This window comes from Streptomyces sp. NPDC003691, from assembly GCF_053981115.1.
The window spans coordinates 1-57671 of the sequence record NZ_JBSFNQ010000021.1 but is presented as its reverse complement, the minus strand read 5'-3'; the positions used below and the strand labels follow the sequence as shown (position 1 = coordinate 57671).

Here is a 57671-nt window from a genome sequence, read left to right as displayed (position 1 = left end):
GCTGGGCGGCACCGGCACCTCCCTGCTCGGGCACCTCGGGATGAGCGGCCAGCTGCTGGTCCAGCCCGAGGGCACCCCCGACGAACGGCATCTGCGGATCCGGGTCCGCTTCGACGACGCCATCGGGACCGAGCTGCGCTTCGTCGACCAGCGCACCTTCGGCGGACTCTCGGTGCACGACGACACCCCCGAAGGGCTGCCCGGGACCATCGCGCACATCGCCCGCGACCCGCTCGACGCGGCCTTCGACGAGGCCGCCTTCCTCACCGCGCTGCGGCTGCGGCGCACCACGGTCAAGCGGGCGCTGCTGGACCAGTCGCTGATCAGCGGGGTGGGCAATATCTACGCCGACGAGGCGTTGTGGCGGGCGAGGCTCCACTACGACCGGCCCACGGCGACCCTGCCCCGGACCCGGGCGGCCGAACTGCTGGGCCATGTGCGGGACGTGATGACGGCGGCCCTGGCCGAGGGCGGCACCAGCTTCGACAGCCTGTACGTCAATGTCAACGGCGAATCCGGCTACTTCGACCGGTCGCTGGACGCGTACGGGCGGGAGGAGGAGCCCTGCCGGCGCTGCGGGGCGCCGATCCGCCGCCGCCCGTGGATGAACCGGTCCAGCTACTTCTGCCCGCGCTGCCAGCGTCCGCCGCGGGCCGCCTGAGCCGGTTCCGCCCGGCGCCGCGTGCGCCGGGGCCGTACCTGCGGAGACGTTACGGGCCGGGGCCGGGGGCGCGCGGCAGGTGCCGGGTCCGGGACCGGGGGCGCGCAGACCGCGGGTGCCGGGACCGCCCGGCCCCGCACCGGTGCGGCCCGCGGGCCGCACCGGAAGGGGGTCAGTAGCCGAAGTTCTGGGTCCACCAGGGGCCGCCGGCGCCCAGCTGGACTCCGACGCCGAGGGTTTTGTAGTCGCAGTTGAGGATGTTCGCGCGGTGCCCGTCGCTGTTCATCCAGGCTTCCATCACCGCGGCCGCGTCCGCCTGGCCCCGGGCGATGTTCTCGGCGGCCAGGTTCTTCACCCCGGCCTGCTTGGCGCGGTCCCAGGGGGAGTCGCCGTCCGGGTCGGTGTGGTCGAAGAAGCCGCGGGCCGCCATATCGGAGCTGAAGTTCCCGGCGAGCCGGGCGAGCGCCGCGTCGTACCGCAGCGGGCTGCAGCCGACCTTCGCGCGCTCCTTGTTCACCAGCTCCAGCACCTCCGCCTCCATCGCGGCCTCCCGCGAGGAGGAGGTGCTGGACTTACGAGGGGCCTCCGGGCTCTTGGTGGCGGGGGTCTCCGACCGCTCCGGGGCGGTGGTCCCCGGCTGCTGGGCGCGGGGCACGGGCACGGACTTCCGCTGTTCCGCCGTCTTTCCGGCCGCCGGGCCGGTCTTCTTCGCCGAGGGGGTGGCGGACGGTGTCTTCGCGGCGGGGGTGCCGGTCGGGGAGGCCGAGGGAAGGTGCGGGGCGGTGGGGCCTGCGGTGGTGCCCGGGGCCTCCGTCGTCGGCAGGGCGCCGTTGTCGCCCTGGGTGTTCAGCGTGGCCCGGCCCTCGGTGCGGATCTCGCCGCCGGGTGCGCTGTCGCCGCCGGTGACGAAGGTGTCGCCGCCCGGCAGCAGCCCGGACGCGACGGCCACCGCACCCATGGCCACCGCGGCGGAAGCGCCCAGCAGCCCGGTCCGCAGGGGTGCACCCCGTCGTTTGCCCGTGCTTCGATGACGTCCCATCTTGGCTGTGCCTTCCTCTTGCCGTGGAGCCCGGAGTGCGCCGAACAGATCGCTTACCGGACCCCATCCGGGCAAAACCGGAAACAGGCTCGCCCGAACGGGTGACGTTCGTTGCGAGGGGACTGTACGCCATGAGTCCTGGGACGGAAGTGCTCCGTGAGCAATCGGGGGTTTACGGTGACGCCATGAACGATGCCGCACGGTTGACCGCCTGGGTGCGCGGGCGAGTACAGGGAGTGGGCTTTCGCTGGTTCACCAGGGCAAACGCTCTGGAAATCGGCGGGCTCACCGGGTTCGCCCTCAACCTCGACGACGGCAGGGTCCAGATTGTGGCGGAAGGGTCGCGTGAGAATTGCCACCGTTTGCTGGAGTGGCTTCGCTCCGGCGACACACCCGGGCGCGTCGACGGTGTGACTGAGATCTGGGACACTCCGCGCGGCGGTTACGACGGATTCGCCATCCGCTGACGGACACCACGCCGCCCCCGCTCCGGCCACCCGCACGGCGGATGCCCGCCGGTGCCCCCGATGCCCGCCCGGGACGGAAACCACCAGGTGGTTGCCAATAACGGTGCTTCGTGCCAGGCTGCCGCAGACACGGATGATCTCCATGCCCCCGGGCCCCGGAAGGCCGCCGGTGCCGCCCCGTGAGCGGCCGGACGCGCACCGGTCGGGCCGCGCCAGAGGGGCGTGATCGTGTTGACCGTCAAACTTTTTGGTGAGACTCTGGAAGCCCCGCGCACCCCGACTGTCCGGCAGTAGGAACTGCAGCGAGATCAGAGCAGTCACCGCCGCTGCCGAGCACCAGCGGGTGCGAATCCCACGACCCACACCGCATCGGTCGGTCACTCAGTGTGGAGGACCATCCATCATGGCAAAGGCGCTTCTCGGTTACGTCGGCGGTTCCGACCCGCGACTCCTCGCCGAGATGCGACGGCTTCAGCAGCGTGTCCAGGACCTGGAATCCGAGCTCGCACGGATCCAGACCGAGAACGACGCGCTGAACGCTGCCGTTGCTCACCACCCGGGAGATTCGCTGCTCACCAGCATCGACATCGACGTACCGCAGGCGGAGCCCGCGCTCACCTGAGCACGGCAATCCGCCGGAGATACTCGCGCAGAAAAGATATGCAAGGGACGCCTCGGCGTCCCTTCTTTCTTTCTCTCTTTTCTGCCCTCTGTCGTCCGCGGTGATTCGCCGTTCGCGGTGATTCCTGTCCGCTGCCCCCGCCGTCCACCCCCTGCTGTCCCCCGCCGGCCGCCGGATCCCGCACACCCGTCGGCCCCTTCTGCTCCTTACCCACTGTGTGCCCTGCGCCCCCTACGGTGAAACCGCAGGAGAACCACGGGTAGCCGGAGGTCTCCCGGGCGGTACGAAAGGTAGAGTCCGGCTGCGTGCACCTCAAGGCCATGACCCTGCGCGGGTTCAAATCCTTCGCCTCGGCCACCACCCTGCGGTTCGAGCCCGGTATCACCTGTGTCGTGGGCCCCAACGGCTCCGGCAAATCCAATGTGGTGGACGCCCTCTCCTGGGTCATGGGGGAGCAGGGCGCCAAATCCCTGCGCGGCGGGAAGATGGAAGACGTCATCTTCGCCGGCACCACCGGCCGGCCCCCGCTCGGCCGGGCCGAGGTGTCCCTGACCATCGACAATTCCGACGGCGCCCTCCCGATCGAGTACGCCGAGGTCACCATTACGCGGATCATGTTCCGCAACGGCGGCAGCGAATACCAGCTCAACGGCGACACCTGCCGGCTCCTCGACATCCAGGAACTGCTCTCCGACTCCGGTATCGGCCGCGAAATGCACGTCATCGTCGGGCAGGGGCAGCTCGACTCGGTGCTGCACGCCGACCCGATGGGCCGCCGGGCCTTTATCGAAGAGGCCGCCGGAGTGCTGAAGCACCGCAAGCGCAAGGAGAAGGCGCTGCGGAAACTGGATGCCATGCGGGCCAACCTCGCCCGGATCCAGGACCTCACCGACGAACTGCGGCGGCAGCTCAAACCCCTCGGCCGGCAGGCCGCGGTCGCCCGCCGGGCCGCCGTCATCCAGGCCGATCTCCGGGACGCCCGGCTGCGGCTGCTCGCCGACGACCTGGTCCGGCTCCGGGAGGCGCTGCGCTCCGAGATCGCCGACGAGGCCGCGCTGAAACAGCGCAAGGAGAACACCGAGCGGGAGCTGAAGGAAGCCCTGGCCCGGGAAGCCGCCCTGGAGGACGAGGTCCGCCGGCTGGCACCCCGGCTGGAGCGCGCCCGGCAGACCTGGAACGACCTCTCCCGGCTCGCCGAACGCGTCCGCGGCACGGTCTCCCTCGCCGACGCACGGATCCGCAGCGCCACCGACCGGCCCGCGGAGGAACGCCGCGGCCGGGACCCCCAGGAGATGGAGCGGGAGGCCGCCCGGATCCGGGAGCAGGAAGCCGAACTGGAGGCGGCGCTGGAGGCGGCCGAACGGGCCCTGGAGGACACCGTCGAGCACCGCGCCGAACTGGAGCGGCAGTGGACCGCCGAGGAACGCCGCCTCAAGGACGTGGCCCGGGCGATCGCCGACCGCCGGGAGCGGCTGGCCCGCCTCGGTGCCCAGGTAACCGCCGCGCAGGGCCGGGCCGCCGCCGCCCAGGCAGAGATCGAACGGCTGGCCGCCGCCCGCGACGAGGCCCGGGAGCGGGCCGCCGCCGCCCGGGAGTCGTACGAGGAGCTCCAGGCGGAGGCCGACGGACTCGACGCGGACGACACCGAACTCGGCGGCCACCACGAAGCCGCCCGCCGCGAACTCACGGCGGCCGAGGACGCGCTCACCGCCGCCCGGGAAGCCGAGGCCGCCGCCGAACGGGAGCGCGCCGCCGTCGCCGCCCGCCGCGACGCCCTCGCGCTCGGGCTGCGCCGCAAGGACGGCACCGGGGCGCTGCTCGCCGCCCGGGAGCAGCTGACCGGGCTGCTGGGACCGGCATCCGACCTGCTCACACCCGCCCCCGGCTACGAGGTCGCGGTCGCCGCGGCCCTCGGCGCGGCCGCCGACGCCGTCGCCGTCGCGGGCCCCGCGACCGCCGCCGAAGCCCTGAAACTGCTGCGGAAGTCCGACGCGGGCCGGGCGGCGATACTGCTCGGCGACGCCCCGGAGGATCCGGCGGCCGTGCCGGACCGCCCCGCCGGAGGCCCGCCGTACGTCACCGACCTGGTGCGCGGCCCCGCCGAACTGATGCCCGCCGTCCGCAGACTCGTCCGGAACATGGTCGTCGTCGGCACCCTGGAGGAGGCCGAGGAGCTGGTCTACGCCCGCCCCGGGCTGACCGCGGTGACCGCCGAGGGCGATGTCCTGGGCGCGCACTTCGCCCACGGGGGCTCCGCCGGGGCACCCAGCCTGCTGGAGGTCAGGGCCTCCGTCGACGAGGCCACCGCCGCCCTCGCCGCACTGGACGTGCGCTGCGCCGAACTCGCCGCGGACCGGGCGCGGGCCGCCGAACGGCGTACCGCCTGCGCCGGGCTGGCGGAGGAGGCGGGGGAGCGGCGCCGGGCCGCCGAACGGGAGAAGTCCGCCCTCTCCGGGCGGCTCGGCGGGCTCGCGGGCCGGGCCGGGGCCGCCGCCGGTGAGGCCGAGCGCACCGAAGCGGCCGTCGCCCGGGCCCGCGAGTCGCTGGAGCAGGCCCGTACCGAGGCGGCGGAACTCGCCGGGACACTGGCGGCCACTCAGGAGGCGGCATCCGGCGGTACGGAGGACGAGGAGCCCGACACCCAGGTACGGGACCGGCTCGCCGCCGACGGGGCCAACGCCCGGCAGACCGAGATGGAGGCCCGGCTCCAGGTCCGCACCCACGAGGAGCGGGTGAAGGCACTGGCCGGCCGGGCCGACGCGCTGGACCGGGGGGCGCGCGCCGAGCGCGAGGCGCGGCTGCGGGCGGACCGGCTGCGGGAGCGGCTCCGCCACGAGGCCGCGGTCGCCACCGCGGTGGCCGCCGGGGCCCGGAGCCTGCTGGCGCATGTCGAGGTGTCCGTGGGGCGGGCCGCGGAGGAACGGACCGCCGCCGAGGGCGCCCGGACCGAGCGGGAGGCCGGACTGGGCCGGGCCCGCTCCCGGGGCCGCGAGCTGAAGAGCGCCCTGGACCGGCTGACGGACTCGGTGCACCGGGGCGAGGTCCTCGGCGCCGAGAAGCGCCTGCGGATCGAACAGCTGGAGACCCGGGCGCTGGAGGAGCTGGGCGTGGAGCCCGCGGCCCTGGTCGCGGAGTACGGCCCCGACCAGCCCGTACCGCCGTCCCCGCCCGCCGAGGGCGAGGAGCTGCCGGAGGACCCGGAGCACCCCCGTAACCTGCCCCGGGCCTTCGACCGGGCCGGTCAGGAGAAGCGGCTGAAGGCCGCGGAGCGGGCGTACCAGCAACTGGGCAAGGTGAACCCGCTGGCGCTGGAGGAGTTCGCGGCGCTGGAGGAGCGGCACCAGTTCCTCTCCGAACAACTGGAGGACCTGAAGAAGACCCGGACGGATCTGCTGGCGGTGGTCAGGGAGGTCGACGAGCGGGTCGAGCAGGTGTTCACCGAGGCGTACCGGGACACCGCCCGGGAGTTCGAGGGCGTGTTCTCGCGGCTCTTCCCCGGCGGGGAGGGACGGCTGGTGCTGACCGACCCGGAGAACATGCTCACCACCGGGGTGGACGTGGAGGCCCGGCCCCCGGGGAAGAAGGTGAAGCGGCTCTCCCTGCTCTCCGGCGGGGAACGCTCCCTGACCGCGGTCGCGATGCTGGTCGCCATCTTCAAGGCCCGGCCCAGCCCCTTCTATGTCATGGACGAGGTGGAGGCGGCGCTCGACGACACCAACCTCCAGCGGCTGATCCGGATCATGCAGGAGCTCCAGGAGTCCTCCCAGCTGATCGTGATCACCCACCAGAAGCGCACGATGGAGGTCGCGGACGCGCTCTACGGGGTCTCCATGCAGGGCGACGGGGTCTCGAAGGTGGTCAGCCAGCGGCTGCGGTAGGCCGTCCCGCGGGGGAGTGCCGCCGTACGCGGGCGTGCGGGTGCTGTCGTGCTTGTCGTGCCGGGGTGCCGCCGTACGGGGGCGTGCGGCGGGGCCGTCCGGGTAGGCGCGGGCTGCGGAAGCAACCAGCCCTCCGGCGGCCCGGCCGTCCGCCGTGGCCGCCGCTGAACACTGAAGCAGCAGCTCAAGTGGTGGGCGGACGCGAGGTGTGCGCCACTTGAAGGGCTCCCACCGGAGTCGGCCCCAGGAGTAGACGTGTCCAGCACCGCGCAGTCACCGCCCCCGCCGGGGTCCTCTCCCGACCATGCCGAACATCTCGGCCATGTCGTCTTCATCACCGCGGCGGCCGCCATGGGCGGCTTTCTCTTCGGCTACGACAGCTCGGTCATCAACGGCGCCGTCGAGGCCATCCGCGACCGCTACGACATCGGGTCCGCCGAACTCGCGCAGGTCATCGCGATCGCCCTGATCGGCTGTGCGATCGGCGCCGCCACCGCGGGCCGGATCGCCGACCGCATCGGCCGGATCGCCTGTATGCGGATCGCCTCCGTCCTGTTCACCGCCAGCGCGATCGGTTCGGCCCTCCCGTTCGCCCTCTGGGACCTGGCGATGTGGCGCATCATCGGCGGATTCGCGATCGGTATGGCCTCCGTGATCGGTCCGGCGTACATCGCCGAGGTCTCCCCGCCCGCCTACCGGGGCCGGCTGGCCTCCTTCCAGCAGGCGGCGATCGTCATCGGTATCGCCGTCTCCCAGCTGGTGAACTTCGGCATCCTCCAGCTCGCCGACGGCGAGCAGCGCGGCGAGATCGGCGGGCTGGAGGCCTGGCAGTGGATGCTCGGTGTGATGGTGGTGCCCGCCGTGCTGTACGGGCTGCTCTCCTTCGTCATCCCCGAATCGCCCCGCTATCTGCTGTCGGCGGGCAAGCGCGAGCAGGCGAAGAAGGTGCTCGTGGAGGTCGAGGGCGAGCACACCGACCTCGACCGCAGGGTCGCCGAGATCGAGACGGCGATGCGGCGGGAGCACAAGTCGACCTTCCGGGACCTGCTCGGCAGCCGGTTCGGCTTCCTGGCGATCGTCTGGGTCGGTATCGGGCTCTCCGTCTTCCAGCAGCTCGTCGGCATCAATGTGGTGTTCTACTACTCCACGACGCTCTGGCAGTCGGTCGGTATCGACCCCACCAGCTCCTTCCTCTACTCCTTCACCACGTCCATCGTGAACATCATCGGTACGGTCATCGCGATGGTCTTCGTCGACCGGATCGGCCGCCGCCCGCTGGCGCTGATCGGCTCCGCCGGAATGGCGGTCGCGCTGGCGTTCGAGGCGTGGGCCTTCTCCGCGCCCCTGGTCGACGGCAAACTCCCGAACACCGAGGGCGTGGTGGCCCTGGTCGCCGCCCATGTGTTCGTGCTCTTCTTCGCCCTGTCCTGGGGTGTCGTCGTCTGGGTGCTGCTCGGCGAGATGTTCCCCAACCGGATCCGGGCGGCGGCCCTCGGCGTCGCGGCGTCCGCGCAGTGGATCGCCAACTGGGCGATCACGGCGAGCTTTCCGAGCCTGTCGGACTGGAACCTGTCGGCCACGTACATCATCTACGCCTGCTTCGCGACGCTCTCCATCCCCTTCGTACTGCTCTTCGTCAAGGAGACCAAGGGCAAGCCGCTGGAGGCGATGGGCTGACGGCGGCCGCGTCCGGGCCCTGCCACCGCGGGCCGGCCCGGCCAGGGGCAGGGGACGGGGGTCAGCCCAGCCGGGGCAGCACCTTCTCGCAGAACAGCTCCAGCGACCGCCGCCCCTCCTCCTCCGGCATACCGCCGCAGAGCGGATGCAGGACCAGGGACGGCGCGCCCGCCGCAGCCAGCGCCACGCACTCGCCGGGTGTCAGCACCCGGTACACACCCTCGGCCCGCAGCTCCGCCACCGTCGTTGCCGCGGACCGGACGGCCGACCGGATACCGGGCGTCGACCAGGAGGCGTAGGTCCGCGCCTCGTGCAGGAAGTGCCCGCCGTACCGGGCCCAGACGCGGTCCGGATCCTCGGAGACATGCAGCAGCGGGGTTTCGGGGCCCGGCATCATCGTCCACCCGCCGGTGCCGTACCGGGCCCGCTGCTCGTCGTAGTACGCCACCAGCTGCGGCAGATGGGCGCTGGGGAAGAACGGCAGTCCCAGCCGGGCCGCGCGCCGGGCCGCCGACCGGGACGAACCTCCGGCCAGCAGCAGCGGATGCGGCCGCGAGTACGGACGCGGGGTGACCCGGACGGTACGCCCGCGGTACGCGAACGGCTCACCGGTCCAGGCGGCGAGCAGCGTCTCCAGCACCTCGTCCTGGAGCCGGCCGCGGCGCGCCCAGTCCACGCCGGAGCGCTCGTACTCCTCGCGCCGGTAGCCGATGCCGAGCACGGTGACCAGCCGCCCGGCGCTCAGCAGGTCCAGGACGGCGATGTCCTCGGCGAGCCGCAGCGGGTCGTACAGCGGGCCCACGGCGGCGGAAACGGTGACCGTGATCCGGCGGGTGGCCCCGAGAACCGCCCCCGCGAACACGAACGGCGAGGGCAGCCAGTTGTTCTCCGCGCCGTGGTGCTCCTCGGTCTGGACGGTGGCGATGCCGTGCCCGTCGGCGTAGACCGCCAGCTCCACCGCGGTGCGGTAGCGGGCCGCGAGTGCCTCGGGGGAGGCGCCGGGCGCGACGAGATTGAGGCGGACGATCGTGAAGGTCATGGCGCACTCCCCGCGCTCCGCGGACCGGATCCGCGGACCGGATCCACGGGTCCCCGCCCGGCGCGCGCACCGTAACTGACGTATCGTCAGATGGGAAGCCCCGGCGACGCCCGGCGGCGGGTGCGGCAGCATGTGCGCATGCCGACGAATCCCCGAGGACCCTCCGAAGCGGAGCAACTGCCCGCACGGCCCGCGCAGCCGGACGGCACCGCCCCGGCGACACCCCCGCGGCCGGAGGCGGCAGCCCCGGACCGGTCCGCGCCGCCGGAGCCGGAGCCGGAGGGTGTGAACCCGGTATCGGCCCCGAGGCCGGAACAGAGCGGCACCGCCCCGGCGGCAGCCCCGCGGCCGGAGCCGGACGGCACCGTGTCCGACACCGCCGTACTGGCCTACGCCGACGAACAACTGGCCTGGTACGCCCGGGCGCGCGACCGCGCCCGCCGCTGGCACCGCACCACGGAGCTGACCGCCCTGCTCACCGGCGCGGCCACGGTGGTGGCGGCAGGCATCCAGGCCCCCGCGGCCGCCACCGCCTCACTGGCCGGAGCGGCCGTGTTCATCGGCGGCTTCCGCCAGGTCTTCAACCACAACGAGCGCTACGTCCTGGCGGCGGAGGCCTGGTCGCGGCTGCACCTGGCGATCCGGCGCCACCGGCTGGTGCCCGAGGCGGAACGGGGCGAGGAGTCCCGGCGCCGGCTGCTGGAGGAGGTCGAGGGGGCGAGCGCGGCGGAGTTGCAGAACTGGGCGGCGGGCATGCGCGGCGGCGGCGCGGCCCTCCCGCCCGGCCCGGCGTCGCCCCCGCCGGTCTAGGGCCTCTCCGCCGAAGGGCGCCGGACCCGGGACGGCACCGGCGCGGTGAGGGCGGGGCCGCCCGAGCCCGTCAGTACGTGCCCGCTTTGCCGGGTCCGGCCTGCGTGCCCCCGGCGCCGGAGATCCCGGTACGCGCCCCGTACGGCGAGGAGCGGGCGTCCGCCGGGTTCATCCGGCAGCTCCGGTACGTCCGGGGCCGGTCCGCCCCGGACGTACCCCCGTCAGAACTCGTCGGTCGTGTGCGGCAGCAGTTCGGTACGGGACGCAGCGCCCAGCGCCGCCGCCGCGCCCGCCGTGTGCTCGGTGACCAGACCGGCTTGTACGAGCCCGGCCGGGTCGAGGTCGCCCAGATAGCAGGCGGCCAGCTCACGGACGTCGAGGGTCAGGTCCGGCGCGTCGGCCGTCCGCTCCACCCGGGCCGACAGACCCGTACCGCCCGCCGCGGAGGCCGCGGAGGCCGCGGAGCCTGCGCTGCCGGCGGTGTCCGGCGCGACCGAGAGCCGGTAGCGGCCCGCGTTCTCCGGCACACCCGCGTCCGTCACCTCCAGCACCAGGTCGACCGGCGCGGACCAGGCCCGCCCGGCCAGCGCCCCCGGCACATCCACCAGCCGCAGCCAGAGCGCGGGAAACTCCTGGACGACCGAGATCTGATCCCGGTCGGCGGAGAACCGCAGCAGCGGATCGTCCAGCGGCCGCCCCCACGACCGCACCTGGTCGACCAGGTCCACCGAGGTCGCATAGCGCCACAGCGCGGCCGCCACCGCGGGCGACTCGGCCTCCAGCTCACCGATGTGCAGCTTGCCCCGGCCCTCGTCGTCGGACTCGGTCCGGTAGATCACATACCCGGCGGGCGGCTCGCCCGGCTCGCCGAGCACCACCACCCGCGGCGGGCTGAGATCGTCGTCCTCCTCGTCCTCCGGCCGCAGGATGTGCGTGCTCCACCAGAAGTCGTCGCGGGCGACCCGCCCGGCCCGCCCGGCCCGGGCCGCGGCGTGCGCCGCGCCGACGACCTCCGGAGCCTCGTCCGGCGACACCAGCCGCAGCGGCCGCTCGTCCGGCTCGATCCGCAGCGCCAGCGGACGGTCCGTGTCGATCTCCACCGTGTACGACCGGGTCGCCGGCTCGAAGCCGAAGCGCCCGTAGATCCCCGTCTCCGACACCCACAGCGCCGCCAGCGGCACCCCGTGCTCCGTACACCGCCGCATCAGCTCCGCGACCATGCCGCTCAGCACTCCCCGTCTGCGGTGCGTCGGCGCCACGGAGACGAAGGTCACACCCGCGCACTTCAGCTCGCCGCCGGGCACCGACAGCATCAGCGGATGCGCCGCCAGCAACCCCACCAACTGCTCGCCCTCGTAGGCGCCCACCACATCGCAGTGCTCCAGGATCTCCCGGTGCAGCTTCCGCCGTTCCCCCTCGGCGTCCTTCTCCAGAAACACCAGATAGTGCAGGTCCAGGGCGCGGTCCAGATGCGCCTCCGGAATGGTCCGATATTCCACAACGGTCATGCCGGGGACGCTAGCCGGGCCCTCCCGGGCGGGTCATCCGGATTTCTCCCCACCGGGCCCTTGCCCCGCCGGACCACCCCGCCGGACCGTCTCTCCCGGCCTCCGCCCCGGCCGCGCCGAGCTCTGGTGCCGCGGGGGCGCCCTGCCGCCCGGCCGGGCCCGGCCCGCCGCCCGCCACGTCACAACGCCACCCGCTGCCCTTCCGCTCCGGCCCCGGAGCGCGACGCCGCCCGGTCCGCCCGGGCGTGCCCGGCCGCACCGGAAGGGGTGTGACCGATACTGGGTGGGTTATGGAAATCGTCATCCTTGCTGTAGTCATCGCCCTGGTCGCGGTCGGCGCCATCAGCGGGCTCGTGATCAGCGGCCGCCGTAAGAAGCAGTTGCCGCCGTCGGCCCCGCAGAGCACCCCGACCATCACCGCTCCGCCCGCCGAGCCGCATGTCGGCGACGAGGCGGAGACACCGCGGGAAGAGCCGCGCCGCACCATCGAGGAGGTCGGACTCCCGGAGGCCGAGGCGCCCGCCGAAGCCGCCCCCGAGACCGCCGCCCCGGCGCCCGCCGCACCCGAGCTGGAGGTCCCCGAACCCACCGCCGGTCGGCTGGTCCGCCTGCGCGCCCGGCTCGCCCGCTCCCAGAACTCCCTCGGCAAGGGCCTGCTCACCCTGCTGTCCCGCGAGCATCTCGACGAGGACACCTGGGAGGAGATCGAGGAGACCCTCCTCATCGCCGACGTCGGCGTCGCCCCCACCCAGGAACTGGTGGAGAAGCTGCGGGAGCGGGTCCGGGTCCTCGGCACCCGTACCCCCGACGAACTGCGCGCCCTGCTCCGCGAGGAACTGCTCGCCCTCCTCGGCACCGACTTCGACCGCGAGGTGAAGACCGAGTCCGGCGTCGACACCCCCGGCGTGGTGATGGTCGTCGGCGTCAACGGCACCGGCAAGACCACGACCACCGGCAAGCTCGCCCGGGTCCTGGTCGCCGACGGCCGCTCGGTCGTCCTCGGCGCGGCGGACACCTTCCGTGCCGCCGCCGCGGACCAGCTCCAGACCTGGGGCGAGCGGGTCGGCGCCCGTACCGTCCGCGGACCGGAAGGCGGCGACCCGGCCTCCATCGCGTTCGACGCCGTCAAGGAAGGCATCGCGGAGGGCGCCGACGTCGTCCTCATCGACACCGCCGGGCGGCTCCACACCAAGACCGGCCTGATGGACGAGCTGGGCAAGGTGAAGCGCGTCGTCGAGAAGCACGGCCCGCTGGACGAGGTCCTCCTCGTCCTCGACGCCACCACCGGACAGAACGGTCTCGTCCAGGCCCGGGTCTTCGCGGAGGTCGTCGACATCACCGGCATCGTGCTGACCAAGCTCGACGGCACCGCCAAGGGTGGCATCGTCGTCGCCGTCCAGCGCGAGCTGGGCGTTCCCGTGAAGCTCGTCGGACTGGGCGAGGGCCCGGACGACCTGGCGCCCTTCGAGCCGGAAGCGTTCGTCGACGCCCTGATCGGCGACTGAACCCCGCCGCCCCGGGCCCGCCGCCCCGCACCGGCCCGCCGCCCCGCACCGGCGCGGCGGCCGGGCCGGGCGGGACGGCAGGATCCGGCGGGGACGGTCTAACAGCCCGCCGACCGGTGGCAGATGTACGCCAGCGTGCCCAGCAGCAGCCGGGCCTCCGGCGGTGCCGCGGCCGTGTCCAGCGACGGCGGCCGCAGCCAGTCCACCGGACCCAGCCCCGCAAACTCCGACGGCGGGGCCGCGATGTACTCGCCGGGCCCCGGACAGTGCAGGTCCAGGTCCGCGTCGTCCCAGCCCATCCGGTAGAGCAGCTCCGGCAGCGCCGACGCGGCACCCGGCGCCACGAAGAACTGGCAGCGCCCGTCCGGTGTCGCCGTCACCGGCCCCAGCGGCAGCCCCATCCGTTCCATCCGCACCAGCGCCCGGCGCCCCGCGCCCGCCGCCACGTCGAGGACGTCGAAGGAGCGCCCCACCGGCAGCAGCACGGCCGCTCCGGCCACCGCGGACCAGGCGTCACCCACCTCGTCGAGCGTGGCGCCCGCCGGGATCTCCGCGGCGAAGGGGAGCGGACGCACGGCCGGGGACGGGCATCTCGCCACACCGCAGGAGCACACCCCGGACCGTGCCGCCGATGCCGATGCCGATGCCGATGCCGTCGCCGAGGACGCCGTTGGTGCGGCCGGTGCCGGTGCCGGTGCCGGTGCCGGTGCCGTATCCGGAGCCGCGGCCGGTCCCGCCGAGCCCGGCACCACGGCCCAGCCCCACAGCCCCGTGTACTCGGCCACCGCCGTCACCGCACGCTCCGCCGCCCGTCCGCGGCGCCGAGAGCCGGGCCGGGCGGACCGGATGTCCCGGATCCCCCGGCTGCCGCCGATCGTGAAGCCCATGCCCCCTCCAACGTCTCCTGCTCGCCGGTGGTTACGACCCGAAGTCTCCTCGTGACACTGCGTCGCAACCGGTGAAGGTTCAGGGGCGTACCGAGGCGCGAGGGGGAGTGCACTTCGCGCCATGCGCCGACGGGTGCACCGATCCGCCGACTTCGACTCGCCCACTGTCAAGTGAATCGCGCCCGGTGGCGGGGGAGTTCATTCGAAGGGGTGGCGAATGGTGGCGTTTCTGGATTCCGGCTCGCCCTGCGGTGATCGTAGGATTACTTTCGGTGCCCGAACCCTGGAGCCGTGTGTGCCGTTGGAGATACCGGGGTCACCCCGCTCACCTGTGTGGATTCGGTCGGCCTTTCTGCAAGTTCCGTACATAAGGCCGCCGGTCACGGCATCCTGTCGGCGACCGGCAGGGAATTCCGGCTACCGGCATCGGACTTCAGGCCCCGCCATGGCCCGGGGCCTCATGAGCTTCATGGATGGGGGCGTACCAGTGGACGGCAGCGGAACCGGTGCGAACACCGGAACCGGCAAGCGCCCGAACGAGATGCTCGGTTCGTGGTTCGTACGCAGCGGCTGGTCCAAGGGAGAGCTGGCGCGGCAGGTCAACCGCCGGGCCCGGGAGATGGGCGCCCACCACATCAGTACGGACACCTCCCGGGTGCGCCGCTGGCTCGACGGCGAACAGCCGCGCGAACCGATTCCGCGGATCCTGTCCGAACTCTTCTCCGAACGTTTCGGCACGGTCGTCGCCGTCGAGAGCCTCGGGCTCCGTTCGGCGCACCAGACCCCGTCCTCCTCCGGCGTCGACCTGCCGTGGGCCGGGCCGCAGACCGTCTCCCTGCTGAGCGAGTTCTCCCGCAGCGATCTGATGCTGGCCCGGCGCGGTTTCCTCGGCACCTCCCTGGCGCTGGCCGCCGGGCCCGCCCTCGTCGAGCCGATGCAGCGCTGGCTGGTGCCGCCGCCCGGCGGCGAACCGGCCGCCCCCGGCGCGGGTGCCGCGGTCCCCGCGGCGGCCGGCGGCCACCGGCCGCCCCGGCTCTCCGGCCCCGAGCTGGAGCTGCTGGAGTCCACTACGGTCATGTTCCGCCAGTGGGACGCCCAGTGCGGCGGCGGACTGCGGCGCAAGGCCGTCGTCGGCCAGCTGCACGAGGTCACCGACCTCCTCCAGGAATCCCATCCGGAGCGCACCGCGGCCCGGCTGTTCACCTGCGCCGCCGAGCTGGCCCAGCTGGCCGGCTGGATGAGTTACGACGTCGGCCTCCAGCCCACCGCCCAGAAGTACTTCGTGCTCGCCCTCCACGCCGCCAAGGAGGCCGGGAACAAGCCGCTCGGCTCGTACATCCTGTCCTCCATGAGCCGCCAGATGATCCACCTCGGCCGGCCGGACGACGCCCTCGAACTGATCCACCTCGCCCAGTACGGCAGCCGGGACTGCGCCACCGCCCGCACCCAGGCGATGCTCTACGCGCTGGAGGCCCGCGCCTACGCCAATATGGGCCAGCCCAGCAAGTGCAAGCGGGCCGTCCGGATGGCCGAGGACACCTTCGACGACGCCGGGCTCGACGGGGAGCGCGAGCCGGACTGGATCCGCTTCTTCACCGAGGCCGAGCTGAACGGCGAGAACGCCCACTCCTACCGCGACCTCGCGTATGTCGCCGGGCGCAGCCCGACGTACGCGTCCCTCGCCGAACCGCTGATGGAGCGCGCGGTCCGGCTCTTCCAGGACGATCCGGTCCATCAGCGGTCCTATGCGCTGAACCTGATCGGCATGGCCACGGTCCATCTGCTGAAGCGGGAGCCCGAACAGGCCACCGAGCTGGCCGGGGAGGCGCTGACCGTCGCCCGCCGGGTCCGTTCCGAGCGGGTGAACAACCGGCTCCGCAAGACCGTCGACACGGCCGCCCGGGACTTCGCCGACGTCTCCGAGGTCCGCGACCTGACGGACAAGCTGACCGCGCAGCTCCCGGAGACCGCGCGGGCGGTCTGAACCCTCGGGAGGCAGGGGCTTCGGGCCGGGGCGCCGTACGCCGCCGGACCCGCCTCCCGCCGGGCGGACCGTATGCCGTCTCCGTCCGCCCGGCCCGTACACCGGTCCCGGCGGAGGGCCGGCCCCGCCCGCGCCCCGCCGGTCACCGCCCGCCCCCGCCCGGTTCCGCCGCGGCCCCGGGGCCGGGCCCGATCCGGCCCGCACGCCCGCCGCGGACCCGTACCGGCCACCGGACGCGCACCGCGCCCGCCCGGCTCCGTACGGCAGCGGCCGCCGCCCCGCCGTTCATGGCGGCGTAACACGGCCGTCCCCTTCGTCACTGGCGTGAAACACGCGGCTCCATCGGTGGAAACCGCGCCGCCGCATTCTCATGGCCCATGCCCCCCACGTCCCCCGGGCGGGCCCGTCCCCGGCCCCACCCGCAGGTCCGCCCGCGCCCGGCCGCACCGACGACGAGGAGACGCCGATGCCCGAAGGCATCACGACGCTAGCCGCGGAAACCCCGGCACTGTCCGCCGCCAACACCGGTTTCCTGCTCATCTGCTCCGCCCTGGTGATGCTGATGACACCCGGACTCGCCTTCTTCTACGGAGGCATGGTCCGGGTGAAGTCCACCCTCAACATGCTGATGATGAGTTTCATCAGTCTGGGCATCGTGACCCTGCTCTGGGTCCTCTACGGCTTCGGCCTCGCCTTCGGCACCGACACCGGAGGCATCATCGGCTGGTCGTCCGAGTACGCCGGGCTGAGCGGGATCGGCCTGACCGAACTCTGGGACGGCTACACCGTCCCGGTCTATGTCTTCGCGGTCTTCCAGCTGATGTTCGCGGTCATCACCCCCGCCCTGATCAGCGGGGCGCTGGCGGACCGGGTCAAGTTCGGCGCCTGGGCGCTGTTCATCACCCTCTGGGCCACCGTCGTCTACTTCCCCGTCGCCCACTGGGTGTGGGGCGCGGGCGGCTGGCTCTTCGAGATGGGCGTCATCGACTTCGCGGGCGGCACCGCGGTCCACATCAACGCCGGAGCCGCCGCCCTCGGCGTGATCCTCGTCATCGGCAAGCGCGTCGGCTTCAAGAAGGACCCGATGCGGCCGCACAGCCTGCCGCTGGTGATGCTGGGCGCGGCACTCCTGTGGTTCGGCTGGTTCGGCTTCAACGCCGGATCGTGGCTCGGCAACGACGACGGCGTCGGCGCGGTCATGTTCATCAACACCCAGGTCGCCACCGCCGCGGCGATGCTCGCCTGGCTGGCGTACGAGAAGCTGCGGCACGGCGCCTGCACCACCCTGGGCGCGGCGTCCGGCGCCGTCGCCGGACTGGTCGCCATCACCCCCGCGGGCGGCGCCGTCTCCCCGCTCGGCGCGATCGCCGTCGGCGCGATCTCCGGTGTGCTGTGCGCCTACGCCGTCGGACTGAAGTTCAAACTCGGCTACGACGACTCCCTCGATGTCATCGGTGTGCACCTCGTCGGCGGAATCGCGGGCTCCCTCCTCGTCGGCCTCTTCGCCACCGGAGGCGTACAGTCCGACGTCAAGGGCCTGTTCTACGGCGGCGGTCTCGAACAGCTCGGCAAGCAGGCCATCGGTGTCGCGGCCGTCCTCGCGTACTCCATGGTGGTCTCGGCGGCCCTGGCGTTCGCCCTGCACCGGACCATCGGCATGCGGGTCGACGAGGACGTCGAGGTATCCGGCATCGACCGGCACGAACACGCCGAGACCGCATACGACTTCAGCGGCGCGGGCGGCGGCAGCGGCACCCGTACGGCGGTGTCCGCGCCGCCGGGCGCCGCGGCGGCCGGGGACGTGCTCGTGACCGCGGACAGCACCAGGAAGGTGGACGCATGAAGCTCATCACCGCCGTCGTCAAGCCGCACCGGCTCGACGAGATCAAGGACGCGCTGCAGGCGTTCGGGGTACACGGCCTGACCGTCACCGAGGCCAGCGGCTACGGCCGCCAGCGCGGGCACACGGAGGTGTACCGGGGCGCGGAGTACACCGTCGACCTGGTGCCCAAGATCCGTATCGAGGTCCTCGTCGAGGACGACGACGCCGAACAGCTGATCGAGGTCGTGGTGAAGACGGCCCGCACCGGCAAGATCGGCGACGGGAAGGTGTGGAGCGTCCCGGTGGACACGGTCGTCCGCGTCCGCACCGGGGAACGCGGGCCCGACGCGCTCTGAGCCACGGCGCGCTCCGAGCCACGGCACGGGGTGCGCGGCCGTGCGGCCCGCGTCCGGGGCGGGGATGCGCTTCCGGGCGCGGAACCGGCTCCGGGCCCGGGAGCGGAGCCACCCGGCCGTTCCGGCGCCGGCGCCGGGGCCGCCGTTCAGGGCCGGCCGGGGGACCGCCTCCGGCCCGGTGGATCCGCGTAACCGCCGGGCCGTGCCGTGTCCCGCGGGCGGAACCGGCGCTCCGGACTCGGAGCGCGGTAGCCCCGCAGCCCCACCGGATCCGGGGGACGACAGCCGCACCGCCCGGTCGCGGAGGCCGGTCCGAGGGCCACCCGGTCCCATCCACCGGGCGGGTGAAACCCCGCCCCCGCCGGTCCTGCGCCCCCCGTGCGGGAGCGGCCGTCCGGGGAAACCGCCCGCCCGGCCGGGTGCGGGCGGCGACGGGTGCCGCCCGCACCGGGAAGGGACGACCCGGACACCGGGCCCGGCCGCCGGGGCACCCCGGCCGCGTACCAGGGGCCGGACCCGACCCGCCGGACGGCGCCCGGCGGGAACGAACCGAGGAGGTACCAGCAGTGCGGAGCCACGAGACCCCGGAGGCCCGGACGGACGCCCCGCCCCCGGCGAACGGGCCCGCGGCGGGAGACCGCCGACCCGCCGGTCCGGCAGCCGCGGCGGCCCACGCCCGGAACGGGTCCGGTGGGCCCGGCGCGGGCGGCGGGGAGACGGACGGCGAGCCCGCCACCGGGTACGCCGCCCGGCGGCTGCGGCTGCTCAACGACGAACGGCGGGCCGGGGCGGAGCGCCGGGCCGCGCTCGCCGGCCTCACCGACCAGTGGCTCGGGCACCTCTTCCGCACCGCGCAGCGGGACACCGGCGTACCCGGCGCCGCACTGGTCGCCGTCGGCGGCTACGGCCGCGGCGAACTCTCCCCCCGCAGCGACCTCGACCTGCTCCTCCTCCACGACGGCGCCGCCCATCCCCGCGCGGTCGCCGCGCTCGCCGACCGCATCTGGTACCCGGTGTGGGACCTCGGCATCGCCCTCGACCACTCCGTCCGCACCCCCGCCGAAGCCCGGACCACCGCGGGCGCCGACCTCAAGGCCCACCTCGGGCTCCTCGACGCCCGGCCCGTCGCGGGCGACCCCGGGCTCGTCGCCGCCCTCCGCACCACCGTCCTCGCCGACTGGCGCAACCGCGCCCCCGCCCGCCTCCCCGAACTCGCCGAACTCTGCCGCGAACGCGCCGAACGCCACGGCGACCTGCGCCACCTCCTCGAACCCGACCTCAAGGAGGCCCACGGCGGCCTCCGCGACACCGGAGCGCTCCGCGCCGTCGCCGCCTCCTGGCTCGCCGACGCCCCCCACGGGGGCCTCGCCGAGGCCCGCCGTACCCTCCTCGACACCCGGGACGCCCTCCACCTCGCCACCGGACGCGCCGGCGACCGCCTCGCCCTGGAGGACCAGGACCAGGTGGCCGCACACCTGGGCGTCCTCGACGCCGATGTGCTGCTGCGCCGCGTGTACGAGGCCGCCGGGACCATCGCGTACGCGGGCGACGTCACCTGGCGCGAGGTCCACCGGGTGCTGAGCGCCCGCGGCGCCCGCCGCCGGATCCGGGCCGTGTTCACCGGCGGCGCCCGGCGGACCGAACCCGAACGCACCCCCCTCGCCGACGGAGTCGTCGAACACGACGGAGAGGTCTCCCTCGCCCGCACCGCCCGGCCCGAACGGGACCCCGTACTGCCCCTGCGCGCCGCCGCCGCGGCCGCCCGCGCGGGCCTGCCGCTCTCCCGGCACGCCGTCCGCGCGCTCGCCGCCGCCCCGCCCCTGCCCGTGCCCTGGCCCGCCGAGGCCCGGGAGGAGTTCGTCACCCTCCTCGGCGCCGGTGAACCCACCGTCCCCGTCTGGGAGGCCCTCGACGCCGAAGGGCTGATCACCCGGCTGCTGCCCGACTGGGAACGCGTACGCCACCGCCCGCAGCGCAACGCCGTCCACATCTGGACCGTCGACCGGCATCTGGTGGAGACCGCCGTCCGGGCCGCCGCGCTCACCCGCCGCGTCCGCCGCCCCGACCTGCTCCTCGTCGCCGCCCTGCTGCACGACATCGGCAAGGGCTGGCCCGGCGACCACTCGGTGGCCGGGGAGACCATCGCCCGGGACACGGCCGCCCGGATGGGCTTCGACGCCGCCGACGCGGCGGTCGTCGCCGCTCTCGTACGCCACCATCTGCTGCTGGCGGAGACCGCGACCCGGCGCGACCTCGACGACCCGGCCACCGTCCGGGCCGTCGCCGGGGCGGTCGGCACCCCGGGGACACTGGAGCTGCTCGCCGCCCTCACCGAGGCCGACGCGCTGGCCACCGGGCCCGCCGCCTGGTCGGGCTGGCGGGCCCTCCTCGTCGATGAACTGGCGGCGCGGACCGCGGCCGTCCTCGACGGCGCCCCGCCCGCGGCCCCCTCCCCGCCCGGCGCCGAAGCGGAACGGCTCGCGGTCGAGGCCCTGCGCACCGGCGGACCGGTGCTCGTGCTCCGTACCCCCGCCCGCGGCGGAACCCCCGGCGGAACCACCGGCGACGGCGATACGAGCCCCGGGCCCGCGGAAACCCCCGAGAGCCCCGACACCGCCACCGAACCCCTCGGCGCCGAACTGCTGATCGCCCTGCCCGACCGGCCCGGTGTCCTGCCCGCCGTCGCCGGGGTACTCGCCCTCCACCGGCTCACCGTCCGCTCCGCCGACCTCCGCGAGATCACCCTGCCCGCCGGGGCCGGACCGGGCGCTGTCCTCGTACTCGACTGGCAGGTGGCCGCGGCCTACGGCTCCCTGCCGCAGCCCGCCCGGCTCCGCGCCGACCTGGTCCGCGCCCTCGACGGCTCCCTGGGCATCCGGGCCCGGCTCGCCGAACGCGACGCCGCCCGGCCCCGCCGCCGCGGCGCGGAACCACCCCCGCCCCGGGTCACCGTCGCCGCCGACGCCTCCCGTCGCGCCACCGTCCTCGAAGTCCGCGCCCCCGACGCCCCGGGCCTGCTGTACCGCATCGGACTCGCCCTGGAGGACGCGGACGTACGGGTCCGCAGCGCCCGCGTCAGCACCCTCGGGGCGAACGCGGTCGACGCCTTCTACCTCACCGCGGACGGCGGCGGGCCGCTCCCGGACGAGGCCGCCGCCGAGCTGGCCCGGGGCCTCGAAGCGGCCCTGCGCTGAGCGGGGCGCCGGCCGTCCCGGCGGGAGCGCCCCCGGAGCGGGCCGGGTTTCCGGCACCGGAGCGGGCGGGCACCCGCCGGGGCCGGATACCCTGGAGGGCGATTCCCTGTTGCCCCCGACTTTGAGGACCGACGAGCGCCGTGTTCGATACTCTCTCCGACCGCTTGGCGAACACCTTCAAGACCTTGCGGGGCAAGGGTCGTCTCAGCGAGGCGGACATCGACGGCGCGGCCCGCGAGATCCGGATCGCGCTGCTGGAGGCGGATGTCGCCCTCCCCGTGGTCCGGGCGTTCATCGCCAATGTCAAGGAGCGGGCCCGCGGCGCCGAGGTCTCCAAGGCGCTCAACCCCTCGCAGCAGGTCATCAAGATCGTCAACGAGGAGCTGATCGGCATCCTCGGCGGCGAGACCCGCCGCCTCCGGTTCGCCAAGCAGCCGCCGACCGTGATCATGCTCGCCGGTCTCCAGGGCGCCGGTAAGACCACGCTCGCCGGAAAGCTCGGCCGCTGGCTCAAGGCCCAGGGCCACTCGCCGCTGCTGGTCGCCTGCGACCTCCAGCGCCCCAACGCCGTCAACCAGCTCTCCGTCGTCGCCGAGCGCGCCGGTGTCGCCGTCTACGCGCCGCAGCCCGGCAACGGCGTGGGCGACCCCGTCCAGGTCGCCAAGGACTCCGTCGAGCACGCCCGCGCCAAGCAGTACGACGTGGTCGTCGTCGACACCGCCGGCCGCCTCGGCATCGACCAGGAGCTGATGCAGCAGGCCGCGGACATCCGCGACGCCGTCTCGCCCGACGAGATCCTCTTCGTCGTCGACGCCATGATCGGCCAGGACGCGGTCAACACCGCCGAGGCCTTCCGCGACGGCGTCGGCTTCGACGGCGTCGTGCTCTCCAAGCTCGACGGCGACGCCCGGGGCGGTGCCGCGCTCTCCATCGCGCATGTCACCGGCCGCCAGATCATGTTCGCCTCCAACGGCGAGAAGCTGGACGACTTCGACGCGTTCCACCCGGACCGCATGGCGTCCCGCATCCTCGGCATGGGCGACGTCCTCTCGCTGATCGAGAAGGCCGAGCAGACCTTCAGCCAGGAAGAGGCCGCCAAGATGGCCTCCAAGCTGGCGAGCAGCAAGGGCAAGGACTTCACCCTCGACGACTTCCTGGCCCAGATGGAACAGGTCCGGAAGATGGGCTCCATCTCCAAGCTGCTCGGCATGCTGCCCGGCATGGGCCAGATGAAAGACCAGATCAACAGCATCGACGAGCGCGACGTCGACCGCACCGCCGCGATCATCAAGTCGATGACCCCGGCCGAGCGCGCCGAGCCGACCATCATCAACGGCTCCCGCCGGGCCCGGATCGCCCGCGGTTCCGGAGTCGAGGTCAGCGCGGTCAAGAGCCTCGTCGAGCGGTTCTTCGAGGCCCGCAAGATGATGTCCCGGATGGCCCAGGGCGGCGGTATGCCCGGGATGCCGGGGATCCCCGGTATGGGTGGCGGCCCCGGTCGGCAGAAGAAGCAGCAGAAGCAGGCCAAGGGCAAGCGCCGCAGCGGCAACCCCATGAAGCGCAAGGCGGACGAGCAGGCCGCGGCCGAGCGCCGGGAGCAGGCGGGCCAGGGCGGCGCCTTCGGGCTGCCGGCCGGGGGCGGGGACCAGCCGTTCGAGCTGCCGGACGAGTTCAAGAAGTTCATGGGCTGATCCCGCCGCGGCCCCTGCCGGGCCCGGACGGAGAAGCGGAAGCAGGCGGACGCCGCCGGGTCCCGGACCCGGCGGCGTCCGGCTGTGTACGGGGCCGGTGTCCGGCTGTGTACCGGGCCGCGGTGCTCGCCCGGGTACGGGGGCGGTGACCCCTCTCGTACCGGAACGCGGCCCCTCGCGGCTGTCCACAGGCGGTTGTCCACAGGGGATGCCGACGCCGTCCTTCTGTCTTAACGTCCCCGTATGAGCAACCCCGTGCCGCCGCGCCGGGCGCCCGACGACTCCTGGCGCTCCGAAGGTGCGCCCCCGTCCCCGCCGCCGCGGAAGAAGCGGCCCGGCGGCTGGTGGGGGCTGGTCCTGACGGCGGTGGTGGTCTATCTCGTCATCAGCCTGGTGATCTCGCTGTTCCGCTCGGGCGGCAAAGAGCCCACCGTCTCGTACACCGAATTCAGCCGGCAGGCCGCCGCGGGCAATATCTCCAAGATCTACTCCAAGGACGAGTCGATCGAAGGGGAGCTGAAGAAGAAGGCCCCCCTCCCGGACGGCGACGGCGACTACACGAAGTTCATGACCGAGCGGCCCGCCTTCGCCACCGACGACCTGTGGGGCGAGCTGACCCGCGGCGGGGTGACCGTCACCGCCGAACCGGTCGTCCAGAAGACCAGCATCTGGTCCTCCCTGCTGATCGCCTTCCTCCCCATGCTGCTGCTGATCGCCGTCTGGGTGTTCGCGGCCCGGCGGATGGGCGCCGCCCTCGGCGGCGGCGCCTTCGGCCGCAAGGAACCGCCCAGACCGGTCGAGCTGCTCCCCGGCAAACGGACCACCTTCGCCGATGTGGCCGGTATCGACGAGGTCGAGGGCGAGCTCAACGATGTCGTCGACTATCTGAAGCACCCCGGGGCCTACCGGCGGATGGGCGCCCGGATGCCCGGCGGCGTCCTGCTGGCAGGCCCGCCCGGCACCGGGAAGACCCTGCTCGCCCGGGCCGTCGCCGGAGAAGCCGGGGTGCCCTTCTTCTCCGCCTCCGCCTCCGAGTTCATCGAGATGATCGTCGGGGTGGGCGCCGGACGGGTCCGGGAGCTGTTCTCCGAGGCCCGCAAGGTCGCCCCGGCGATCGTCTTCATCGACGAGATCGACACCATCGGACGGATCCGCGGCGGCGGCGCCGGACTCGGCGGCCACGACGAGCGGGAACAGACCCTCAACCAGATCCTCACCGAGATGGACGGCTTCACCGGCTCGGAAGGGGTGGTCGTGCTCGCCGCGACCAACCGCGCCGATGTCCTCGACCCGGCGCTGACCAGGCCCGGCCGCTTCGACCGGGTTGTCCAGGTCTCCCCGCCCGACCGTCCGGGGCGCGAGGCCATCCTCCGGATCCACACCCGGGAGATCCCGCTCGCCCCCGATGTCGACCTGGCCCGGATCGCCGCCGCCACCCCCGGAATGACCGGCGCGGACCTCGCCAATCTCGCCAACGAGGCCGCGCTCCTCGCGGTCAAGCGCCGGGAGGAGTCCGTCAGCCAGTCCGATCTGACCACGGCGCTGGAGAAGGTCCAGCTGGGTGCGGAGCGCCCGCTGGTGCTGAGCGCGGAGGAGCGGCGGCGCACCGCCTACCACGAGAGCGGCCACGCGCTCCTCGGGATGCTCCAGCCCGGCGCCGACCCGGTCCGCAAGGTGACCATCGTGCCGCGCGGGCGGGCCCTGGGCGTCACCCTCTCCACCCCGGAGGCCGACAAATACGCCTACACCGAGGAGTATCTGCGCGGCCGGATCATCGGGGCGCTCGGCGGAATGGCCGCCGAACAGCTCGTCTACGGGGTGGTGACCACCGGCGCCGAGAGCGACCTGGAGCAGGTCACGGGGCTGGCGCGGGGCATGGTGGGCCGCTGGGGGATGAGCGAGCGGGTGGGCAGGCTGACGGCGGTCCCCGGCGATGCCCAGGTGCCGTACGGGCTCTCCGCCGCGCCCGCCACGCTGGACTCCGTCGACCACGAGATGCGGCGGATCGTGGACGAGTGCTACGAGCGGGCCTCCGGGCTGCTGCGGGAGAACCGGCACCGGCTGGACGCCCTGGCCGGGGCCCTGCTGGAGCACGAGACCCTGGAGGAGGACGCCGCCTACCGGGCCGCGGGCATCGTCCGCACCACGAAGGGCGACGCCTGACCGGCCCCGGGACCCCGGGGCTGAGGGGCCGCGGGGCCGCGGAAGGCGGGCCGCCCGTACCCGCGCCCCGGCCCCGCCCGAACCCGCCCGAACTCGTATCCGCGCCCCGTACCCACCCGAACCCGAACCCGAACCCGTACGCGGGCCGGATCCGCACACGGGGGCGGACTTCGGCCGTACACGGCACGGAAACAGGCGGGACACCGCGGAGAAACGGAGAACCGGCCTTTTCGGGCGGGCCGTTTCGGTACGGTGTCCGGAGTCCGGACGGCAGGCGCCGCCGTACGAGGTACTACGTACCACCTTGATGCTCACTGGGAGCCTTCTCCGCAGATCGGCGTACCCGCCCTCGTCGGGACACATCAAGGGCAACTGACGGGTACGTGCAAAATATTTGGGATGCCCCGTAATGGAACCGTGGGCCGCCCAGGCTCGTTATCACGACGTGAGCACGACACCACCTGTTCTCGCCGCAGAGCTGGCGCAGGCATGGGCCGACATTCAACGGCACCATGCCGAGCTGCCGGATCTCGCCGCGCCAGAGTCCCTGATCGGAGAGTCGTCGTCCGCCTGCGGCGGCGAGCTGTCCTTCGAGCGACTGCTCCACGAGGCAGTCCACGGCATCGCCGCCGCCCGAGGTGTCCGCGACACCTCCCGCGCCGGCCGCTACCACAACCGCAGATTCCTGGCGATCGCCGAGGAGATGGGCCTCGACCACGCCGATGAGCCGCATCCCAGCAGCGGCTTCTCGCTGGTCGTGCTCAGCCCGGAGGCCAAGAGGCGGTACCGCCCGACGATCGAGCGACTGCAGCGCGCCCTCAAGGCGCACACCGTCGCCACGGCGTCCGACACCAAACGCTCCTTCCGCGGACCCGCGGCCCGGCACGGGTCCTCGGGCGGAGGGGTCCGGGTGAAGGCGGTCTGCGACTGCGGCCGCAACGTCCGGGTCGTTCCCTCGGTCCTCGCCCAGGCGCCCATCGTCTGCGGCGGCTGCGGCAAGCCCTTCCGTATCCCCGAACCGGTCGCCGCGGCGAGCTGACCCCCGGCCGGCCGCCTGACGGGGGCGGTGCAGGTCCGGGGGACAGCGCGCCATCGGCGTGTGGCACAATGGCTAGCTGTACTCGACGGCCGCACAGGACCCCTCTCTCCTCCGGCTGACGCGTCCATCGGGCACCCGAGTACCGCAACCCCACGTGGCATCTCGTTGTGCCCAACCACGTCAAGACCAGGAGACACCACACCCGTGGCAGTCAAGATCAAGTTGAAGCGTCTCGGCAAGATCCGTTCGCCTCACTACCGCATCGTCGTCGCCGACTCCCGTACCCGCCGTGACGGCCGGGCCATCGAGGAGATCGGCCTGTACCACCCGGTGCAGAACCCCTCGCGCATCGAGGTCGACTCCGACCGCGCCCAGTACTGGCTGTCCGTCGGCGCCCAGCCGACCGAGCCGGTCCTCGCCATCCTGAAGCTCACCGGCGACTGGCAGAAGCACAAGGGCCTGCCGGCCCCGGCGCCGCTGCTGGTGGCCGAGCCGAAGGCCGACAAGCGCGCCGCGTTCGACGAGTTCGCGAAGACCCTGGAGGAGGGCGCGCCCAAGGGCGAGGCCATCACCCAGAAGGCCAAGAAGTCCGACAAGAAGGCGGACGAGGCGGCTGACGCTGCCGAGTCGACCGAGGCCTGAGCATGCTCGAGGAGGCTCTCGAGCACCTCGTCAAGGGCATCGTCGACAACCCGGACGATGTACAGGTCGCTTCCCGCAACCTCCGTCGCGGGCGCGTTCTCGAAGTCCGGGTCCACCCCGACGACCTCGGTAAGGTGATCGGCCGCAACGGCCGCACCGCGCGCGCTCTGCGCACCGTCGTGGGCGCCATCGGCGGCCGTGGTATCCGTGTCGACCTCGTCGACGTGGACCAGGTCCGCTGAACAAGATCAGTACCGGCTCGGGCCGGGAGAGGCCATCGGCCTTTCCCGGCCCGAGCCGTCTCGCTGTCCGGAGCCGGCAGGCCCCGTAGCCCCCGTAGCGGAGGCCGCCGCGGCGCTCCGGACGTAACGTCGGACCGGGGCCGGACCGCCGTCCGGCGGGTCCTCACGGCCGCCCGGACAGGCGGAACCACGGCCCCGGCCCGGGGCCCGACCACAGGAGAGCAACGAAGTGCATCTGGTAGTCGCCCGGATCGGCCGTGCCCACGGCATCCGGGGCGAGGTCACCGTCGAGGTGCGGACGGACGAGCCCGAGCTGCGGCTCGGCCCCGGCGCCGTACTGGCCACCGACCCGGCGAGCACGGGCCCGCTGACCGTCGAAGCCGGACGGGTGCACAGCGGCAGGCTGCTGCTGCGCTTCGCGGGAGTGACCGACCGCAACGGCGCCGAGGCCCTCCGCAACACCCTGCTGATCGCCGACGTGGATCCGGACGAGACCCCCGACGACCCCGACGAGTACTACGACCACCAGCTCGTCGACCTCGACGTGGTCCTCACCGACGGCACCCCCGTCGGCCGGATCACCGAGATCAGCCATCTGCCCTCGCAGGACCTGTTCATCGTGGAGCGGCCCGACGGCGAGGAGGTCATGATCCCCTTCGTCGAGGAGATCGTGACCGTGATCGACCTCGACGAGCAGCGGATCGTCGTCGACCCGCCGCCCGGGCTCCTGGACGACCGCGCGGAGATCGCCTCCGCCCGCGACGCCGCCGCCGAAGAGGCCGGCGGGACTGACGGGACGGACGGGGCGGACGAGCCCGGCGGCCCCGGCCGGGGGCCCGCGAAGGACGGCGTCTGATGCGGCTCGACGTCGTCACGATCTTCCCCGAGTACCTGGAACCTCTGAACGTCTCCCTGGTCGGCAAGGCGAGCGCCCGCGGCGTCCTCGACGTCCGGGTCCACGACCTGCGCCGCTGGACGTACGACCGGCACCACACGGTCGACGACACGCCCTACGGCGGCGGCCCCGGCATGGTCATGAAGACCGAGCCCTGGGGCGAGGCCCTGGACACCGCGATCGCCGACGGCTACGAGGCCGGGGCCCACGACCCCGTACTCGTCGTCCCCACCCCCAGCGGCCGCCCCTTCACCCAGGAGACCGCCGTCGCCCTGGCCCGGCAGCCCTGGCTGATCTTCACCCCGGCCCGCTACGAGGGCATCGACCGCCGGGTCATGGACGAGTACGCCGGCCGGATGCCGGTCCACGAGGTGTCCATCGGCGACTACGTCCTCGCGGGCGGCGAGGCGGCGGTTCTGGTGATCACCGAGGCGGTGGCCCGGCTGCTCCCCGGCGTCCTCGGCAACGCCGAGTCCCACCGGGACGACTCCTTCGCCCCCGGTGCCATGGCGAACCTCCTGGAGGGCCCCGTCTACACCAAGCCCCCCGTCTGGCGCGGCCGGGCCGTCCCCGAGGTGCTCACCGGCGGCCACCACGGCAAGGTCGCCCGCTGGCGCCGGGACGAGGCGCTCCGCCGTACCGCCGCCCACCGGCCCGATCTGCTGGAACGCTGCGATCCGGCGGACTTCGACCGCAAGGACCGCGAGATCCTCTCCCTGCTGGGCTGGGCGCCCGGGCCCGGCGGCCGATTTTGGCGCGGGCCGCAGGCCGTGGAAGAATAGGCCGCTGCCGTACGTCCGGCGTGCGCCCCTGCCACAGGGGGACACGACGCCCGCTCCGACGGGACGGCCCCTGAACTCCATTTCTCTCCCGCTGATGACCTGTGGCATCGGCGAAGAAAGCAGACGAACATGACGCACGTGCTCGACGCCGTCAACGCCGCTTCCCTGCGGACCGACCTCCCCGCCTTCCGCCCCGGTGACACCGTGAACGTCCACGTTCGCGTCATCGAGGGCAACCGCTCCCGTATCCAGCAGTTCAAGGGCGTTGTCATCCGCCGCCAGGGCGCCGGCGTCAGCGAGACCTTCACGGTCCGCAAGGTTTCCTTCTCCGTCGGCGTCGAGCGGACCTTCCCGGTCCACAGCCCGATCTTCGAGAAGATCGAGCTGGTCACCCGTGGTGACGTCCGCCGCGCCAAGCTGTACTACCTCCGTGAGCTGCGCGGCAAGGCCGCGAAGATCAAGGAGAAGCGCGACCGCTGAGCCGTCGGCCCGGTGGTCCGCCACGGACCGGCGGGCCGGGGCTCACGCCTCGTACGGGTCCACAGCGCGGCCGGATAGGCTCGTCCGCGATGGACACCGAGAACACACGCACGGAGCGCGACCGCTCTTCCGAACCCGACCGCCCGGACCCCGTCCCGGCGGCGGAGCCCGGCACAGCCGCCGGGACCACGGAAGAGGGGGCGCGCTCCGTGCGTTTTCCGGTGCTCGCGCGGGTATCGGGTCTGCTGGGCGGCTCCTGGCGCCGGACGGCCCTGCTGGCGGCCGTCTGCCTCGGGACCGTACTGCTGGTCAGCCGGTTCGTGGTCCAGCCGTTCCATATCCCCAGCGGATCCATGGAGCCGACGCTGCGGACCGGGGACCGGGTGCTGGTGAACAAGCTGGCGTACGGAGAAGGGGAGGAGCCGGCCCGCGGGGACCTGATCGTCTTCGACGGTACGGGGTCCTTCGTACGGGAGGAGCCGGAGACCGACCCGGTCCGGGGAGCGGTCCGCGGGGCATTCGCGGCCGTGGGGCTCGCCGAGCCCGCGGAGACCGACTTCGTGAAACGTGTCATCGGACTGGGGGGCGACCGGGTGGTCTGCTGCGACGAGGAGGGCCGGCTCACGGTGAACGGCACCGCGCTCGACGAGCGCTATCTGCACCCCGGCGACGCCCCCTCCGACGTGGCCTTCGACATCGTCGTCCGGCCGGGCACCCTGTGGGTGATGGGCGACCACCGCAGCGACTCCCGCGACTCCCGTGACCACCTGGGCGATCCGGGCGGCGGCATGGTCCCCGTCGAGAACGTGATCGGGCGGGCCGACTGGATCGGCTGGCCCGCCGGGCGGTGGGGCTCAGCGGGGCGTACGGACGCCTTCGACCGGGTCCCGGACGCGCCCGAGGGCTCCGCGCCGGACGCCCCGGGAAGCTGGACCGGCGGCCGTCCCGGCCCGTCGGCGGAGCCCACCGGATCCGGTGCCCCGTCCCCGGGCGGGGGAGCGGCGGGCGGGCGGCCCCATGGGTAGGCGGGGACGGCCCGCGGGCGCGCCCGCGGACACCCGGCTGCCCACCGGCACCCGGCCCACCGACGGCTCCGCGGTCCCGCCCGGCGGCCGGGCCGAGCGGCGCAGGCTGGCCCGCAAGGTCCGGCGCAAGCGGCGGCGGTCGGCGCTGAAGGAGATCCCGCTGCTGGTCGGGGTGGCCCTGCTGATCGCGCTGGTGCTGAAGACCTTCCTGGTCCAGGCGTTCGTGATCCCCTCGGGGTCCATGGAGCAGACCATCCGGATCGACGACCGGGTGCTGGTGGACAAGCTCACGCCGTGGTTCGGCTCGGAACCGGAGCGCGGGGACGTGGTGGTCTTCAAGGATCCCGGCGGCTGGCTCGCGGACGATCTCGTACCGCCCGTGAAGAAGGACGATCCGGTTGTCGTCAAACAGATCAAACAGGGGCTGACCTTTATCGGCCTGCTGCCTTCGGAGGGCGAGCAGGACCTGATCAAACGGGTCGTCGCGGTCGGCGGGGACACGGTGGCGTGCTGCGACAAGGACGGCCGGGTCACCGTCAACGGGGTCCCGCTGACCGAGTCGTACATCAATCCCGGAAACGTTCCCTCGGCGCGGGCCTTCGAGGTGCGGGTGCCCGAGGGGCGGCTCTTCGTGATGGGGGACCACCGGTCGAACTCGGCGGACTCCCGGGCCCATCTCGACGAGGAGGGCCGGGGCACGATCGCGGTGGACGAGGTCGTCGGCCGGGCCGTGGTGATCGCCTGGCCGGTCCGCCACTGGGCCCGGCTCGACGGCCGCGAGGTCTATGCTTCGGTACCGAACGCGCGTTCGGACGAGGGGGCGGCGGCGAGTCCTTCGCTTACCCTGTCGTCCCAGGACCACAAAGGAATGCTCGTCCTCCCGAGCCCTGCGGAACTCTCGCTCGTTATGGGAGTGATGGGCCTGCTCGTCCTGCGGAGACTTCCGGGGCCTGCGGGTGGACGGATCACACAGACTGAGGAGTTGATGTGGGGGACGTGGCGGTCGGCGCACGGTCCGGACACGAGCAGCCGGAAGACGGGCCGAAGGGCCCCGACGGGCCCGCCGGGGCCCCGGGGACTGCCGGGTCTCCGGTGGCGTCGGCGTCCGCCGCGCCGGCGGCCCCGTCCTCCGTGGCCGCTTCGGTGAAGAGCGGTGACGGGGAGCAGGCGGCGGGCGGAGCCGGCGGCTCCGGCGGGCCCACCGGCCCGGGTGCGCCGCGCGACGGCGGACCGGGCGGCCCGGGCTCCGGCGGCGGAGCCGCGGTGCCCCCGTCGTCCGACGGCTCCTCGTCCGACGGTTCCTCGTCCGGCGGGGCCTCCGGCACCGGCGACGGCGGTGACGACGACGAGACCAGCCCCAAGGCCCAGCGGTCGTTCTGGAAGGAACTGCCGATCCTGATCGGCATCGCCCTGGTGCTGGCCCTGCTCATCAAGACGTTCCTGGTCCAGGCGTTCTCCATCCCCTCGGACTCCATGCAGAACACCCTCCAGCGCGGGGACCGGGTGCTGGTGGACAAGCTGACCCCGTGGTTCGGCTCCGAGCCCGAGCGCGGCGAGGTCGTCGTCTTCCACGACCCGGGCGGCTGGCTGGAGGGCGAGCCGACGCCCGAGCCCAATGTGATGCAGAAGTTCCTCAGCTTTATCGGCCTGATGCCGTCGGCCGAGGAGAAGGACCTGATCAAGCGGACGATCGCGATCGGCGGCGACACCGTGGAGTGCAAGAAGGGCGGCCCGGTCAAGGTCAACGGCGTGGCCCTCGACGAGCCGTACATCTTCCCCGGCGACACCCCCTGCGACGACCAGCCCTTCGGCCCGCTCACCGTGCCCAAGGACAAGATCTGGGTGATGGGCGACCACCGCTCCAACTCCCGGGACTCGCGCTACCACACCGAGGACGTCAACGGCGGCTTCGTCCCCGTCGACAAGGTCGTCGGACGCGCGGTGGTGATCGCCTGGCCGGTGAACCGCTGGGCGACCCTGCCGATCCCCTCGACGTACGACCAGAAGGGCATCAACGAGCACGCCGCGGCCCTGGTCACCTCCTCCGCGCCGCTCGCCATGGGCGCCCTCGGCGCCGTACCGCTGGTGCTGTGGCGCAGGCGGCGGCTGCTCGCCCGCGAGGCCGTACGGCAGACCGCCCCGGCGCAGGCCGGCGCGGGCCGGACGCCCGGGGCACCGTAAGACGGCCCGGCGCGGGATACCGCCCGGTAGGGTGCCGTCCCGGGGCAGGACGCGCGGGACGGCCGGGCGTCCGGGAGGCCCTCCGGGACGGGGGAGCGCCGGTATGGCAGCAGAACGTACGGACGACGGCCACGGCCGCCTCGGCACCAGACTGTCGGGGCTGGCCGTGGCCGTCGGCTGTGTGCTCTTCCTCGGCGGCTTCGTCTGGGGCGCGCTGCTGTACCAGCCGTATCTCGTGCCGACCGACTCGATGACCCCGTCCGTGGCCGTCGGCGACCGGGTGCTCGCCGAACGCATCGACGGCGACGAGGTGCGGCGCGGGGACATCGTGGTCTTCCGGCAGACCGCCTGGGGCGACGCGCCGATGGTCAAACGGGTGGTCGGGGTCGGCGGCGACACCGTCGCCTGCTGCGGCCGGAACGGCCGCCTCACCGTCAACGGGACGCCTGTCGACGAACCGTACGTCCGCGGCGGCGGGCCCGCCTCGCCCACCGGTTTCAGCACCACCGTCCCCGACGGGAAGCTCTTCCTCCTCGGCGACGAGCGCGGCAGCTCCCTCGACTCCCGCAGCCACCTCCAGGACGCCGCCCGCGGCTCCGTACCGCGCACGGCGGTGGAGGCCCGTGTCGACGCCGTCGTCTGGCCCCTGCCCGGCTCCTTCCTGGAGCGGCCGGAGGGCTTCGCCGGCTTCCCCGGGGGGATCTCCCGGCCGGGGCCCGTGGAGCCGCTGGTATGGGCCATGGGCACCGGCGTACTGCTGATCTTCGGCGGATCGGCGTACGGCCCGGTCGCGGGCAGGTTCGGCGGCGGGCGGCGGCGGGAGGCGGCGAGCGGTGCGCGATGAGACGGCGCCGGAGCGGCAGCCGGGTCCGGAACCGGGTCCGCAACCGGGTCCGGCGCCGGAGAACCGGCAGGGCACGGGTACGGAACCCGGCACGGAACCCGGCTCCGGTGCGGAACCGGACTCCGGGCACGGCACGCCCGGCGAACCGCGGCAGGCGGCCCGCGTCGTCCTCCTCGACCCCGACGACCGCATCCTGCTGGTCCACGGACACGAGCCCGACGACCCCGCGAAGAGCTGGTGGTTCACCCCGGGCGGCGGCCTGGAGAGCGGCGAGACCCATGAACAGGCCGCCCTCAGGGAGCTCGCCGAGGAGACCGGTATCACCGGCGTACAACTCGGCCCCGTGATCTGGCGGCGGCGCTGCTCCTTCCCCTTCGCCGGACGCCGCTGGGAACAGGACGAGCGCTACTACCTGGCCCGTACGGCACGGACCACCGTCCGGCCCGGCGGCCTGACCGAACTGGAACGGCGCAGCGTCACCGGGCTGAGGTGGTGGACCTCCGCCGAACTGTCCGCGGCCCATGAGACGGTGTACCCGACCAGGCTCGCCGGGCTGCTCCGCACGCTGCTCGACGAGGGCCCTCCACGGACGCCGGTGGTCCTCGACCCCGAAATCGCCTAGGGACGGGAGTCGCTGGCGCACAATGGGGGGACGCACGGCTGAAGGGGAACATGCCATGAGCGCCGAGGACCTCGAAAAGTACGAGACCGAGATGGAGCTGAAGCTCTACCGGGAGTACCGGGACGTCGTCGGGCTGTTCAAATACGTGATCGAGACCGAACGCCGCTTCTACCTCACCAACGACTACGAGATGCAGGTCCACTCGGTGCAGGGCGAGGTGTTCTTCGAGGTCTCCATGGCGGACGCCTGGGTGTGGGACATGTACCGGCCCGCGAGGTTCGTCAAGCAGGTCCGGGTACTCACGTTCAAGGACGTCAACATCGAAGAACTGAACAAGAGCGACCTCGAACTCCCGGGCGGCTGACCCCGCCCGCGGCACACTCGTCCCCCGGCCGGGATCCGGCCGGGGGACGAGCCGTTTTCCCGGCTTCCTCCAGCTCTCCCACCCGCCCTCACCCACTCGCGCCCACCCGTACCCGCTTTCTTCCGCTTCCTCCTGTCTTCTTCCGCTCCGGCCTGCTTTCGGGCCGGCGGAACCGGGACGCTCCGCCGCCCCTCGCTCACCCGCACGGGTGAGCGACTTATCCACAACCCGCCGGTTGTCCACCAAGATCCGCACGCGGACCGGCGGCACGTCACCCTCGGTGCCAGGAGGTGGTGCCGACATGAACGCAACGGGGGCACTGGGACGGTACGGAGAGGACCTCGCCGCACGGCTGCTGGCCGACGCCGGGATGACGGTCCTCGCCCGCAACTGGCGCTACGGACGGACAGGTGAGATCGACATCGTCGCCCGCGACGGCGAAACCGTCGTGGTCTGCGAGGTCAAAACCCGGAGGGCGGGCCCCTTCGAGCACCCCATGCAAGCCGTGGGCCCGGCCAAAGCCGCCCGTCTGCGGCGGCTCGCCGAAGGCTGGCTCGAACAGCACGGCGGAGCCCCGCTCGGCGGCATCCGCATCGACCTCGTCGGAGTGCTTCTGCCCCGGCGCGGCGCCCCCGTCGTGGAACACGCCAAGGGGGTGGCCTGATGGGATTCGCCCGCGCCTGCTCCGTCGCCCTCGTCGGCGTCGAAGGCGTCGTCGTCGAGGTCCAGGCCGACCTCGAACCCGGCATCGCCGCCTTCACCCTCGTCGGACTCCCCGACAAGAGCCTCACCGAAAGCCGCGACCGGGTCAGGGCCGCCGTGGTGAACTCCGGCGCCGAATGGCCCCAGAAGAAACTCACCGTCGGCCTCAGCCCCGCATCCGTCCCCAAAGGCGGCAGCGGATTCGACCTCGCCGTCGCCTGCGCCGTCCTCGGCGCCGCCGAACGCGTCGACGCCCGCGCCATCGCCGACCTCGTCCTCATCGGCGAACTCGGGCTGGACGGCCGCGTCCGGCCCGTCCGCGGCGTCCTGCCCGCCGTCCTCGCCGCCGCCGAAGCCGGCTACCGGCAGGTCGTCGTCCCCGAACAGACCGCCGGAGAAGCATCCCTGGTCCCCGGCGTCTCCGTGCTCGGAGTCCGCAGCCTCCGCCAGCTCATCGCCGTACTCAACGACGAACCCGTCCCCACCGAGGAACCCGTCTCCGACGGCCCCGACCCGATGCTCGCCGGACTGATGGTCCCCGGCGCCGGAATCGGCACCGGACTCACCGCCGGCCCCCACGGCACCCCCGACCTCGCCGACGTCGCAGGCCAGCACCTGGCCAGGACCGCCCTGGAAATCGCCGCCGCCGGCGGCCACCATCTCCTGCTCTCCGGCCCGCCCGGAGCCGGGAAAACCATGCTCGCCGAACGGCTCACCGGCCTCCTCCCGCCCCTCACCCGGCGCGAATCCCTGGAAGTCACCGCCGTCCACTCGGTGGCCGGCCTGCTCCCGCCCGGCCAGCCCCTCGTCCGCCGCGCGCCCTACTGCGCCCCGCACCACTCGGCGACCATGCCCGCCCTCGTCGGCGGCGGCAACGGAATGCCCCGCCCGGGAGCCGTATCCCTCGCACACCGCGGCGTGCTTTTTCTTGATGAATCGCCTGAATTCTCAGTAAAAGCCCTCGATGCACTGCGGCAGCCCCTGGAATCCGGCCATGTGGTCATCGCCCGCAGCGGCGGCGTGGTCCGGCTCCCCGCCCGATTCCTCATGGTCCTCGCCGCCAACCCCTGCCCCTGCGGCCGCCACACCACCCGGGGCGGCACCTGCGAATGCCCGCCCGCCCAGATCCGCCGCTACCAGGCCCGGCTCTCCGGACCTCTCCTCGACCGCGTCGACCTCCGGGTCCGGGTCGACCCCGTCCACCGGGCCGACCTCCTCGGACAGGGCGGCCGCGGCGAGTCCAGCGCCACCGTCGCCGAACGCGTCCGCCTGGCCCGGCAACGCGCCGCCGACCGGCTCGCCGACACCCCCTGGACCGTCAACAGCGAAGTACCCGGCCACGAACTCCGCACCCGCTGGCCCGCCGACCCCGGCGCCCTCGCCGCCGCCGAACGAGACATGGAACGCGGACTCCTCACCGCCCGCGGACTCGACCGGGTCCTCCGCGTCGCCTGGACCATCACCGACCTCGCCGGCCGCGACCGCCCGGAGCCCCAGGACATCGGCCTCGCCCTCGAACTCCGCACCGGAGTACCCCGCGGCACCGCCGTCCCCACCGCCGGAGGACCACGATGACCCGCCCCGACTCCCACCGCGACCCCCGCCCCGCTCCCGGGCCGGGAGAGCACGGGCCCGCCGCCCCGGCCCGGAGCGCCGCCCCGCCCCCGCCCGACGACCGGGAACGCGCCGCCCGAGCCCTCCTCACCCGCATCACCGAACCCGGTGACCGCAGAGTCGGACAGTGGCTCGGCCAACTCGGCGCCACCGCCCTGCTCCACCGCATCACCCACCCCGGAGACACCCCCGGCCCCCCGCTCCCCGGCGCCACCCCCCGCAGGCTCGCCGCCTACCGGGCCCGCGCCGCCACCGCCGACCCCCGGCGGGACCTGGACACCATCGCCGCCCTCGGCGGCCGGTTCATCTGCCCCGGCGACCCCGACTGGCCCACCCAGCTCGACGACCTCGGCCCCACCCGCCCCATCGGCCTCTGGACCAGAGGCACGGCCCCCCTCAGGACCTGGGCCCTGCGCTCCGTCGCCATCGTCGGCGCCCGCGCCTGCACCCCCTACGGATCGCATATGGCCACCACCCTCGCCACCGGCCTCGCCGAACAGGGCTGGGTCGTCGTATCCGGAGCCGCCTTCGGCATCGACGGAGCCGCCCACCGCGGCGCCCTCGCCGCCGACGGCGCCACCATCGCCGTCCTCGCCTGCGGAGTCGACACCGGATACCCCTCAGGACACACCGAACTCCTCCGCCGCATCGCCCGCCAGGGGCTCGTCATCGGCGAACTGCCGCCCGGAGACCACCCCACGCCCAGCCGATTCGTCCTCAGAAACCGCGTCATCGCCGCCCTCACCCGCGGCACCGTCGTCGTCGAAGCCGCCTACCGCAGCGGCTCCCTCGTCACCGCCCGCCGCGCCCGCGAACTCGGCCGCCACACCATGGGCGTTCCCGGCCCCGCCACCAGCACCCTCTCCGCAGGAGTCCACGAACTCCTGCGCGCCGAAGGCACCCTGGTCGCCGACGCCCACGACATCACCGAACTCATCGGCCGCATCGGCGAACTCGCCCCCGAACGACGCGGCCCCGTCCACCCGAGGGACCTGCTGGACCCCGAGAGCGCCCGCGTCCTCGAAGCCCTCCCCGCCCGCGGCACCAACCACCCCGCCGCGCTCGCCGTCGCCGCCGGAACGACCACCGACCGCACACTCGCCAGACTGTACGAACTCCACGCGCTGGGATTCGTCGAACGCACGGGGGACACCTGGACCCCGGCCCCCCGCACCCAACGCGAGTCGAACACGCGGCGAGGCGGTCCTTGATCCGGAGCATTCGGGTGAAAAAGTGACGGGAGCGACCTTTGCGGTGCCGTCCGCCGTCTCCGGAGACCGGCGTACGCCGTCGCGGCACCGGCCCGCGGATACCGGACCGGCGGAACCCTCCGCGCGCGGTCGCCCACCGACCTTCGCCCACTGCGACCAGTCAGTCACGCTACGCTCACCACCTCCGGTCATGGCACCCGCACCCCGGACCGTGCGCTCCACCGCTCCCCGCTCCCGCTCCACCGCTCCCCCCCCACCACCCGCACAACCGTCCGTCCCTCGCACCGAGTCCCCTCAACAGCAGAACGGCTCAAGGCAACGCATGCCCCAGCACACCCCCGGGTCTGATCGCGCGCCAATGCCCCCCGCTGCCCGTGGCGCCGCGCGGCCCCCCGCCCCCTCCTCGCTGGAGGAGTTGTGGCAGTCGTACAAGGCCACCGGGGACGAGCGCCTGCGCGAACAGCTGATCCTGCACTACTCGCCCCTGGTGAAGTACGTGGCCGGCCGGGTCAGCGTCGGCCTGCCCTCCAACGTCGAACAGGCGGACTTCGTCTCCTCCGGAGTCTTCGGACTCATCGACGCCATCGAGAAGTTCGACATCGAGCGGTCCATCAAGTTCGAGACCTACGCCATCACCCGCATCCGCGGCGCCATGATCGACGAACTGCGCGCCCTCGACTGGATCCCCCGCTCCGTCCGCCAGAAGGCCCGCGCCGTCGAACGCGCCTACGCCACGCTGGAAGCGCAGCTCCGCCGCACCCCCAGCGAAGGCGAGGTCGCCTCCGAGATGGGCATCGGCATCGACGAACTCCACTCCGTGTTCAGTCAGTTGTCCCTCGCGAACGTCGTCGCCCTCGAAGAACTCCTCCATGTCGGAGGCGAGAGCGGCGACCGCCTCAGCCTGATGGACACCCTGGAGGACACCGCCGCCGACAACCCCGTCGAGATCGCCGAGGACCGGGAACTCCGCCGACTGCTCGCCCGCGCCATCAACACCCTCCCGGAGCGGGAGAAAACGGTCGTCACCCTCTACTACTACGAGGGCCTCACCCTTGCCGAAATCGGCAATGTGCTCGGTGTCACCGAGAGCAGAGTCAGCCAGATCCACACAAAATCCGTCCTCCAGCTGCGGGCGAAACTGGCCGACGTCGGACGGTGACCGCGAATCGGCCCGTCCTCTTGCGCGGCATCCGTAAAGTGGAAGGGTGCCCAGGATTCGAGCGGCCTCCGTGGCCGAGCACCGGACCATGCAGCGCGACGCACTGCTCGACGCCGCGCGCTCCCTGCTGTCCGAAGGCGGCACGGAGGCGCTGACCTTCCCCGCCCTCGCCGAGCGCACCGGCCTCGCCCGGTCGTCCGTCTACGAGTACTTCCGCTCCCGCGCCGCCGTCGTCGAAGAGCTGTGCGCGGTCGACTTCCCCGTCTGGGCGGCCGAAGTCGAAGCCGCCATGGAGGGGGAGCAGGACGCCGGGGGCAAGGTCGAGGCGTATGTCCGCAGCCAGCTCGACCTGGTGGGCGACCGCCGCCACCGGGCAGTCGTCGCCATCTCCGCCGGAGAGCTCGACGACGGCGCCCGGGAGAAGATCCGCGCCGCCCACGGCGGCCTGATCGCCATGATCGTCGAGGCTCTCGCCGAGCTCGGGCACGAGCAGCCCCGGCTCGCCGCCATGCTGCTCCAGGGCGTGGTCGACGCCGCCGTCCGCCGGATCGAGCTGGGCGCCGCAGAAGACCCCGCGGCGATCGCCGACGCGGCCGTCTCCCTCGCCCTCCGCGGCGTCCTTCCCTGACCCGGGGGAGCCCTCCCCCCTCCCCCCCCGCCCACCCCCTCCCCCCGGTTTTCTGCGGTCAGTCGGCCCCCCGGTCAGGGCGCGCGGGGTCCCCGGAGTGCCCGGGGTGTCCCGGTGTCCCGGCTGTCCTTCTCGTGGTCGTCCGGCCGCCCGCGCCGCCCGCCCGCGCCGGCCGGACGCTCACGGGTGCGAACCGGCCCGCCGTCCCCGCGAAGGGGAGCAGGCGTGACCGCGGGCGGTGGAGCAGAGTGCGCGGGTCGAGGTAATCCCGGGCGCGCAGCAGTCCCCAGTGGAGGCAGTGCTCCGCGCAGTGCCGCGGGGCGGCGGAGAGCCGGGCCAGGGGCCGGCCCGCGGTGACCCGGCTGCCCGCGGGGAGAAGCGGGTCCACCGGCTCGTAGGTGGTGCGCAGGGGCGGGTCGCCGGTGCCGTCCAGGGTCAGCGTGAGCACTCCGCGGCCCGCGATCCGGCCGGCGAAGGAGATCCGGCCCGATCCCGCGGCCCTTACTTCGGTGCCCGGCGCGGCGGCGAGGTCCACTCCGCGGTGGCCGGGGCCGTAGGGCGTGGCGGGTGGCAGCCACTCGCGCACGATCCGTGGCCGCGGTAACGGCCAGACCCGGTCGTCGCTCACGGTGACCGGCGGCGAGGCCGTGCGTAAGTGGTCCGGGGGTGCTGCGGGGGGTCCGCCCCGGCCGGTGGTCACGGAAGGTGACAGCAGGGCGGGGAGCAGGGCGAGGGCGGTGAACCGGGTGGAGTGCATGGGAAGAGGATGGGCCCGGGGGCCGGAGTGGAGTGGATCATGGCGTGGATCTGTGGACGGACGGCCGGTTGTGGACAACGCCGTCACCCGGCACCTCCGGGGTCCCGTACACTTCTCATGGCGATCCGGGTCACCGGGTCGACTTCGCACGCCCCGCCACCGTGCAGCCCTTACGGGTTCGGTGGCCGCGCCCCTCGGTCCTCTGTGGCAGGCGCACCGGGGCGTCAGGACATCAACCGAGAATCCAAGGAGATACGGCCATGGCCGTCGTCACGATGCGGGAGCTGCTGGAGAGCGGCGTCCACTTCGGTCACCAGACCCGTCGCTGGAACCCGAAGATGAAGCGCTTCATCTTCACCGAGCGCAACGGCATCTACATCATCGACCTGCTCCAGTCGCTGTCGTACATCGACCGCGCCTACGAGTTCGTCAAGGAGACCGTCGCCCACGGCGGTTCCATCATGTTCGTCGGCACCAAGAAGCAGGCCCAGGAGGCGATCGCCGAGCAGGCGACCCGCGTGGGCATGCCGTACGTCAACCAGCGCTGGCTGGGCGGCATGCTGACCAACTTCTCCACCGTCTACAAGCGTCTGCAGCGCCTCAAGGAGCTGGAGCAGATCGACTTCGAGGACGTGGCCGCCTCCGGCCTGACCAAGAAGGAGCTGCTCGTCCTCTCCCGTGAGAAGGCGAAGCTGGAGAAGACCCTCGGCGGCATCCGCGAGATGCAGAAGGTGCCGAGCGCCGTCTGGATCGTCGACACCAAGAAGGAGCACATCGCCGTCGGTGAGGCGCGCAAGCTCCACATCCCGGTCGTCGCGATCCTCGACACCAACTGCGACCCGGACGAGGTCGACTACAAGATCCCCGGCAACGACGACGCGATCCGCTCCGTCACGCTGCTGACCCGTGTGATCGCCGACGCCGTCGCCGAGGGCCTGATCGCCCGTTCCGGTGTCGCCACCGGTGACTCCAAGCCGGGTGACAAGGCCGCCGGCGAGCCGCTGGCCGAGTGGGAGCGCGACCTCCTCGAGGGCGAGAAGAAGGCCGACGACGCCGAGGCCGAGAAGCCCGCCGAGGCTCCCGTCGCCGAGGCCCCCGCCGAGGAGGCTCCGGCCGCCGAGGCTCCCGCCGCCGAGGCGGAGAAGCCGGCCGAGGGCGCCGAGCAGGCCTGACCGCCGCCGAGCACGGCAGGTGAGGACGGCGGGGGCGGTGCGACGAGCACCGGCCCCGCCGCCCGCCCGCGGATCCGTACCGGTCCCGGGCCGCGCGGCCCCCGCCGCCCGGCCCGCCGCGGATCCGTCTTCGACTTCCGACCTTCCGAGGAAAGACTCAAGGACATGGCGAACTACACCGCCGCCGACGTCAAGAAGCTCCGCGAGCTGACCGGCGCCGGCATGATGGACTGCAAGAAGGCGCTGGACGAGGCCGACGGCAACGTCGACAAGGCCGTCGAGCTGCTGCGCGTCAAGGGCCAGAAGGGCGTCGCCAAGCGCGAGTCCCGCACCGCTTCCAACGGCGCCGTCGTCTCCCTCATCTCCGAGGACAAGACGTCCGGCGTTCTGCTGGAGCTGAAGTGCGAGACGGACTTCGTCGCCAAGGGTGAGAAGTTCCAGGCCGTCGCCAACGCGCTCGCCGCGCACGTCGCCGCGACCTCCCCGGCCGACCTGGACGCCCTGCTCTCCTCCGAGATCGAGGCCGGCAAGACCGTTCAGGCGTACGTCGACGAGGCCAACGCCAACCTCGGCGAGAAGATCGTCCTCGACCGCTTCGCGCAGTTCTCCGGTGCGTACGTCGGTGTCTACCTGCACCGCACCATGCCCGACCTGCCGCCGCAGGTCGGCGTGCTCGTCGAGCTGAGCGCCGAGAACGCGGACGTCGCCAAGGACGTCGCGCAGCACATCGCCGCCTTCGCGCCGAAGTACCTGTCCCGCGAGGACGTTCCGGCCGAGGTCGTCGAGAACGAGCGCCGGGTCGCCGAGGCCACCTCCCGCGAGGAGGGCAAGCCCGAGGCCGCCCTCCCGAAGATCGTCGAGGGCCGGGTGAACGGCTTCTTCAAGGAGGTCACCGTTCTCGAGCAGGCCTTCGCGAAGGACAACAAGAAGTCCGTCCAGAAGGTTCTCGACGAGGCCGGTGTGGAGCTGAAGCGCTTCGCCCGTATCCGCGTCGGCGCCTGACCGGAACGCAGGAACGCCGGTACCGGCGTCCCCCCGGATCCGCCGGACCGGCGGCACGGGGACGCCGAGTACGCGATCGTCCCGTCGGCCCGCTAGGGTTTCCCACGCAGTCACAGGCCGCGTGGGCCCCGGGCGCCGCCGTCGCGCCCGGAGCGCCGGACGACCGCAGATCTTGACGAGGAGGCCATTGCCGACAGGGACACCAGTACCCAGCGGCGGTGGCCTTTCTCGTATGTGCACGAGGAGATCCCCATGAACAAGGGCGCGGACGCCACCCAGGCGGTCGGCGACAACAGCGACCACGACCACGACGGGAAGCACGACGTGAACCAGACCGGTAGCGGACGCTTCATGCTGAAGCTCTCCGGAGAGGCATTCTCCGGCGGGACGGGGCTCGGTGTGGACCCCGATGTCGTGCACGCCATCGCCCGTGAGATCGCGGCCGTCGTCCGCAGCGGCGCCCAGATCGCCATTGTCATCGGCGGCGGCAACTTCTTCCGTGGCGCCGAGCTCCAGGTCCGCGGCATGGACCGGGCCCGCTCCGACTACATGGGCATGCTCGGCACCGTGATGAACTGCCTCGCGCTCCAGGACTTCCTGGAGAAGGAGGGCATCGACTCCCGGGTGCAGACCGCCATCACCATGGGCCAGGTCGCCGAGCCGTACATTCCGCTGCGGGCCGTGCGCCATCTGGAGAAGGGCCGGGTCGTGATCTTCGGCGCCGGTATGGGCATGCCGTACTTCTCGACCGACACCACCGCCGCCCAGCGCGCGCTGGAGATCGACGCCGAGGCCCTGCTGATGGGCAAGAACGGTGTCGACGGGGTCTACGACGCCGACCCCCGGACCAACCCCGACGCGGTCAAGTACGACGCGCTGGAGTACGGCGAGGTCATCGCGCGGGACCTCAAGGTCGCCGACGCCACGGCGATCACCCTCTGCCGTGACAACGCCCTGCCGATCCTGGTCTTCGAACTCCTTGCCGAGGGCAATATCGCCCGTGCGGTACGGGGTGAGAAGATCGGCACGCTGGTCAGCGACAAGGGCACCCGGGCCTGAACCGGGGGGTGTCCCGGGCGCCCGGGAACGGATGCCCGAGGATATCCGGGGATAGACAAAGCCCTGACGGTCGGAGACCGTGCAGGGAAGACGCGACAGGTTCCGCCCGACCGGGCAGTTGTCAGCCGGGCCTACTCAAGACACGCAGGAGCAAGTGGTGATCGAAGAGACCCTCCTCGAGGCCGAGGAGAAGATGGAGAAGGCCGTCCTGGTCGCCAAGGACGACTTCGCCGCGATCCGCACCGGGCGTGCGCACCCGGCGATGTTCAACAAGATCGTCGCCGACTACTACGGCGCGCTGACCCCGATCAACCAGCTCGCGTCCTTCTCGGTGCCCGAGCCCCGGATGGCCGTCGTCACGCCCTTCGACAAGACGGCGCTGCGCAATATCGAGCAGGCGATCCGCGACTCCGACCTCGGGGTCAACCCGAGCAACGACGGCAACATCATCCGTGTGGTGTTCCCGGAGCTGACCGAGGAGCGCCGCCGCGAGTACATCAAGGTCGCCAAGGGCAAGGCCGAGGACTCGAAGATCTCCATCCGTGCGGTCCGCCGCAAGGCCAAGGAGGCCATCGACAAGTTCGTCAAGGACGGCGAGGTCGGCGAGGACGAGGGCCGGCGTGCCGAGAAGGAGCTCGACGACACCACCGCGAAGTACGTCGCGCAGGTCGACGAGCTGCTGAAGCACAAGGAAGCCGAGCTGCTCGAAGTCTGATGAACGACGCTTCCTGGGGGGCCCCGCAGCGGGCCGACTACGTCGGGGGGTGGCGTCCGCAGGACCGGGGCCCGCTTTCGGCGGGTCCCGCGTACGACGGGCACGACGCACAGCAGACTCGGCCCATGCCCATCGTGCCGGACTTTCCCGACGCAGGTAGAGACGCCGGCGGTCCCGGTGACCGCGACCGCCGGAACGACAGCGGCCGGGGGGCCGCCGAGCCGGGCCGCCCCCTGTTCCGCGACGAGCTCCCTCCGGAGCCCGCGCCGGCCGGTCCGCAGCCGCCGCCGTCCGGTGGGCCCTTGGAGCCCCGCGGTGACGGAGGCGTGCCCGGTGCCCCGGAAACCCCCGGTGGCCGGGCCGCTCAGGACCCGGCGGGCCGGGCGGAGGCCGCCGCCCGGCCGGAGAACCGTCCGGCGGGCCGTCCGGCGAAGGAGAAGAAGCGGGCGGGCCGTGATCTGCGGGCCGCGATAGGGGTCGGCGTCGGCCTGGGCGCGGTGATCGTCGCGTCGCTCTACGTCGTCAAGGCCGTCTTCGTCGGCGTGATAGCGGTCGCCGTCGTCGTCGGGCTGTGGGAGCTGACCTCCCGGCTCCAGGAGCGGAAGCAGATCAGGGCCCCGCTGGTGCCGCTCGCGGTCGGCGGCGCGGCGATGGTCGTCGCCGGGTACGTCCGCGGAGCGGAGGGTGCCTGGGTCGCCATGGCCCTGACCGCCCTCGCGGTCCTGGTGTGGCGGATGACGGAACCCCCCGAGGGGTATCTGAAGGACGTCACCGCGGGTGTCTTCGCCGCGTTCTACGTGCCGTTCCTGGCGACCTTCGTCTCGATGATGCTCGCCGCGGGCGACGGCGCCGACCGGGTGCTGACGTTCCTCGTCCTGACCGTGGTCAGCGACACCGGCGCGTACGCGGTCGGCTGGCGCTTCGGCAAGCGGAAGCTGGCACCGAGGATCAGCCCGGGGAAGACCCGGGAGGGCCTGCTCGGCGCGATCGGCTTCGCGATGGCCGCCGGTGCCCTGTGCATGGAGTTCCTCATCGACGGCGGCGCCTGGTGGCAGGGCCTCCTGCTGGGCCTCGCGGTCGCCGTCACCGCCACCCTGGGCGACCTCGGCGAGTCGATGATCAAACGGGATCTCGGCATCAAGGACATGGGCACCCTGCTCCCGGGCCACGGCGGCATCATGGACCGCCTGGACTCGCTGCTGCCGACCGCACCGGTGGTCTGGCTGCTGCTGGTGGTGTTCGTCGGGGCGGGCTAGCGGATTCCTTCCGGCTCCGGGCACCGCCCGAAGCCGGAAGCACCGGCCGGGAGAACCCGCCCGGCCTGCGGTTTTACCGGGAGAGGGCTCGTCGTCCACAGGATGGCGAGCCCTCCGCCGTATCTCTGCGACACTGGTATCGCCATGCCTAAGCCCGGAGAACTCACTTTCATCGCGCCCCGCGGAGCCAAGAAGCCCCCGAGGCACCTCGCCGACCTCTCGCCCGCCGAGCGCAAGGAAGCCGTCGCCGCGATCGGGGAGAAGCCGTTCCGCGCCCGACAGCTGTCCCAGCACTACTTCGCGCGGTACGCGCACTCCCCGGCGGAGTGGACGGACATTCCGGCCGCCGCGCGGGAGAAGCTCGCCGCCGAGCTGCTGCCCGAGCTGATGTCGGTGGTCCGGCATATCTCGTGCGACGACGACACCACCCGCAAGACGCTCTGGCGGCTGCACGACGGCACCCTCGTCGAGTCGGTCCTGATGCGTTACCCGGACCGGGTGACGATGTGCATCTCCTCCCAGGCGGGCTGCGGGATGAACTGCCCGTTCTGCGCCACCGGGCAGGCCGGTCTCGACCGGAACCTGTCGACCGCGGAGATCGTGCACCAGATCGTCGACGGGATGCGGGCGCTCCGCGACGGGGAGGTCCCCGGCGGGCCCGCCCGGCTGTCGAACATCGTGTTCATGGGCATGGGCGAACCGCTGGCGAACTACAAGCGGGTCGTGGGCGCCATCCGGCGGCTCACCGACCCCGAGCCCGACGGGCTGGGCCTCTCCCAGCGGGGGATCACCGTCTCCACGGTCGGTCTGGTGCCCGCGATGCTGCGCTTCGCCGACGAGGGCTTCAAATGCCGTCTCGCCGTCTCCCTGCACGCCCCCGACGACGAACTCCGCGACACCCTGGTCCCGGTCAACACCCGGTGGAAGGTGCGCGAGGTCCTCGACGCGGCCTGGGAGTACGCCGAGAAGTCGGGCCGCCGGGTCTCCATCGAGTACGCGCTGATCCGCGATATCAACGACCAGGCCTGGCGGGGCGATCTGCTCGGCCGGCTGCTCAAGGGCAAGCGGGTCCATGTGAACCTGATTCCGCTGAACCCCACCCCCGGCTCGAAGTGGACCGCCTCGCGTCCCGAGGACGAGAAGGCGTTCGTCGAGGCCATCGCCGCCCACGGGGTGCCGGTGACCGTACGGGACACCCGCGGCCAGGAGATCGACGGCGCCTGCGGCCAACTGGCGGCCAGCGAGCGCTGACGGCCCGGGACACGGCTCCGGTGACCGTCCGGCCACGGAACGGGACCACCCGTGCCGTGGCGGGAACCCGGCCTAGTAGTCTGGCCTGAACATTTGCATATTTCCGACAGGGGAGCGCCACAGCGCTGAGAGTGCGGTACCCATGGGGCCGCAGACCCTCTGAACCTCGCCCGGGTCATTCCGGGTAGGGAGTTCGGACTTTCACTCAAGCTGTTGCGCCCTGCCCGGATTCCCTTGGGAGACCGGGCGGGGCCGCGTCTCTTCCTGGCCCTCACCAGGAGGAATTCGAACGTGAGCAGGAGCAGTATCAGAAGGGGCGCGGCCGCCGCGCTGGCCGCCGCACTCGGGGTCGGCGTGCTCGCCGCCTGCGGAGGGGACTCCTCCGGTGAGGAGAAGGGCTCCGGCGGCGACAAGGGCGGCAAGGGCGGCAAGACCGTCACCCTCGTCAGCCATGACTCCTTCGCCGCCTCCGAGGAGGTCCTCAAGGAGTTCACCCGGCAGACCGGCTATGTGGTCAAGGTCCTCAAGAGCGGTGACGCCGGGGTCGCGCTCAACAAGGAGATCCTCACCAAGGGCTCCCCGCAGGGCGACGTCTTCTTCGGCGTCGACAACACCCTGCTCTCCCGCGCCCTCGACAACGGCATCTTCACCCCCCACGAGGCGAAGGGGCTGGACCGGATACCGGCCGCGGTCCGGCTCGACGGGGAGAAGCACCGGGTCACCCCCGTCGACACCGGCGATATCTGCGTCAACTACGACAAGAAGTACTTCGCGGACCGCAAGCTCGCGCCGCCGGTGTCCTTCGACGATCTGATCAAGCCCGAGTACAAGGACCTGCTGGTCGTCGAGAACGCCGCCACCTCCTCGCCCGGGCTCGGCTTCCTCCTCGGCACCGTCGCCCGCTACGGCGAGAGCGACTGGCAGGGGTACTGGGAGAAGCTGAAGGCCAACGGCGTCAAGGTCGTCGACGGCTGGGAAGAGGCGTACAACCGCGAGTTCTCCGGCTCCGCGGGCGGCAAGAAGGAGGGCGGCGACCGGCCGCTGGTCGTCTCCTACGCCTCCAGCCCGCCGGTCGAGGTGCTCTACGCCGAACCGCAGCCCAAGGAGGCGCCCACCGGGGTCTCCACCGGCACCTGCTTCCGCCAGATCGAATTCGCCGGTCTGCTGAAGGGCGCGAAGAACGAGACGGGCGGCAAGGCGCTGCTGGACTTCCTGGTCTCGGCGAAGTTCCAGGAGGACATGCCGCTGAACATGTTCGTCAACCCGGTCGTCGAGGGTGCGAAGCTCCCCGAGCTGTTCACCCGGCACGGGGCGAAGGTCACCGACCCGGGGACGCTGCCGCCCGACACCATCGCGAAGAACCGTGAGCAGTGGATCCAGAAGTGGTCGTCGACCGTCGTCAAGTGACGTCCGCCGGACCGGAGCCCGTGGACCCGGAGGCCCCCGCGGGCTCCCGGGACCGCGGGACCCCGGCGGACCACGGACCGCGCACGGGCCGCGCGGACAAGCCCGGGCCGGTGTCCCGGGCGGCCCGGGCCCTGCGCGGCGGGCCCGCGGCCCGCCTCGCCCTGCTGGTCCTGCCCGTCGCGTTCTTCGCGGTCTTCTTCGCCTACCCCGTGGCCGCCATCACCGGCCGCGGGCTGCGCTCCGGCGGCAGCTGGCAGTTCGGGCGGATCGCCGAGGTCCTCGGCCGGGACGATATCGCCGGGGTCCTCTGGTTCACCGTCTGGCAGGCCCTCGCCTCCACCGCGCTGACCCTGCTGATCGCGCTGCCCGCCGCCTATGTCACCGCCCGCTACGCGTTCCCCGGCAAGGGACTGCTGCGGGCCGTGGTCACCGTGCCGTTCGTCCTGCCGACCGTCGTCGTCGGCACCGCGTTCCTCGCCCTCCTCGGCCGCGGCGGGCTCCTCGACGAGACCTGGGGCATCCGCCTCGACACCACCGTCTGGGCGATCCTGATCGCCCATGTCTTCTTCAACTACGCCGTCGTGGTCCGGACCGTCGGCGGACTCTGGGCCCAGCTGGACCCGCGCCAGGAGGAGGCCGCCCGGGTGCTGGGCGCCGGCCGGTTCACCGCCTGGCGCACGGTGACGCTGCCAGCGCTCGCGCCGGCCGTCGCCTCCGCCGCCCTGATGGTCTTCCTCTTCACCTTCACCTCCTTCGGCATCGTGCAGATCCTCGGCGGCCCCGGCTTCGCCACCCTGGAGGTCGAGGTCTACCGGCAGACCGCGCAACTGCTCGACCTGCGGACCGCCGCCGTCCTCACCCTGGTCCAGTTCGCGGCCGTCGGAGCGGTGCTCGCCGTCCACGCCCGGACCGTACGGAAGCGGGAGACAGCCCTGAAGCTGGTCGACCCCCGGCACACCGCGCGGCGGCCGCGGGGCGCGGGCCAGTGGGCGCTGCTCGGCGGCGTCCTCACCACCGTCGCCCTGCTGGTGCTGCTGCCGCTGGGCGTGCTGGTGGAGCGGTCCCTGGCCACCCCCCGCGGCTACGGACTGGACTACTACCGGGCACTCGGCCGGCTCGACCCCGGCGGCGGCGCCTTCCTCGTACCCCCGGTGCACGCCGTGGGGAACTCCCTGCGGTACGCGCTCGCGGCCACCGCCATCGCGGTCGTCGTCGGCGGGCTCGCCGCGGCCGCCCTGGCGCGGCGCGGCGGTCCGGGCGGCGCCGGGCGGCTGCTGCGGGGCTTCGACGCGCTGCTGATGCTGCCGCTCGGGGTGTCGGCGGTCACCGTCGGCTTCGGATTCCTGATCACCCTCGACGAGCCGCCGCTGGACCTGCGGGCCTCGTGGATCCTGGTACCGCTGGCCCAGGCCCTGGTCGGGGTGCCGTTCGTGGTACGGACCATGCTGCCGGTGCTGCGGGCCGTCGACGGCCGGCTGCGGGAAGCGGCGGCCGTCCTCGGCGCGTCCCCGCTGCGGGTATGGCGGGAGATCGACCTGCCGCTGGTACGGCGGGCACTGCTGATCGCCGCGGGCTTCGCGTTCGCGGTCTCCCTCGGCGAGTTCGGCGCGACGGTGTTCATCGCCCGCCCCGACGAACCGACCCTGCCGGTCGCCGTGGCCCGGCTGCTGGGGCGGCCCGGTGAACTGAACTACGGGCAGGCGATGGCCCTCAGCACGATCCTGATGGTGGTGTGCGCGGTCGCGCTGCTGTCGCTGGAGCGGATCCGCTCCCGGACCACCACGGCCGCATCGAGCGGGGAGTTCTGATGCTCGGAATCGACGATGTGACCGTACGGTTCGGAGCCCGGGCCGCCCTCGACGCGGTGGACCTCGATGTCGCGGAACACGAGACGGTCTGCGTCCTGGGGCCCAGCGGCAGCGGCAAGTCCACCCTGCTGCGGGTGGTCGCCGGACTCCAGACGGCCGACCGCGGGCGGGTGCTCCTCGGCGGCGAGGACCAGACCGGCGTACCGGTCCACCGGCGCGGCGTCGGGCTGATGTTCCAGGACCACCAGCTGTTCCCGCAGCGCGATGTCGCCGGGAACGTCGCCTTCGGCCTGCGGATGCGCGGTACGGACCGGGCGGAACAGCGGCGCCGGGTCGCCGGACTGCTGGAGCTGGTGGGGCTGCCGGGAGCCGGGGGACGTACGGTGTCGTCGCTGTCCGGCGGGGAGCAGCAGCGGGTGGCGCTGGCCCGGGCGCTGGCTCCGGAACCGCGGCTGCTGATGCTCGACGAGCCGCTCGGACAGCTGGACCGGGGGCTGCGGGAGAAGCTGGTCGTCGAACTGCGGGCGCTGTTCGGGCGGCTCGGGACGACGGTTCTGGCGGTCACCCACGACCAGGGCGAGGCGTTCGCCCTCGCCGACCGGGTGGTGATCATGCGGGACGGGCGGATCGCGCAGACCGGTGCGCCGCCGGAGGTGTGGCAGTGCCCGGCCGACGCGTTCGTGGCCCGGTTCCTCGGCTTCGGCAATGTGGTGGGCGCGGTGGTGCGCGGCGGGGCGGCGGACACCGTCTGGGGCCGGATCCCGGTGCCGGACGGGGTGCCGGACGGTGCCTACGAGGTACTGGTCCGGCCCGCAGGGGTGCGGCTGACGGATCCCGGGGCGGGCCGCGGGCCGCGGTGCACGGTGGAGTCCCGGACCTTCCGGGGTACGCATGTGGCGCTGGTGCTGCGGCCCGAGACGGGACCGCCGCTGGAGGCGGAGACGGGGCTGCGGGACGCCCCGGCGCAGGGCGAGCGGGTGGGGGTGGAGTTCGCGCCGGACGAGGTGGTGGTCCTGGGCGCGGGCTGATCCACGGCCGGGCGGGTCAGCGGTGCCGTCGCCCGCCGGCGCCGGTGCGGGCCGGCCGGTGGTGGGCGGGCGCGCAGGCCGCGGCGACGGCGAGGCTGTCCTCGATCACCCGGAAGCGGACGATCAGCCCCTCGGCGACGGTGAAGTGCAGGGCGAACGGGGAACTGAACCGGATGCCGGTGGCCCGGACGGTTCCGGCGAGGGTGCCGGTGACGACCGCGTCGGGGCCGGTGACGGTGATCGCGTCGATCCGGGTGCCGGCCGGGTCGTTCTGCTGGCCGTCGGCGAGTTCGTGCCAGTGGGCGGCGACATCGGCGCGGGTGGACCGGGGCCTGATCCACGGTACGGCGGGGTTCGGGGCGATGTACCAGTCGACGCGCTCGGCGTACAGCTCCGCGATGCGCTCCGGGGTGCCCTCCGCGAGCCGGGCCAGGAACTCCTCGACGACGGCGCGGGTGGCGGCGGTGGTGTCGGTGCCGGTGGCTGTTCCGGTGGCGGAGGTCATCGGGGTTCCCTTCGGGCGGGCCGGCCGGGGCGGCGGCGACGGGAACGATCCTGCCGGGCGGTGCCGGGAGGGTCGATTACCTCACGGGTCATTGCCCCGGTACCTCACCGGTCATGGCTCCGGTACCGCACGGGTCATGGCCCCGGCGGGAGCCGCGGGAAGGGCCCGTTGCGGGTCCGGGGCGGCGCCGTCCGCCCGGCGGGCCGCGCGGGAGCACGGGCCCGCCCACCGGGCGGAAGCGGCGGGAAGCGGATCAGCCGCCGAGCGGGACCGCGGCCAGCGTCGCCACGGTCCAGGTCAGGGGCGCGAAGACGGCCAGCAGGGCGAGGGCCCTGAGCGCGGCCGCGGAGCGGAGCGCGCCGGCCGGGGCGCCGAGGTCGCGCAGTTCGGTACGGACGGGGGTGCGCAGGGTGCGGGCCTCGGCGGCGGCAACCAGCAGGGTTGCCGTCGTACAGCCGATGACCAGGGCCGCGCCGAGGCCGGTGAGCGGGCCGAAGGGGCGGGAGGCGCCGCCGGCCAGGGTTGCGGCGGCGACGGCGGCCGCGGCGACGGCGCACACCACGCCGAGCGGGCGGCCGATCCGGCGTGCCTCGGACATCAGGACCCGGCCCGCGAGCAGGCGTACGGCGCCGGGGCGGACGGTCTGCAGCAGCCGGCCCGCGGCATGGGTGAGGGCGGGCCCGGCGACGGCGAGGCCGGTGGCGGTGAGGGCCCAGCCGGTCAGGACGCCCGCCGGGTCGCCGCCGGAGTCGCCCGGCAGGGGCAGCTCCCCGCCGGACGCGGTGCGGGCCGCATAGGTGCCGACGGCGAGTCCGGCGGCGACCAGGGCGCAGCCCCACGGCAGTCCGCCGGGCGGGGTCCCGGGGGCGGGCGGCTCCGCCGGGTCGGGGACCGGGGTCGCGGAGCGGGCCCGCAGCGCGAGGGCGGCGGCGAAGGTCGCGGTGACGGGGAGGCCGGCGAGGAGGGTGAGCGCGGCGCCGAGCGGCAGCGGCCGTCCGGCGGCGAGCAGTTCCCCGCCCGCGCCGTCGAACGGAAGTCCGGTCAGATCGCCCCGCAGATGGAGGACGAGGAGCAGGGCGACGGTGCTGCCGAGGGTGGCGGCGAGCGCGGTCGACGAGGCGGCGAGCGCGGCGAGCCGGGCGGGCCCGAGGCCGACGGCGGACAGTCCGGTACGGGGGCGGGTGCCGGGGTCGGTACGGGCCACGGCGACCGCGAAGTGCACCGCGGCCGCCAGGGGCACCAGGCACCAGGCGAGCCGGGGTACGGCCGCCGGGTCGCCGGGGTGCGCGAGCGCGTAGGCGAGGGTGCTGAGCAGCAGGAAGCCGACTCCGGCCGAGGCGGCGGCGACCAGCAGCCGCCGCAGCAGGGCCCAGGGGCCGGCGCCGCGGGCTAGACGGAGAGCGAGCACGCGGCCCGGCCTTCCGTGCCGGTGGCGGCCGGGGTGTCGGTGCGCCGCCCGTCGAGGAGGGTGATCGTCCGGTCGGCGAGGGCCGTGACGGCGGGGTCGTGGCTGGCGAGGAGGGTGGTGATGCGGTGCGAGCGGGCCGCGCTGAGGACCGTCCGCAGCACCTGGGCGGCGTCGGCGCGGTGCAGGGCCGCCGTCGGTTCGTCGGCGAAGAGCACGGCGGGTTCGGCGACCAGCGCCCGGGCGGTCGCGGTCCGCTGGCGCTGGGCCCGGTTCAGGGCGTACGGGCGGAGCCGGGCGGCCGGGGCGACGTCGAGCCGCTCCAGCCACTCCAGGGCGGCGGCCTTGGCCCGCCGGTGCGGGACGCCCCGCAGCAGCAGCGGGAGGGCGGCGTTCTCCCAGGCGGTCAGCTCGGGCACCAGGGACGGCTCCGGGCCGATCCAGCCGAAGCGTTCCCGGCGCAGTTGCTCGCGCCGCGGGGCCGGGAGGGAGTGCAGGGGGGTGCCGTTGAACCAGACCTCGCCGCCGGTGGGGACCAGCTGTCCGGAGAGGCAGCGCAGCAGGGTGGTCTTCCCGGCGCCGCGCGGGCCGCCGACCGCGAGGATCTCGCCCTCGCGGACCCCGGCGTCGACCGCGGCGAGGGCGGGGGAGCCCCGGTGGGTGTGGTGCAGCGCGCGTGCCCACAGCACGTCGTCGTCCGGCGGAGTCTCCATGGCGTACCCCTCGCCTCTGATCGGATGCGGCGGCCCCGGCCGGACCGGTCGCCCCTTGCGGGGGAGCGGGGCCGGTCGAGGAACGGGTCACCGGGGCGCAGCCTGACGGGGACCAGCCTCGGGCAGCCCGCCGCGGGTACCGGGGAACCACACGGCCCGGGTACGCGCCATCCACTCGGATGGGCGTACCCGGGCCGTCGTCCGGGCGGCGCGGGGCCGTCAGGGGATCAGAGCTTGGTCCAGGCCTCGGTGAGGACCGTCCGGAGCACGCCTTCGATCTCGTCGAACGTGGACTGGTCGGCGACCAGCGGCGGGGCGAGCTGGATCACCGGGTCGCCGCGGTCGTCGGCCCGGCAGTACAGGCCGTTGTCGAAGAGCGCCTTGGAGAGGAAGCCGTAGAGCACGCGCTCCGTCTCCTCGTCCGTGAAGGTCTCCTTGGTGGCCTTGTCCTTCACCAGCTCGATGCCGTAGAAGAAGCCGTTGCCGCGGACGTCGCCGACGATCGGCAGGTCGTACAGCTTCTCCAGGGTGGCCTTGAAGGCGCCCTCGTTGTCGAGGACGTGCTGGTTGAGGCCCTCGCGCTCGAAGATGTCGAGGTTGGCGACGCCGACGGCCGCGGAGACCGGGTGGCCGCCGAAGGTGTAGCCGTGCAGGAAGGTGTTGTCGCCCTTGTAGAACGGCTCGGCGATCTTGTCCGAGACGATGCAGGCGCCGATCGGGGAGTAGCCCGAGGTCATGCCCTTGGCGCAGGTGATCATGTCCGGGACGTAGCCGAACTTGTCACAGGCGAAGGTGGTGCCGAGCCGGCCGAAGGCGCAGATGACCTCGTCGGAGACGAGCAGCACGTCGTACTGGTCGCAGATCTCGCGGACCCGCTGGAAGTAGCCGGGCGGCGGCGGGAAGCAGCCGCCGGCGTTCTGCACGGGCTCCAGGAAGACCGCGGCGACGGTCTCGGGGCCCTCGAAGAGGATCTCCTGCTCGATCTGGTCGGCGGCCCAGCGGCCGAAGGCCTCGGGGTCGTCGCCGTGGATCGGGGCGCGGTAGATGTTGGTGTTGGGCACCTTGTGCGCGCCGGGGACCAGCGGCTCGAAGGGGGCCTTCAGGGCCGGGAGGCCGGTGATGGACAGGGCGCCCTGCGGGGTGCCGTGGTAGGCGACCGCACGGGAGATGACCTTGTACTTGGTGTGCTGACCCTGCAGCTTCCAGTACTGCTTGGCCAGCTTCCACGCGGTCTCCACCGCCTCGCCGCCACCGGTGGTGAAGAAGACCTTGTTGAGGTCGCCGGGGGCCTCGTTGGCCAGGCGCTCCGCCAGCTCGACGGCCTTCGGGTGGGCGTAGGACCACACCGGGAAGAACGCCAGTTCCTGCGCCTGCTTGTAGGCGGTCTCGGCCAGCTCGACCCGGCCGTGTCCGGCGTTCACCACGAAGAGGCCGGCGAGGCCGTCGATGTAGCGCTTGCCCTGGTCGTCGTAGATGTAGGTGCCCTCACCGCGGACGATGGTGGGGACGGGGGCGTTCTCGTACGACGACATGCGGGTGAAGTGCATCCACAGGTGGTCGTAGGCGGTCTTGGAGAGGTCCTTGCTCACGGCTATCGGGTTCCCCACATATAGGTCTGCTTCTTGAGCTTGAGATAGACGAAGCTCTCGGTGGACCGCACACCGGGGAGCGCGCGAATCCGCTTGTTGATCACTTCGAGCAGGTGGTCGTCGTCCTCGCAGACGACCTCCACCATCAGGTCGAAGGAGCCCGCGGTCATCACCACGTACTCGCATTCGGCCATGGCCGTCAGCGCCTCCGCCACGGGGTCGAGGTCGCCCTCCACCCGGATGCCGACCATCGCCTGGCGGCGGAAGCCCACGGTGAGCGGGTCCGTCACGGCGACGATCTGCATGACGCCCTGGTCGAGCAGCTTCTGCACCCGCTGGCGCACCGCGGCCTCGGAGAGGCCGACGGCTTTGCCGATGGCTGCGTAAGGACGGCGTCCGTCCTCCTGGAGCTGTTCGATGATCGCGAGGGAAACGGCGTCGATCGCCGGGGACTGGGCGTTCCCGGCGGTCCCGTTCCTGGGGTCTGCGCTTCGACTGGCCACATGCTCACTCTGCACGGGACTCCTCCGTCACGCAAGCCCTGAGCGATGAAATTCGTTGTCTAAGGGCCGTGTAAACACTGAATCCGAAGGTGCGGTGGGTCGGGGCTGTCGAAAGCGTCGCTGAACGGTTTAGGGTGGACGGAACCGGGTGGAACCCTCACCCGGGTACGGACAGAGCCGCCTGACAAGGCCGTCAGATCTGGAGGGGTGGCAACAGTGACCACCGAGCCGCGTCGACTGCGCAACTACATCAACGGGGAGTTCCGGGACGCCGCCGACGGGCGGACGATCGATATCGTCAATCCGGCCACCGGCGAGGTCTACGCGACCTCCCCGCTCTCCGGACAGACCGACGTCGACGCCGCCATGGAGGCCGCCGCCGCCGCGTTCCCCGCCTGGCGCGACGCCACCCCCGCCGAGCGCCAGAAGGTCCTGCTGAAGATCGCGGACGCCTTCGAGGAGCGGGCCGAGGAGCTGATCGCGGTCGAGTCGGAGAACACCGGCAAGCCGCTGGAGCTGGTCCGTACCGAGGAAGTCCCGCCGATGGTGGACCAGATCCGCTTCTTCGCGGGCGCGGCGCGGATGCTGGAGGGCCGTTCGGCCGGCGAGTACATGGAGGGAATGACCTCCATCATCCGCCGCGAGCCGGTCGGGGTCTGCGCGCAGGTCGCACCGTGGAACTACCCCATGATGATGGCGGTGTGGAAGTTCGCCCCGGCGCTCGCCGCGGGCAACACCGTGGTCCTCAAGCCCTCGGACACCACCCCCGCCTCCACCGCGCTGATCGCCGAGATCATCGGCGCGATCGTCCCCAAGGGCGTCTTCAACGTCCTCTGCGGCGACCGGGAGACCGGCCGCGCCATGGTGGAGCACCGGACCCCGGCGATGGCCTCCATCACCGGCTCCGTACGCGCCGGAATGCAGGTCGCCGAGTCCGCCGCCAAGGACGTCAAGCGGGTCCACCTGGAGCTGGGCGGCAAGGCGCCCGTCGTGGTCTTCGAGGACACCGACATCGCCAAGGCCGTCGAGGACATCGCCGTCGCCGGGTACTTCAACGCCGGCCAGGACTGTACGGCCGCGACCCGCGTCCTGGTCCAGGAGTCCATCCACGACGAGTTCGTCGCCGCCCTCGCCGCCGCCGCGGCCGAGACCAAGACCGGCGCCCCCGACGAGGACGTCCTCTACGGCCCGCTGAACAACGCCAACCAGCTGGCGCAGGTCTCCGGTTTCATCGACCGGCTGCCCGCGCACGCCAAGGTCGAGGCCGGCGGCCACCGCGTCGGCGACAAGGGCTACTTCTACGCCCCGACCGTGGTCTCCGGGCTGAAGCAGGACGACGAGATCATCCAGAACGAGGTCTTCGGCCCCGTCATCACCGTCCAGTCCTTCACCGACGAGGCCCAGGCACTGGAGTACGCCAACGGCGTCGAGTACGCGCTGGCGTCCTCCGTGTGGACCAAGGACCACGGGCGCGCGATGCGGATGTCCAAGGCGCTCGACTTCGGCTGCGTCTGGATCAACACCCACATCCCGCTGGTCGCCGAGATGCCGCACGGCGGCTTCAAGAAGTCCGGCTACGGCAAGGACCTGTCGGCCTACGGCTTCGACGACTACACGCGCATCAAGCACGTCATGACGTCCCTGGACGCGTAAGCGCCGCGGAGGTTCGTCGGGGCCAGGCTGCGGTCCACCGTCGAGGGCCTGATCAAGACCGTCGCCGCCGACGGCCGGATCCACACCACCTTCAGCCAGACCGTGGCCGCCACCG

50 protein-coding genes (1 of these 50 running past the window's edge) are annotated in these 57671 nt (G+C 72.9%); 40 read left to right on the top strand and 10 right to left on the bottom strand.

Annotation, left to right across the window (positions count from 1 at the left end; all coding sequences use genetic code 11):
* Positions 1 to 661 carry the 3' portion of a bifunctional DNA-formamidopyrimidine glycosylase/DNA-(apurinic or apyrimidinic site) lyase gene (gene mutM, locus ACWDR0_RS13270; protein ID WP_456351768.1) on the top strand. Its footprint begins 197 nt before the window's first position, so only the last 661 of its 858 coding nucleotides appear in the window; its start codon lies off the left edge, out of view; the stop codon is at positions 659 to 661.
* 172 nt (positions 662 to 833) lie between these two features.
* Here mutM and ACWDR0_RS13265 read toward each other — a convergent pair whose 3' ends face one another.
* Positions 834 to 1700, bottom strand: coding sequence for a CAP domain-containing protein (locus tag ACWDR0_RS13265; RefSeq protein WP_456351767.1), 867 nt, complete (start codon positions 1698 to 1700; stop codon positions 834 to 836).
* 185 nt (positions 1701 to 1885) lie between these two features.
* Here ACWDR0_RS13265 and ACWDR0_RS13260 point away from each other — a divergent pair, with 185 nt between their 5' ends.
* The 4 genes from ACWDR0_RS13260 to ACWDR0_RS13245 all read left to right on the top strand — a co-directional run bounded on the left by ACWDR0_RS13260 (position 1886) and on the right by ACWDR0_RS13245 (position 8344).
* On the top strand, positions 1886 to 2167 hold the full coding sequence (locus ACWDR0_RS13260) for an acylphosphatase (RefSeq protein WP_456351766.1): 282 nt from the start codon (positions 1886 to 1888) through the stop codon (positions 2165 to 2167).
* 403 nt (positions 2168 to 2570) lie between these two features.
* A complete protein-coding gene (locus ACWDR0_RS13255) occupies positions 2571 to 2789 on the top strand; it encodes a hypothetical protein (RefSeq protein WP_456351765.1) in 219 nt (72 codons plus the stop codon).
* 305 nt (positions 2790 to 3094) lie between these two features.
* Positions 3095 to 6667 carry a chromosome segregation protein SMC gene (gene smc / locus ACWDR0_RS13250; RefSeq protein WP_456351764.1) on the top strand — a complete coding sequence of 1191 codons (3573 nt, stop codon included), beginning with the start codon at positions 3095 to 3097 and terminating at the stop codon, positions 6665 to 6667.
* A 255-nt stretch (positions 6668 to 6922) separates the two neighbouring features.
* Positions 6923 to 8344 carry a sugar porter family MFS transporter gene (locus ACWDR0_RS13245; protein ID WP_456351763.1) on the top strand — a complete coding sequence of 474 codons (1422 nt, stop codon included), beginning with the start codon at positions 6923 to 6925 and terminating at the stop codon, positions 8342 to 8344.
* Between the two features lie 61 nt (positions 8345 to 8405).
* On the opposite strand, the gene ACWDR0_RS13240 is transcribed toward ACWDR0_RS13245, so the two are convergent.
* Complete coding sequence (locus ACWDR0_RS13240) at positions 8406 to 9383, bottom strand: LLM class flavin-dependent oxidoreductase (RefSeq protein WP_456351762.1); 978 nt, start codon at positions 9381 to 9383, stop codon at positions 8406 to 8408.
* A gap of 138 nt (positions 9384 to 9521) precedes the next feature.
* Between ACWDR0_RS13240 and ACWDR0_RS13235 the strand changes: the two genes are divergently transcribed.
* Positions 9522 to 10193 carry a DUF4231 domain-containing protein gene (locus ACWDR0_RS13235; protein ID WP_456351761.1) on the top strand — a complete coding sequence of 224 codons (672 nt, stop codon included), beginning with the start codon at positions 9522 to 9524 and terminating at the stop codon, positions 10191 to 10193.
* 221 nt (positions 10194 to 10414) lie between these two features.
* Here ACWDR0_RS13235 and ACWDR0_RS13230 read toward each other — a convergent pair whose 3' ends face one another.
* A complete protein-coding gene (locus ACWDR0_RS13230; RefSeq protein ID WP_456351760.1) occupies positions 10415 to 11701 on the bottom strand; it encodes a GNAT family N-acetyltransferase in 1287 nt (428 codons plus the stop codon).
* Positions 11702 to 11991: 290 nt separating this feature from the next.
* Between ACWDR0_RS13230 and ftsY the strand changes: the two genes are divergently transcribed.
* A complete protein-coding gene (gene ftsY, locus ACWDR0_RS13225; protein ID WP_456351759.1) occupies positions 11992 to 13206 on the top strand; it encodes a signal recognition particle-docking protein FtsY in 1215 nt (404 codons plus the stop codon).
* A gap of 98 nt (positions 13207 to 13304) precedes the next feature.
* On the opposite strand, the gene ACWDR0_RS13220 is transcribed toward ftsY, so the two are convergent.
* Positions 13305 to 14093 (bottom strand): bifunctional DNA primase/polymerase, encoded by a 789-nt coding sequence (locus tag ACWDR0_RS13220; RefSeq protein WP_456351758.1) that lies wholly within the window; start codon positions 14091 to 14093, stop codon positions 13305 to 13307.
* Positions 14094 to 14580: 487 nt separating this feature from the next.
* Between ACWDR0_RS13220 and nsdA the strand changes: the two genes are divergently transcribed.
* The 23 genes from nsdA to ACWDR0_RS13105 all read left to right on the top strand — a co-directional run bounded on the left by nsdA (position 14581) and on the right by ACWDR0_RS13105 (position 39733).
* Complete coding sequence (gene nsdA, locus ACWDR0_RS13215) at positions 14581 to 16077, top strand: transcriptional repressor NsdA (RefSeq protein WP_456351757.1); 1497 nt, start codon at positions 14581 to 14583, stop codon at positions 16075 to 16077.
* A 466-nt stretch (positions 16078 to 16543) separates the two neighbouring features.
* Positions 16544 to 17920 carry an ammonium transporter gene (locus ACWDR0_RS13210; protein ID WP_456351756.1) on the top strand — a complete coding sequence of 459 codons (1377 nt, stop codon included), beginning with the start codon at positions 16544 to 16546 and terminating at the stop codon, positions 17918 to 17920.
* Positions 17917 to 18255, top strand: a complete 339-nt coding sequence (locus ACWDR0_RS13205; RefSeq protein ID WP_456351755.1) for a P-II family nitrogen regulator — start codon at positions 17917 to 17919, stop codon at positions 18253 to 18255. The genes ACWDR0_RS13210 and ACWDR0_RS13205 overlap by 4 nt, the downstream gene beginning before the upstream one ends.
* A 755-nt stretch (positions 18256 to 19010) precedes the next feature.
* Positions 19011 to 21449: a [protein-PII] uridylyltransferase gene (locus tag ACWDR0_RS13200; protein ID WP_456351801.1), complete on the top strand. Its 2439-nt coding sequence runs from the start codon at positions 19011 to 19013 to the stop codon at positions 21447 to 21449.
* Positions 21450 to 21589: 140 nt separating this feature from the next.
* On the top strand, positions 21590 to 23140 hold the full coding sequence (gene ffh / locus ACWDR0_RS13195; protein WP_456351754.1) for a signal recognition particle protein: 1551 nt from the start codon (positions 21590 to 21592) through the stop codon (positions 23138 to 23140).
* 243 nt (positions 23141 to 23383) lie between these two features.
* A complete protein-coding gene (gene ftsH, locus ACWDR0_RS13190) occupies positions 23384 to 25303 on the top strand; it encodes an ATP-dependent zinc metalloprotease FtsH (protein ID WP_456351753.1) in 1920 nt (639 codons plus the stop codon).
* Between the two features lie 445 nt (positions 25304 to 25748).
* A complete protein-coding gene (locus tag ACWDR0_RS13185) occupies positions 25749 to 26342 on the top strand; it encodes a hypothetical protein (protein ID WP_040913943.1) in 594 nt (197 codons plus the stop codon).
* Positions 26343 to 26546: 204 nt separating this feature from the next.
* Entirely contained in the window at positions 26547 to 26984 is a 438-nt protein-coding gene (rpsP, locus tag ACWDR0_RS13180; RefSeq protein WP_456351752.1) for a 30S ribosomal protein S16, read from the top strand.
* 2 nt (positions 26985 to 26986) lie between these two features.
* Entirely contained in the window at positions 26987 to 27226 is a 240-nt protein-coding gene (locus ACWDR0_RS13175; RefSeq protein ID WP_005311361.1) for an RNA-binding protein, read from the top strand.
* A 229-nt stretch (positions 27227 to 27455) separates the two neighbouring features.
* Entirely contained in the window at positions 27456 to 28082 is a 627-nt protein-coding gene (rimM, locus tag ACWDR0_RS13170) for a ribosome maturation factor RimM (protein ID WP_456351751.1), read from the top strand.
* Positions 28082 to 28903 (top strand): tRNA (guanosine(37)-N1)-methyltransferase TrmD, encoded by an 822-nt coding sequence (gene trmD, locus ACWDR0_RS13165; RefSeq protein ID WP_456351750.1) that lies wholly within the window; start codon positions 28082 to 28084, stop codon positions 28901 to 28903. Before rimM ends, trmD begins: the two co-directional genes overlap by 1 nt.
* Before the next feature lie 129 nt (positions 28904 to 29032).
* A complete protein-coding gene (gene rplS, locus ACWDR0_RS13160) occupies positions 29033 to 29383 on the top strand; it encodes a 50S ribosomal protein L19 (RefSeq protein ID WP_456351749.1) in 351 nt (116 codons plus the stop codon).
* An 89-nt stretch (positions 29384 to 29472) separates the two neighbouring features.
* On the top strand, positions 29473 to 30408 hold the full coding sequence (gene lepB / locus ACWDR0_RS13155; RefSeq protein WP_456351748.1) for a signal peptidase I: 936 nt from the start codon (positions 29473 to 29475) through the stop codon (positions 30406 to 30408).
* Positions 30401 to 31555 carry a signal peptidase I gene (gene lepB, locus ACWDR0_RS13150; RefSeq protein WP_456351747.1) on the top strand — a complete coding sequence of 385 codons (1155 nt, stop codon included), beginning with the start codon at positions 30401 to 30403 and terminating at the stop codon, positions 31553 to 31555. The genes lepB (ACWDR0_RS13155) and lepB (ACWDR0_RS13150) overlap by 8 nt, the downstream gene beginning before the upstream one ends.
* Positions 31552 to 32589 (top strand): signal peptidase I, encoded by a 1038-nt coding sequence (lepB, locus tag ACWDR0_RS13145; protein WP_456351800.1) that lies wholly within the window; start codon positions 31552 to 31554, stop codon positions 32587 to 32589. The genes lepB (ACWDR0_RS13150) and lepB (ACWDR0_RS13145) overlap by 4 nt, the downstream gene beginning before the upstream one ends.
* 103 nt (positions 32590 to 32692) lie before the next feature.
* Complete coding sequence (gene lepB / locus ACWDR0_RS13140; protein WP_456351746.1) at positions 32693 to 33433, top strand: signal peptidase I; 741 nt, start codon at positions 32693 to 32695, stop codon at positions 33431 to 33433.
* A complete protein-coding gene (locus ACWDR0_RS13135) occupies positions 33423 to 34055 on the top strand; it encodes an NUDIX hydrolase (protein ID WP_456351745.1) in 633 nt (210 codons plus the stop codon). Before lepB (ACWDR0_RS13140) ends, ACWDR0_RS13135 begins: the two co-directional genes overlap by 11 nt.
* 55 nt (positions 34056 to 34110) lie before the next feature.
* Positions 34111 to 34419: a DUF2469 domain-containing protein gene (locus ACWDR0_RS13130; protein WP_003965949.1), complete on the top strand. Its 309-nt coding sequence runs from the start codon at positions 34111 to 34113 to the stop codon at positions 34417 to 34419.
* Positions 34420 to 34720: 301 nt separating this feature from the next.
* The gene (locus ACWDR0_RS13125; RefSeq protein ID WP_456351744.1) at positions 34721 to 35083 is read left to right on the top strand and encodes a YraN family protein; all 363 of its coding nucleotides are present in this window, start codon (positions 34721 to 34723) and stop codon (positions 35081 to 35083) included.
* Positions 35083 to 36696 (top strand): YifB family Mg chelatase-like AAA ATPase, encoded by a 1614-nt coding sequence (locus ACWDR0_RS13120; RefSeq protein ID WP_456351743.1) that lies wholly within the window; start codon positions 35083 to 35085, stop codon positions 36694 to 36696. The genes ACWDR0_RS13125 and ACWDR0_RS13120 overlap by 1 nt, the downstream gene beginning before the upstream one ends.
* Positions 36693 to 37946, top strand: a complete 1254-nt coding sequence (gene dprA / locus ACWDR0_RS13115) for a DNA-processing protein DprA (RefSeq protein WP_456351742.1) — start codon at positions 36693 to 36695, stop codon at positions 37944 to 37946. Before ACWDR0_RS13120 ends, dprA begins: the two co-directional genes overlap by 4 nt.
* 322 nt (positions 37947 to 38268) lie before the next feature.
* Entirely contained in the window at positions 38269 to 39105 is an 837-nt protein-coding gene (gene whiG, locus ACWDR0_RS13110) for an RNA polymerase sigma factor WhiG (RefSeq protein WP_456351741.1), read from the top strand.
* 70 nt (positions 39106 to 39175) lie between these two features.
* Positions 39176 to 39733: a TetR/AcrR family transcriptional regulator gene (locus tag ACWDR0_RS13105; RefSeq protein ID WP_456351799.1), complete on the top strand. Its 558-nt coding sequence runs from the start codon at positions 39176 to 39178 to the stop codon at positions 39731 to 39733.
* Between the two features lie 58 nt (positions 39734 to 39791).
* Here ACWDR0_RS13105 and ACWDR0_RS13100 read toward each other — a convergent pair whose 3' ends face one another.
* Positions 39792 to 40490 (bottom strand): peptidoglycan DD-metalloendopeptidase family protein, encoded by a 699-nt coding sequence (locus ACWDR0_RS13100; RefSeq protein WP_456351740.1) that lies wholly within the window; start codon positions 40488 to 40490, stop codon positions 39792 to 39794.
* A 260-nt stretch (positions 40491 to 40750) separates the two neighbouring features.
* On the opposite strand from ACWDR0_RS13100, the gene rpsB reads away from it, so the two are divergent.
* From rpsB to ACWDR0_RS13055, 9 genes are all read left to right on the top strand, one after another.
* Positions 40751 to 41662 carry a 30S ribosomal protein S2 gene (gene rpsB / locus ACWDR0_RS13095; protein ID WP_456351739.1) on the top strand — a complete coding sequence of 304 codons (912 nt, stop codon included), beginning with the start codon at positions 40751 to 40753 and terminating at the stop codon, positions 41660 to 41662.
* A gap of 165 nt (positions 41663 to 41827) precedes the next feature.
* Positions 41828 to 42664, top strand: a complete 837-nt coding sequence (gene tsf, locus ACWDR0_RS13090; RefSeq protein WP_456351738.1) for a translation elongation factor Ts — start codon at positions 41828 to 41830, stop codon at positions 42662 to 42664.
* Between the two features lie 252 nt (positions 42665 to 42916).
* A complete protein-coding gene (pyrH, locus tag ACWDR0_RS13085) occupies positions 42917 to 43723 on the top strand; it encodes a UMP kinase (protein ID WP_456351737.1) in 807 nt (268 codons plus the stop codon).
* 157 nt (positions 43724 to 43880) lie between these two features.
* The gene (gene frr, locus ACWDR0_RS13080; RefSeq protein ID WP_456351736.1) at positions 43881 to 44438 is read left to right on the top strand and encodes a ribosome recycling factor; all 558 of its coding nucleotides are present in this window, start codon (positions 43881 to 43883) and stop codon (positions 44436 to 44438) included.
* Positions 44438 to 45694: a phosphatidate cytidylyltransferase gene (locus ACWDR0_RS13075; protein WP_456351735.1), complete on the top strand. Its 1257-nt coding sequence runs from the start codon at positions 44438 to 44440 to the stop codon at positions 45692 to 45694. The genes frr and ACWDR0_RS13075 overlap by 1 nt, the downstream gene beginning before the upstream one ends.
* Positions 45695 to 45838: 144 nt before the next feature.
* Positions 45839 to 46945 carry a 23S rRNA (adenine(2503)-C(2))-methyltransferase RlmN gene (gene rlmN, locus ACWDR0_RS13070; RefSeq protein ID WP_456351734.1) on the top strand — a complete coding sequence of 369 codons (1107 nt, stop codon included), beginning with the start codon at positions 45839 to 45841 and terminating at the stop codon, positions 46943 to 46945.
* Positions 46946 to 47236: 291 nt separating this feature from the next.
* The gene (locus ACWDR0_RS13065; protein WP_456351733.1) at positions 47237 to 48352 is read left to right on the top strand and encodes a thiamine ABC transporter substrate-binding protein; all 1116 of its coding nucleotides are present in this window, start codon (positions 47237 to 47239) and stop codon (positions 48350 to 48352) included.
* A 110-nt stretch (positions 48353 to 48462) separates the two neighbouring features.
* On the top strand, positions 48463 to 50160 hold the full coding sequence (locus tag ACWDR0_RS13060) for an ABC transporter permease (RefSeq protein ID WP_456351798.1): 1698 nt from the start codon (positions 48463 to 48465) through the stop codon (positions 50158 to 50160).
* Entirely contained in the window at positions 50160 to 51188 is a 1029-nt protein-coding gene (locus tag ACWDR0_RS13055; protein ID WP_456351732.1) for an ABC transporter ATP-binding protein, read from the top strand. The genes ACWDR0_RS13060 and ACWDR0_RS13055 overlap by 1 nt, the downstream gene beginning before the upstream one ends.
* Positions 51189 to 51204: 16 nt before the next feature.
* Here ACWDR0_RS13055 and ACWDR0_RS13050 read toward each other — a convergent pair whose 3' ends face one another.
* The 5 genes from ACWDR0_RS13050 to ACWDR0_RS13030 all read right to left on the bottom strand — a co-directional run bounded on the left by ACWDR0_RS13050 (position 51205) and on the right by ACWDR0_RS13030 (position 55903).
* Positions 51205 to 51693 carry a nuclear transport factor 2 family protein gene (locus ACWDR0_RS13050; protein ID WP_456351731.1) on the bottom strand — a complete coding sequence of 163 codons (489 nt, stop codon included), beginning with the start codon at positions 51691 to 51693 and terminating at the stop codon, positions 51205 to 51207.
* Between the two features lie 253 nt (positions 51694 to 51946).
* Positions 51947 to 53101 (bottom strand): hypothetical protein, encoded by a 1155-nt coding sequence (locus ACWDR0_RS13045; RefSeq protein ID WP_456351730.1) that lies wholly within the window; start codon positions 53099 to 53101, stop codon positions 51947 to 51949.
* On the bottom strand, positions 53083 to 53811 hold the full coding sequence (locus ACWDR0_RS13040) for an ABC transporter ATP-binding protein (RefSeq protein WP_456351729.1): 729 nt from the start codon (positions 53809 to 53811) through the stop codon (positions 53083 to 53085). The genes ACWDR0_RS13045 and ACWDR0_RS13040 overlap by 19 nt, the downstream gene beginning before the upstream one ends.
* 227 nt (positions 53812 to 54038) lie before the next feature.
* A complete protein-coding gene (locus ACWDR0_RS13035) occupies positions 54039 to 55418 on the bottom strand; it encodes an aspartate aminotransferase family protein (RefSeq protein ID WP_456351728.1) in 1380 nt (459 codons plus the stop codon).
* The gene (locus ACWDR0_RS13030; RefSeq protein WP_456351727.1) at positions 55403 to 55903 is read right to left on the bottom strand and encodes an Lrp/AsnC family transcriptional regulator; all 501 of its coding nucleotides are present in this window, start codon (positions 55901 to 55903) and stop codon (positions 55403 to 55405) included. Before ACWDR0_RS13030 ends, ACWDR0_RS13035 begins: the two co-directional genes overlap by 16 nt.
* A 216-nt stretch (positions 55904 to 56119) precedes the next feature.
* Here ACWDR0_RS13030 and ACWDR0_RS13025 point away from each other — a divergent pair, with 216 nt between their 5' ends.
* Positions 56120 to 57556 carry a gamma-aminobutyraldehyde dehydrogenase gene (locus ACWDR0_RS13025; protein ID WP_456351726.1) on the top strand — a complete coding sequence of 479 codons (1437 nt, stop codon included), beginning with the start codon at positions 56120 to 56122 and terminating at the stop codon, positions 57554 to 57556.
* Positions 57557 to 57671 lie beyond the last annotated feature (115 nt).

What these genes read in the sequence shown, in the direction of transcription:
- ACWDR0_RS13235 (WP_456351761.1), top strand. Translation starts at nt 9,522, where the DNA reads ATGCCGACGAATCCCCGAGGACCCTCCGAAGCGGAGCAACTGCCCGCA.
- lepB (WP_456351746.1), top strand. Translation starts at nt 32,693, where the DNA reads ATGGCAGCAGAACGTACGGACGACGGCCACGGCCGCCTCGGCACCAGA.
- lepB (WP_456351747.1), top strand. Translation starts at nt 30,401, where the DNA reads ATGGGTAGGCGGGGACGGCCCGCGGGCGCGCCCGCGGACACCCGGCTG.
- lepB (WP_456351748.1), top strand. Translation starts at nt 29,473, where the DNA reads ATGGACACCGAGAACACACGCACGGAGCGCGACCGCTCTTCCGAACCC.
- ACWDR0_RS13265 (WP_456351767.1), bottom strand. Translation starts at nt 1,700, where the DNA reads ATGGGACGTCATCGAAGCACGGGCAAACGACGGGGTGCACCCCTGCGG.
- ACWDR0_RS13205 (WP_456351755.1), top strand. Translation starts at nt 17,917, where the DNA reads ATGAAGCTCATCACCGCCGTCGTCAAGCCGCACCGGCTCGACGAGATC.
- ACWDR0_RS13260 (WP_456351766.1), top strand. Translation starts at nt 1,886, where the DNA reads ATGAACGATGCCGCACGGTTGACCGCCTGGGTGCGCGGGCGAGTACAG.
- tsf (WP_456351738.1), top strand. Translation starts at nt 41,828, where the DNA reads ATGGCGAACTACACCGCCGCCGACGTCAAGAAGCTCCGCGAGCTGACC.
- ACWDR0_RS13220 (WP_456351758.1), bottom strand. Translation starts at nt 14,093, where the DNA reads ATGGGCTTCACGATCGGCGGCAGCCGGGGGATCCGGGACATCCGGTCC.
- ACWDR0_RS13050 (WP_456351731.1), bottom strand. Translation starts at nt 51,693, where the DNA reads ATGACCTCCGCCACCGGAACAGCCACCGGCACCGACACCACCGCCGCC.
- ACWDR0_RS13100 (WP_456351740.1), bottom strand. Translation starts at nt 40,490, where the DNA reads ATGCACTCCACCCGGTTCACCGCCCTCGCCCTGCTCCCCGCCCTGCTG.
- ftsH (WP_456351753.1), top strand. Translation starts at nt 23,384, where the DNA reads ATGAGCAACCCCGTGCCGCCGCGCCGGGCGCCCGACGACTCCTGGCGC.
- ACWDR0_RS13120 (WP_456351743.1), top strand. Translation starts at nt 35,083, where the DNA reads ATGGGATTCGCCCGCGCCTGCTCCGTCGCCCTCGTCGGCGTCGAAGGC.
- ACWDR0_RS13230 (WP_456351760.1), bottom strand. Translation starts at nt 11,701, where the DNA reads ATGACCGTTGTGGAATATCGGACCATTCCGGAGGCGCATCTGGACCGC.
- ACWDR0_RS13125 (WP_456351744.1), top strand. Translation starts at nt 34,721, where the DNA reads ATGAACGCAACGGGGGCACTGGGACGGTACGGAGAGGACCTCGCCGCA.
- ACWDR0_RS13075 (WP_456351735.1), top strand. Translation starts at nt 44,438, where the DNA reads ATGAACGACGCTTCCTGGGGGGCCCCGCAGCGGGCCGACTACGTCGGG.
- ACWDR0_RS13055 (WP_456351732.1), top strand. Translation starts at nt 50,160, where the DNA reads ATGCTCGGAATCGACGATGTGACCGTACGGTTCGGAGCCCGGGCCGCC.
- trmD (WP_456351750.1), top strand. Translation starts at nt 28,082, where the DNA reads ATGCGGCTCGACGTCGTCACGATCTTCCCCGAGTACCTGGAACCTCTG.
- ftsY (WP_456351759.1), top strand. Translation starts at nt 11,992, where the DNA reads ATGGAAATCGTCATCCTTGCTGTAGTCATCGCCCTGGTCGCGGTCGGC.
- ACWDR0_RS13255 (WP_456351765.1), top strand. Translation starts at nt 2,571, where the DNA reads ATGGCAAAGGCGCTTCTCGGTTACGTCGGCGGTTCCGACCCGCGACTC.
- ACWDR0_RS13175 (WP_005311361.1), top strand. Translation starts at nt 26,987, where the DNA reads ATGCTCGAGGAGGCTCTCGAGCACCTCGTCAAGGGCATCGTCGACAAC.
- ACWDR0_RS13130 (WP_003965949.1), top strand. Translation starts at nt 34,111, where the DNA reads ATGAGCGCCGAGGACCTCGAAAAGTACGAGACCGAGATGGAGCTGAAG.
- ACWDR0_RS13240 (WP_456351762.1), bottom strand. Translation starts at nt 9,383, where the DNA reads ATGACCTTCACGATCGTCCGCCTCAATCTCGTCGCGCCCGGCGCCTCC.
- ACWDR0_RS13040 (WP_456351729.1), bottom strand. Translation starts at nt 53,811, where the DNA reads ATGGAGACTCCGCCGGACGACGACGTGCTGTGGGCACGCGCGCTGCAC.
- dprA (WP_456351742.1), top strand. Translation starts at nt 36,693, where the DNA reads ATGACCCGCCCCGACTCCCACCGCGACCCCCGCCCCGCTCCCGGGCCG.
- rplS (WP_456351749.1), top strand. Translation starts at nt 29,033, where the DNA reads ATGACGCACGTGCTCGACGCCGTCAACGCCGCTTCCCTGCGGACCGAC.
- pyrH (WP_456351737.1), top strand. Translation starts at nt 42,917, where the DNA reads ATGAACAAGGGCGCGGACGCCACCCAGGCGGTCGGCGACAACAGCGAC.
- ACWDR0_RS13210 (WP_456351756.1), top strand. Translation starts at nt 16,544, where the DNA reads ATGCCCGAAGGCATCACGACGCTAGCCGCGGAAACCCCGGCACTGTCC.
- rpsB (WP_456351739.1), top strand. Translation starts at nt 40,751, where the DNA reads ATGGCCGTCGTCACGATGCGGGAGCTGCTGGAGAGCGGCGTCCACTTC.
- whiG (WP_456351741.1), top strand. Translation starts at nt 38,269, where the DNA reads ATGCCCCAGCACACCCCCGGGTCTGATCGCGCGCCAATGCCCCCCGCT.
- rlmN (WP_456351734.1), top strand. Translation starts at nt 45,839, where the DNA reads ATGCCTAAGCCCGGAGAACTCACTTTCATCGCGCCCCGCGGAGCCAAG.